Here is a 56,644-nt window from a genome sequence, read left to right as displayed (position 1 = left end):
AGCAAGCGCGAGAGCTCCACCCGCCGGGTGGTGACCAGCGGCGAAATCACCAGTTCGCTGTACGCGGCGGCGCGCAAGGCGGGGCTGTCGCCGTCGGCCATCGCGACGATGACCGACGAGATCTTCAAGTACGACATCGACTTCTCCAAGGACCTGCAGCCGGGCGACCGCTTCAGCGTGGTGATGGATGAAACCTGGCGCGAAGGCGAAAAGGTGGACACCAGCAAGATCCTGGCGGCGACCTTCACCTCCGGCGGCAAGACCTACAGCGGCTTCCGCTTCGACCGCAACGGCAAGTCCGAGTACTTCGACGTGAGCGGGCGCCCGCTGAAGAAGAGCTTCATCCGCATGCCGATTCCCTTCGCCCGCCTGAGCTCGACGTTCGGGGCGCGCAAGCACCCGGTGCTGGGCAAGATGCGCATGCACAAGGGCGTGGACTACGCCGCGCGCACCGGCACCCCGATCATGGCCGCCGGCGATGCCCGCGTGCAGTTCGCCGGCGTGCAGCGCGGCTACGGCAACGTGGTGATCCTGGACCACGGCCGTGGCCACACCACCCTGTACGGGCACATGTCGCGCTTTGGCAAGATCAAGACCGGCCAGCGCGTGGCGCAGGGCACGGTGATCGGCTACGTGGGCTCGACCGGCCTGGCCACCGGCCCGCACCTGCACTACGAATTCCGCGTCAACGGCGTGCACCGCAACCCGCTGTCGGTGACGATGCCGCCGCCGGAGCCGCTGCAGGGCAGCGAGCTGGTCGCCTTCCGCGCGCAGACCGCGCCGGCGCTGGCCCGCATCCAGAGCATGGAGAAGCTGATCTACGCCGACGCCAGCCCGGCGCCGAAGGCCGACCAGGCCGCTACCACCACGGCCAGCGCGGCCAAGCCGGCCAAGGGCAGCCGCGGCTGATCGCATGCATTGACGGCGGCAACAGGTTGCGCGGAAGCTGCACGCACCCTGTTGAACCGCCTGGCCATGACTTCAGCTGATCCGCATACCCCGCTCTACCTGGGCCTGATGTCCGGCACCAGCGCCGATGGCATCGATGCCGCGCTGGTGCAGTTTCCCGCCGAGGGCGGCTGCCGCTTCGTCGATGGGCTCACCCACCCCTGGGACCCCGCCATCCGCGCCGAGCTGGTGGCGCTGGGCGAAGGCGGCGAGCTGGGCTCACTGGATACGCTGGGCCGGATCGATGCGCAGATCGGCATCACCTTCGCGGCCGCCGCCAACCGCCTGCTGGAACAGGCCGGGGTGAGCCCGGCGCAGGTGCGGGCGATTGGTTCGCATGGGCAGACGGTGCGGCACCGGCCACTGGCCGATCCGGCGTTCACCTGCCAACTGGGCGATGCCAACCGGATTGCCGAGCTGACCGGCATCACCACGGTGGCCGACTTCCGCCGCCGCGACGTGGCCGCCGGTGGGCACGGGGCGCCGCTGATGCCGGCCTTCCACCTGGCGATGCTGGGCACGGCCGATGAGGACCGGGCGGTGTTGAACCTGGGCGGGATCGCCAACCTGACCCTGATTCCGCGCGTGGGCACCCCGCGTGGCTTCGATACCGGGCCGGCCAATGCGCTGATGGACGCGTGGTGCGAGCGGCATACCGGCACGCCGTTCGATGCCGATGGTGCGTTTGCGGCCAGCGGGCAGGTGGATGAGGCGCTGCTGGAGCACTGGCGGGCCGAACCGTGGTTCGCGCTGCCACCGCCGAAGAGCACCGGGCGCGAGCAGTTTCATCTGGCGTGGGCCGAGGCGGCGATGGCCGGCCGCACCCTGGCGCCGGCGGATGTGCAGGCGACGCTGCTGGAACTGACGGCGGCCACGGTGGCCGACGCGCTGCTGGCCCACCTGCCGGAAGCAACGCGGGTGCTGGTGTGCGGCGGCGGTGTTCGCAACCCGCAGCTGCTGCGCAGACTCAGCGCGCGGTTGCCGGGGGTGGTGGTCGAGTCCAGCGCAGTGCACGGGCTGGACCCGGACTACCTGGAAGCGATGGGGTTTGCGTGGTTGGCGCACCGGACGCTGCAGGGGTTGCCGGGCAACCTGCCCAGCGTGACCGGGGCGCGCGGGCCGCGGATATTGGGCGCCATTCACCCAGCATGATGGGTGCTGCCTAGAACGCCTTTACGTCCGGCAGCGCCTGCAGGGCTGCTATTGCGTCGGCCAGGGCATTCACTTCGGGGTCGTGGAAGCCGCTGCGGACTTCCAGTTCGCTGGCGAACAGGCCCTGCTCGAGCAGGACCACGCAGGTGTGTTCGCGGGTCCAGCCGCGTGCGACGGCGACCCGGCGGATGCGCTCGTTCAGCAGCGGATCGAGATCGCGCAGCACCAGATCAACCATGTGTATTCCCCCGTTGGCAACGCACCGCCCCCACGGCACAACGGGTTCGATGATGGCCCAGCCGGGGGGTACGGGCAAGCACCCCTCAGCTGGCCGCGCGCAGGTGCCGGCGCTGCTGCACGATCAGCAGGGCGCACAGGATCACCACCGGGATGGCGATCAGCGCGGTGCCGACGAAGAAGAGCGCGTAGCCTTCCAGCAGGGTGCGGCCCTGGGCCAACGACTGCACCGCCCAGCCTGAGAGACCCTTCAGCGCCTTGCCGGGCATGGCATAGAACGAGCTGAGCAGGGCGTACTGGGTGGCGGTGTAGCCGATGCTGGTGAGGCTGGACATGTAGGCGATCAGCGCGGTGCCGGCAAACCCGCCCGAGAGGTTGTCGATGGCCATGGCGATGGCGAAGCTGGTCGGGTCCGGCCCGACGTAGGCCAGCCAGGCAAACGCCAGGTTCGAGGCCGGGCCCAGCACGGCGCCCACCAGAAGGGTGGCCAGCACGCCCCAGCGCACCGAGACCAGTCCGGCGGCGGCAATACCGACAAAGGTGGCGATCAGGCCGACCGAGCTGCGCACCGCGCCCACCGTCTCTTCGGTCAGGCCAAGGTCGACGTAGAACGGGTTGGCCATCGGGCCCATGATGAAATCGGCCATGCGGTACACGCTGATGGCCAGCAGGATCAGGATGGCGCCGCTGCGGTGTTCGCGGACGAAGGCAATGAACGGCCCGACCAGTGCATCGAACAACCCGCGCGGGGTCCACAGCGGGGCCGCCTGGGTCTGCACGGCGATCTGCGCGCGCACCGGTTCGCGCGCCATCACCACCGCCACCACGCCCAAGGCCATCAGGCCGGCCATGATTTCGTAGGACATCTGCCAGCCCACGCGGGCGGCGATCAGCAGGATCAGCGCATCGGTCACCAGCAGCGCGGTGCGGTAGCCGAGCGCGGCGGTGGAGGTGAGCAGGCCCAGCTGTTCGCTGTTGTCGGCACTTTCAATGCGCCAGGCGTCGATGACGATGTCCTGTGTGGCCGAAGCGAAGGCCACCACGGTGGCCATGATCCCGAACACCAGCATGTGTTCCCAGGCGATGCCCAGAATCAGGATCTGGCCACCCTTGGGATGGACCACGGCCATGCCGATCAGGGCGGCGGCCACCACCGCCTGGGACAGCAGCATCCAGCCGCGGCGGCGGCCGAAGCGGCCCAGCAGCGGGGCGTCGACCTTGTCCACGATCGGCGCCCACAGGAACTTCATCGAATAGGCCAGGCCCACCCACGACAGGAAGCCGATGGTGTCCAGCTCGATGCCTTCCTTGCGCATCCAGAAGCCGAGCGTGTTGCCCACCAGGTAGATCGGCAGGCCGGAGCTGAAACCCAGCAGCAGCATGGCCAGCACCTTGCGCTCGCGCAGGTTGGCCAGCACCCGCTGCCACGGGCGACGGGGCTTGGCGGCCGCTTCACTCATGGGGCGTAGTCCACCGTGAACGGGGCATGGTCGGAGAAGCGTTCATCGCGGTAGATCGAGCAGCCACGCAGGCGATCGCGCAGGCCGGGGCTGACGAACTGGTAATCGATGCGCCAGCCGACGTTGTTGGCGCGGGCCGCGCCGCGGTTGCTCCACCAGGTGTAATCCTCGCCGGTGGGGTGCAGCAGGCGGTAGGCGTCGGTCCAGCCCTGGCCGCCGGCCACGTCCAGCGCCTGGCCGGCATCCACGCACTGGCCATTGAGCCAGTCGCGTTCGGGCGGCAGGCAGCCGGAGTTCTTCTGGTTGGATTTCCAGTTCTTGATGTCCAGCGCGGAGCGGACGATGTTCCAGTCCCCGCACAGCACGTAGTCGCGGCCGCTGGCCAGCCACTGGGCCAGGATCGGGCGCAGCCACTCCATCACTTCGTACTTGAAACCCTGGCGCAGGTCGCCGGAGCTGCCGGAGGGGATATAGAAGGACACCACGCTGAGGTTGCCGTAGCGGGCTTCGATGTAGCGGCCTTCGTCGTCGAACGGGGCCCAGCCCAGCGAGGTGATGACCTGGTCGGGCTCACGCTTGCTGTAGATGGCCACGCCGCTGTAGCCCTTCTTGGTGATCGCGTCACGGTAGAAGCAGTGGTGGCCGTCCGGGCGGAACATGGGATCGGTCAGCTGGTCTTCCTGGGCCTTGGTCTCCTGGATGCAGAGCACGTCGGCATCCTGGGCACGGAACCACTCGAGGAAACCCTTGGTGGCGGCGGAACGGATGCCATTGGCGTTGAAACTGATGATGCGCATGCTGACCCGGGTCTGGTACGTAACGGGCAAAGCATACCGGGTTGCCCGGCCCATCGGCTGGCCGGATCCGGCCATTGCAGGGGCCTGCGGCGGCCGGTCGCGAGCCTGAATTGCCGGTCATGCTTTACGATCTGCGCTCCAAGAGAATTGAATAGAGCGTTAGATGAGCGACCACCGTCACCGTTTCCTGCAGCTGGCCTTGACCGCCGATGCGCTGCGTTTTGGCCAGTTCACCCTCAAGTCGGGCCGCCTGAGCCCCTATTTCTTCAATGCCGGCCGCTTCGATTCGGGCGCCAGCATGGTCCAGCTGGCCGCCTGCTACGCCGATGCGGTGGAAGCCACCGGGTTGAAGTTCGACGTGGTGTTCGGCCCGGCCTACAAAGGCATTCCGCTGGCCACCGCCACCGCCTGTGAATTCGCCCAGCGCGGCCGCGACCTGCCGTTGAGCTTCAACCGCAAGGAAGCCAAGACCCACGGTGAAGGCGGCAACCTGATCGGCGCGGACATGAACGGCAAGCGCGTGCTGATCGTGGACGATGTGATCACCGCCGGCACCGCCATCCGCGAGGCGCTGGGCATCATCAAGCAGGCTGGCGGCACCCCGGCCGGCATCGTGGTGGCGCTGGACCGCCAGGAAATCGCCTCGGAAGACGACCGCCGTTCGGCCGCCCAGGCCGTGGCCGAAGAGGCCGGCATTCCGGTGGTGGCCGTGGCCACGCTGGCCGACCTGCTTGATTTTGCCTCCGGAAATCCGGAACTTGTGGGGTACCGGCAGCCGCTGGAGGACTATCGGTCCCGTTACGGCAGCCGTCCTACGCGTTGAGAGCAGGGGGCTCCCATGTCCAGGATTGCCACGTTCACCATCATTGGCCTGTTGCTGGCCGCGCCTGTGCTCACGGCCCAGGCCCAGAGCAAACACAGCAACACGCCGGCCAAACCGAAGAAGCTGTTCTGCTGGAACGAGGGCAAGGAGCGGATCTGCAGCGATGCCCTGCCCCAGGACGCGGTGAACAGCGCCCGTGAGGAGTTCAGCGTCAACAGCGGCCTGCGCAAGGGCGGGGTGGACCGCACCCTGACCGAGCAGGAGCGCGCCGATGCCGCCGTGGCCGCCGCGCAGCGCCAGCTCGACCAGGCCGCTGAAGATACCCGCCAGCGCACCGAGCAGGCCATGCTGTCCACTTATCAGGACGAGGCCGACCTGCGCCGGGTGTTCGTGGAGCGCACCGGGATCCTCGACAACAACGTGCAGACGGCCAATTACAACGTGGCCAGCCTGCGCAGCGCGCTGGTGACCCTGCTCGGCAGCGCGGGCGACCGCGAACTGGCCGGCCAGCCGGTGGCGCCCAAGCAGGCCGAGGACATCCGCCTGCGCCACGCCGAACTGGTGGCGCAGAAGCGCATGCAGGACTCCTACGTGGAGCAGCGCAAGGCGCTGGATGTGGAGATCGAGGAAACCCTGCAGCGGTACCGGTTGTTGAAGGGTGTTTCTACCGACCCGCGCGGGTGAGTTGATAGCAGCGAAAGGGCGGATGCGCGGGCATCCGCCTTTTTTTATGCACTTTTTACGGGTTGGGCACGGGGCAGGCGTGGAGCGTTTACGCCGTTGGGGAACACGATGGCGGCCTCCCTTCCCTACTACTGAGAACGCCCCGTGCCTGCCTGGCTTTCCTTCGTGAGCGGCGTGCTGGTGCTCGTTGCCGCCGCCTACCTGCTGTACGTCGTGCTTGCGCCCGAAAAGTTCTGACCGGAGCCGACCATGACCGAGATTCTGTTGATTGTGCTGGCCAGCATCGTGCTGGCCTTTCCGCTTGGGCTGTATCTGGCCCGGGTGATGCGCGGTGGGCCGATGCGCGGCGACGCGCTGTTCGGCTGGATTGAAAAGCCGCTGTACCGCGTGCTGGGCGTGAACCCGGCGCGCGGGATGTCCTGGCGTGGCTATGTGGGCGCGTTCCTGCTCAGCAACCTGGTCATTGCCGTGCTGGTGCAGGCGGTCTTCATGACCCAGGCCTGGCTGCCGTTCAACCCCGACCAGATTCCCAACATGCGCTGGGATACGGCGCTGCACACGATGGTGTCGTTCCTGACCAACACCAACCAGCAGCATTACTCCGGCCAGGCGCAGCTGTCCTACTTCTCGCAGATGACCGCGATCACCGGCCTGCAGGTGGTCACCCCGATGATGGGGCTGGCACTGGTGGTGGCCACGCTGCGTGCGCTGTTCGGCGCCGCACCGGCGGCCGATGCGAGTGCGGACACCCTGCCGGCAGACCGCCAGATCGACGTGGGCAACTACTACGCCGACGTGGTGCGTTCGTGCGTGCGCTTCATGCTGCCGCTGTGCCTGCTGTGGGCGGTGCTGCTGACCAGCCAGGGCGTGCCCTCGACGTTGGCCGGTGGCCCGACCGCCACGCCGATCGATGCAGCCGCGGGCATGGAAACCCAGAAACTGCCGCTGGGCCCGGTCGCGGCGATGGTGGCGGCCAAGCAGCTGGGCACCAATGGCGGTGGCTGGTACGGCCCCAACAGCAGCATGCCGCTGGAGAACCCGACCCCGCTGTCCAACGCGCTGGAGCTGATCGGCATCCTGCTGATCCCGATCGCCGTGGTGTTCATGCTGGGTGCGTTCACCGGTCGCAAGCGCCTGGCGGCGCTGGTGTTCGGCTGCATGCTGGCGATGTCGAGCGTGTCGATCGCCGCCACGGTGTGGCTGGAGGGCCATTCGGCCACCGCTGCCAGCCCGCTGCTGATGGAAGGCAAGGAAGTGCGCTTCGGCGCGGACGGCACGGGGCTGTGGGCGGCGATCACCACCCAGGTTTCCAATGGCTCGGTCAACGGCATGCATGACTCGCTGAGCCCGCTGGCCGGCGCGGTGCCGATGGTCAACATGTTGATCAACGCGATCTGGGGCGGCATCGGCTGCGGCCTGCAGCAGTTCATCGTGTACCTGCTGCTGGGCGTGTTCCTGGCCGGGCTGATGACCGGGCGCACGCCCGAGCTGCTGGGCCGCAAGCTGGAAACCCCGCAGGTGAAGCTGCTGGCGCTGCTGGTGCTGCTGCAGCCGATCACCATCCTGGCGTTCACCGCGATCACCCTGGCCATTCCGTCGATCACCGGCACCTCCAACCCCGCGTTCCATGGGGTGAGCCAGGTGTTCTACGAGTACGTATCGGCATTCGCCAACAACGGCTCGGGCTTTGAAGGGCTGGGCGATGCCACCCCGTGGTGGAACCTGAGCTGCACCCTGGTGCTGCTGCTGGGCCGCTACCCGGTGCTGGTGATTCCGTTGATCGTCTGTGCCCAGCTGGCCGCCAAGCGGCGTGCGCCGGAATCGGCCGGCACGCTGCAGATTGAAACCCCGACCTTCGCGCTGACCCTGATCGCGCTGATCGTCATCCTGACCGTATTGCAGTTCATGCCGGCGCTGGTGCTGGGCCCGGTTGCCGACCACCTGTCGCTGACGCTGCGCTGAGACGTGAAACCATGAGTACCTATCCCTTGAATGCAGCTCCTTCCCGCCGCCCGCGCCTGCTCGACGCAGCCGGCCTGCGCCGGGCTTTGCGCGATGCGGTGATCAAACTGTCGCCGCGCCACCTGGTGCACAGCCCGGTGATGGCGGTGGTGATGGTGGGCACGCTGGTGAGCCTGCTGGTCACGCTGACCGGCAACGCGCCGCTCGGCTTCGGCCTGGTGGTGACCGCGATCCTGCTGTTGACCGTGCTGTTCGGCAACTTCGCCGAAGCGGTGGCCGAGGCGCGCGGCCGCGGCCAGGCCGCCTCGCTGCGGCGTGCCCGCCAGGACCTGAGCGCGCGCCGGCTGGCCGCCGCCCATGCCGGGGCCAGCGAAACCCAGGTGCCGGCCGCCGAGCTGCGCCCGGGCGACCATGTGATCGTCAGTGCCGGCGAGCTGGTGCCGGCCGATGGCGAGATCGTGCAGGGCCTTGCGACCATCAACGAAGCGGCGGTGACCGGTGAATCGGCACCGGTGCTGCGCGAGGCGGGTACCGACCGCAGCGGCGTGATCGGTGGCACCAAGGTGCTGTCGGACCAGATCATCGTGAAGATCACCGCCGAGCCGGGCCACAGCTTCCTGGACCGGATGATCGCGCTGGTGGAAGGCGCCAACCGGCAGAAGACGCCGAACGAAGTGGCGCTGACCCTGCTGCTGGCCGCGATGACGCTGACCTTCCTGGTGGTGGTGGCAACCCTGCCCGCCATCGGCGCCTTCGTCGGGGTCAAGGTCGACCCGCTGCTGCTGATCGCGCTGCTGGTATGCCTGATTCCGACCACCATCGGCGGGCTGCTGCCGGCCATCGGCATCGCCGGCATGAACCGTGCGCTGGCGGCCAACATCCTGGCCAAATCGGGCAAGGCAGTGGAAGTGGCCGGCGACGTCGACGTGCTGCTGCTGGACAAGACCGGCACCATCACCCACGGCGACCGCCAGGCGACCCACTTCCATGCGCTGGCCGGCATTGAAGCGACACAGCTTCGAGAAGCGGCGCTGCTGTCGTCGCTGGCCGACCCGACCCCGGAAGGCAAGTCGGTGGTGCGGCTGGCACGCGAGCAGGGCTGCACCACCGCTGAGCCCGACCGCGCGGACTACCTCGCTTTCAGCGCGCAGACCCGCATGTCCGGCGTGGACCTGGACGGCGGCCGGCGCATCCGCAAGGGCGCGGCCGATGCGATCACTGCATATGTCCGCGAGCTGGGCGGCACGGTTCCGGCCGAGCTGGCCGGGCGGGTGGAGCAGGTGGCACGCAACGGCGCTACCCCGCTGGTGGTGTGCGAAGGTCGCCACGTGCTGGGCGTGATCGAGCTGAGTGACGTGGTCAAGCACGGCATGCGCGAGAAGTTCGCGCAGCTGCGCGCGATGGGTATCCGCACGGTGATGATCACCGGCGACAACCCGCTTACCGCCGCGGCGATTGCGGCCGAAGCCGGCGTGGACGATTACATCGCCGAAGCGCGCCCGGAAGACAAGCTGGCCCGCATCCGCGCCGAACAGGCCGGTGGCCGGCTGGTGGCGATGGTGGGCGACGGCACCAACGACGCACCCGCACTGGCCCAGGCCGACATCGGCCTGGCGATGAACTCGGGCACGCAGGCGGCCAAGGAAGCCGGCAACATGGTGGACCTGGATTCGGACCCGACCAAGCTGCTGGCGGTGGTGGAAGTGGGCAAGCAGCAGTTGATCACGCGCGGTGCGCTGACCACGTTCTCGCTGGCCAACGACGTCTCCAAGTACTTCGCGATCCTGCCGGCGCTGTTCGCCGCCACCCTGCCGGCCATGGCCACGTTGAACGTGATGCACCTGTCCAGCCCGCGCAACGCGGTGCTGGCGGCGCTGATCTTCAACGCGCTGGTGATTCCGGCCCTGATTCCGCTCGCCCTGCGTGGCGTGCGCTTCCGCCCGGCCACGGCCACCGCGCTGCTGCGCCGGAACATGCTGGTGTACGGGCTGGGCGGCGTGCTGCTGCCGTTCGCGGCCATCAAGCTGATCGACCTCCTCCTCTTCTCGGTATTTGGCGCATGAACCGCTCCGCTGCTGCTTCGCTTTCCCGCCCGGCGCGTGCGCGCGCCGCCACTCCGGTGTCATTGCAGCACACGGGTGCGCTGCGCCCGGCCATCGGCCTGGGCGTGGCCAGCCTGCTGCTGCTCGGCCTGGCGTATGCCGTGGCCACCACCGGCATCAGTGCCGCGTTGTTCCCCGTGCAGGCCGAAGGCAGCCTGCTGCTGGACAATCACCAGGTGCGCGGCTCGCGCCTGGTGGCCCAGCCGTTCGTGGGCGACGGCTACTTCCAGACGCGCCCGTCGGCGGCCAACTACGACCCGATGGCCGCCGCCGGCAGCAACCTGGCGCGCAGCAACCCTGCCCTGCAGGAACGCGTCGCCGAGGCGACCCGGGCCGTGGCAGCGCGCGAAGGCATTGCCGTGGATGAGGTGCCCGGTGATCTTGTGACCCAGTCCGGCGCGGGCATGGACCCCGAGCTGTCGCCGGCTGCGGCTGCGGTGCAGGTCAAGCGCGTGGCGGGCAACCGCGGCCTCAGCGTGGAACAGGTGCAGGCGCTGGTGAAGGCGCATACGCAGGGCCCGCAATGGGGCGTGTTCGGGCAGCCCAGGGTGAACGTGATGACCTTGAACATGGCGCTGGATGAAGGCCGACCGGTGCACAATCCCTACCCATGACCGACTCCCGCACCCGACAGGCCGACGCACTGGTGGAGAGCCTGCAGCGCGAGGCCGGCGGCAAGCTCACCGTATTCCTGGGCGCCGCCCCCGGCGTGGGCAAGACCTACAGCATGCTCGGCCGTGCGCACGAGCAGCTGCGCCGCGGCGTGGACGTGGTGGTGGGGCTGGTGGAAACCCACGGCCGCGCCGAGACCTCGGCGCTGCTGGAGGGCCTGCCGCAGGTGCCGCTGCTGCAGCGCGAGTACCAGCAGCATGCGCTGCAGGAAATGGACCTGGATGCGGTGCTGGCCCGCCGCCCGGCGCTGGTGCTGGTGGACGAGCTGGCCCACCGCAACGTGCCGGGCAGCCGCCACGAGCGGCGCTGGCAGGATGTGATGGAGCTGCTGGACGCCGGCATCGACGTCTGGACCACGCTCAACATCCAGCACCTGGAAAGCCTCAACGATGTGGTGATGCGCATCACCGGGGTGCGGGTCAGCGAGACCGTGCCCGATGCGGTGCTGGACCGCCTGCACGATATCGTGCTGGTGGACCTGCCGCCGCGCGAACTGATCGAGCGCCTGCAGCAGGGCAAGGTGTACGTGCCCGAACAAGCCGCGCAGGCGCTGCAGGCGTTCTTCTCGCCCGCCAACCTGACCGCGCTGCGCGAGCTGGCGATGCAGGAGGCGGCCGACCGGGTCGACAACAGCCTGCGTGAAACCCGCGCCGCGCGCGGGGAAGGCAACCTGCCGCTGCGCCGGCGGGTGCTGGTGGCGATCGATGGCGGCGGCCAGAGCGAGTACCTGGTGCGCGTGGGCCGGCGCATTGCCGAGCGCCGCGATGCGCCCTGGACCGTAGTGACCGTGCAGCGTCGCCGCGAAGACGACAGCACCCGCCGCGAGATCGATGCGGCGTTCGCACTGGCGCGGCGGCTGGGCGGCGAGGCCGAGCTGCTGCATGGGCCCAGCATTGCCGATGCGCTGCTCGACCACGCCGCGCACAACAGCGTGTCCACGCTGGTGCTGGGCCGCACCCGCGAACGGCCGTTCGCACGCATGCTCAACCGCACGCTGACCCAGCAGTTGATCCAGCGCGGCGCGCACTTTGAAATCACCATCATCGGCACCCCGCAGGCGCGTGCGCGTGCGCGCCGCCATGGGTTGTCGATGCCCACGCTGAGCACCGGCCGCGACACCGTGCTGGCGCTGGTGGCCACCGCGCTGGCCTGCCTGGTGGCGCTGGTGGCCGAACGCTGGGTGGGGCTGTACGACCTGTCGATGGTGTTCATTGTGGCGGTGGTGGTGGTGGCCGCGCGCAGCCGCACCAGTGCGGCGGTGATGGCCGCGGCACTGTGCTTCCTCGCCTACAACTTCTTCTTCATCGCCCCGCGCTTCACCTTCGCGATCAGCGCGCGCCAGGGCGTGATCACCGTGTTCCTGTTCCTGGTGGCGGCGCTGGTGGCCGGGCGGTTGGCCTCGCGCCTGCGCATGCAGGTGGTGGCACTGCGCGCGGCCAACCGGCATGCTAACGCGCGCCAGGTGCTGGGGGGCCAGCTGACCCGTGCCCCCAACAACGAAGCAGTGGCGCAGGCCGGGCGCGAAGCGCTGGAACAGGCACTGGATGCACCGGCCTGGCTGCGCATCGGCGCCGATACCAGCACCAGCGGCAGTGCTGCGCCGGGCGACACCGATCTGGCCGCGGCCGACTGGGCGCACCGCCACGGCCAGCCCAGCGGCCGCTTCACCGACACGCTGGCCGGCGCGGAGTGGTGGTTCCTGCCCCTGCTGGATGGCGACGAGCGCGCCATCGGCGTGGCCGGCATGCGCTTCCCGCGCAACGCCCCGCGCCTGACCCCGGAGCAGCGCCAGCTGGCCGAGGCGATGGTGGATGACATCGCCCAGGCCGCGCTGCGCACGCGGCTGGTGGCCGACCTGGAAAAGGCGCACGTGAGCAACGAGACCGAGCGGCTGCGGTCGGCACTGCTGTCGTCGGTCTCGCACGACCTGCGCTCGCCGCTGGCGGCAATGATCGGCTCGGCCGACAGCCTGTCCAATTATGCCGAGGCGATGGATGCCAGCGACCGCCGCGCACTGCTGGATACCATCCTGGTCGAAGGCGAGCGGCTGGACCGCTACATCCAGAACCTGCTGGACATGACCCGGCTGGGCCACGAAGGGCTGAAGATCAACCGCGACTGGATCGGCGTGGACGAGCTGGTGGGCTCGGCCGCGCGCCGCCTGCAGCGCTACCAGCCGGACGTGCGGTTGCAGCTGGATATTCCCAGCACGCTGGGGCCGATCTGGGTGCACCCTGCACTGGTGGAACAGGCGGTGTTCAACGTGATGGAGAACGCAGCGAAGTTCTCCCCGCCCGGCGCGGCGGTGGAAGTACAGGCGCGGCTGGTGGACGGCGAGCTGCGCATCGATGTGCTCGACGCCGGCCCCGGCATTCCCGATGACGAACGCGCGCGCATCTTCGACATGTTCTACAGCGTGGAGCGCGGCGACCGCGGCCGGCATGGCACCGGGCTCGGCCTGACCATCACCCAGGGCATGGTCGGCGCGCACGGCGGCAGCGTGCAGGCGCTGCCGGGCCGCGACGGACGCGGTACCCTGATCCGCATCACGCTCCCCCTGCTGCAACCCCACCCTGCCGATGACCCCGACGATTCCTGACCCTTCCCATGGCGTGCCACCGGCGCGCGTGCTGGTGATCGACGATGAAGCGCAGATCCGCCGCTTCCTCGACATCAGCCTGCGCGCGCAGGGTTACCGGGTGCTGCAGGCCGCGACCGGGCAGGCGGGGCTGGAGCAGCTGGTGGGCGAAGGCGCCGACCTGGTCATCCTGGACATCGGCCTGCCGGACATGGAAGGCCACCAGGTGCTGGCCGAGCTGCGCCAGTGGAGCCAGGTGCCGGTGATCATGCTGACGGTGCGCGCCAGCGAAACCGAGAAGGTGCTGGCACTGGACAACGGCGCCAACGACTACGTGACCAAGCCGTTCGGCACCCAGGAGCTGATGGCGCGGGTGCGTGCGCTGCTGCGCACGCGCACGGTATCGGCCGATGGAGTGTTGCCGCATTTCGATGACGGCCACCTGCATATCGACCTGGTGCGCCGCGAAGTGCACCTGGACGGCGCGCCCGTGGCGTTGACCCGCAAGGAGTACGCGTTGCTTTCGCTGCTGCTGCGCAACGCCGGCCGGGTAGTGACCCAGCCGCAGATCCTGGCCGAGATTTGGGGGCCGACCCACCAGCACGACACGCACTATCTGCGCATCCTGGTGGGCAAGCTGCGCCACAAGCTGGGTGATTCGGCGCTGGACTCGCGCTACCTGTTCACCGAGCCCGGGGTGGGGCTTCGGTTCAAGGGGTGAAGGTCGACCAACGATTGGCCTTCACCCGGTAGCGCCGGCCGTTGGCCGGCCCTCGCACGGTGCGATACCGCTTGGGCCGGCCAACGGCCGGCGCTACCGGTGTCCGCCGTTGGTCGGTACGCTTTTCTAGAAGCCCAGTTCCACGCCCGGCAGCAGCGGCTGCAGCTGCTCGCGGAACAGGGTCTTGATGCGCTCCAGCGCGGCCTCGTCGTTGCCTTCGAAACGCAGCACCAGCACCGGGGTGGTGTTGGAGGCGCGCAGCAGGCCCCAGCCGTCCGGGAAGTCCGCCCGCAGGCCATCGATGGTGGACAGGCGCGCGCCGGCGAACGGCGAATCCTCCACCTGCGCGGCCGACACGAACATCGACACCAGCGCGTGCGGAGTACCCGATTCCACCGGCACCTTCAGCTCCGGGGTGGACACGCTGTCGGGCAGCTCGTCGAGCACTTCGGACGGGGTTTCTTCGCGCTGCGCCAGGATTTCCAGCAGGCGCGAGGCGGCGTACAACCCATCGTCGAAGCCGAACCAGCGCTCCTTGAAGAAGAAGTGACCGCTCATCTCACCGGCCAGCTCGGCATCGGTTTCGCGCATCTTGGCCTTGATCAGCGAATGCCCGGTCTTCCACATCATCGGGCTGCCGCCGTTGCGCAGCACGTAATCGGACAGCTTGCCGCTGCACTTCACGTCGTAGATCACCAGCGCGCCGGGATTGCGCTGCAGTACATCGGCCGCGAACAGCATCAGCAGGCGGTCAGCGTAGATGATCCTGCCTTCGCGGGTGACCACGCCCAGGCGGTCGCCATCGCCATCAAAGGCCAGGCCGATATCCGCATCGAAGCGCTTCACGGTCTGGATGAGGTCTTCCAGGTTGTCCGGGTCGCTCGGGTCGGGGTGGTGGTTGGGGAAGGTGCCATCCACATCGCAGTACAGCGGAATGACTTCGGCACCAATGGCTTCCAGCAGTGGCTGGGCCAGTTCGCCGGCAACGCCGTTGCCGGCATCGGCCACCACCTTGATCGGGCGATCCAACTGCACGTCATCGGCAATGCGCTGGATGTAATCGGCGTTGACGTCGCGCTGCTGCAGGCTGCCCGGTTCGGCGGCCACGTGCAGCTGGCCATCGCGGATGCGCTGGTACAGCTCGGTGATGGCATCGCCGGAGAGGGTCTCGCCGCCGACCACGATCTTGAAGCCGTTGTAGTCAGGCGGGTTGTGGCTGCCGGTGACGGCAACGCAGCTGCCGGCGCGCAGGTGGTAGCTGGCGAAGTACACCACCGGGGTGGGCGCCAGGCCGATGTCGGTGACATCGCAGCCGGCGCGGCGCAGGCCTTCGATCAGGCTGGCGCTCAGTTCCGGGCCGGACAGGCGGCCATCACGGCCCACAACGATGTCGCGCAGCCCCTGCACCTGCAGCACCGAGCCGATGGCCTGGCCGATCAGCACCGCCACCTGCGGGGTGAGCTCGCGACCGATCACGCCGCGGATGTCATAGGCGCGGAAGATGCCTTCCGGCACCTCATGGCCCGGGCCGGTGGGCAGCGGCGGCGGTGCCACGCCCGAACCGGCGGCCGGGGCCGGCTCCAGCAGCGGCTCCTGTACCAGGCTTTCGCGCAGGGTCGGGCCGTGGTCGGCCTCGCTGGCGGCGGCACGGCGGCGCGGCAGGGGCACGCGGCCCTTGCCGAACTGCAGCATGCCGGCGATGGCCAGCAGCAGCAGCGCGACGATGAGGGACGGAATCGCGCCCAGGCCCAGCGGACCCGGTTCGATGTCAGGCACGGCGGCCGCCAGGCGCAGGCCGGTCTTGCCGATCGGACGGGCCAGGCCTTCGGCGCCCTGCGACAGGGCGGTGTCGCCCTGCTCAATGATGTTGTGGGTGCCTTGGCGCAGCGCCAGGTAGCCTGCGGACGGCACGCGCACCTGGTCAAAGGTGCCGGTCAGGCGCAGCAACGGCTGGCGTACGTAGATCACGGCCGGCCCCGTGGTGCCCAGCTGCACTGGAACCGCAAGGCCCAGGCGCTGGCCACCGGCGTCGCGCACCACGCGCGCCACCACGGTATCGCCAGCAATGGCGGCTTCCAGCAGGCCCAGGCGGGCGTACCCGAAGGCCTTGGGATCGGCATAGGCCTGGTCCAGGTCGGCGGTGAGCACCTGCACCTCTTCGGTGCCCGGCCAGCCTTCACGCACGGCCAGTGCGGTGGCATCGGCATCGCCGGCGGCCAGCGCGGTACTGACCCGTTCGCTTTTCACCAGGGTGCCCAGCTGGCTGCTCTGCCCTTTGAGTGCGGCGTCCACGCCCTGCACGATCTGGTCGCGGGACTGTTCCAGCGCCTGCCCTACCGAGGCCTGCCGCCATTGCCGCACTCCGCTCCAGGCAAACCACAGCGCCAGCAGGGTCAGCAACCCCACCAGCAACAGCCCGTTACGCTTGCTTGTCAATCGCGGCTGTCCTTCCGCCGTTGCCTTGCTCATTGATGTTCCCCCTGTCAGCGCACCCCGGTATGGCCGAATCCACCCGTTCCCCTGGCGCTGTCGGTGAAAGTATCCACTACCTGCAGGCCGACGCGTGCAATCGGCAGCACAACCAACTGTGCAATACGGTCACCGGGTTGCAGCGTGAAGGCGTCGCGGCCGCGGTTCCAGGCACTGATCAGCAGCGGGCCCTGGTAATCGGCGTCGATCAGGCCGGTGCCGTTGCCCAGCACGATGCCGTGGCGATGGCCCAGCCCGGAGCGCGGCAGCACTACCGCGCACAGGTTCGGATCTTCAATGTGGATGGCGATGCCGCTGGGAATCAGCGCCGTATCCCCCGGCTGCAGGGTGAGCTCGGTTTCCAGCGCGGCGCGCAGGTCCATGCCGGCGCTGGCTTCAGTGGCGTAGGCCGGCAGCGGCCAGGTATCACCGAAGCGGGGATCGAGCAGCTTCACCTGCAGCGCGTGCAGGGAGGGGGCTTGGGTCATGCGTGCAACCTCTGGGCAATCAGGGACAACAGTTGTTCGGCCAGCAGCGCCTTGGTGGTACCGGGGAACACCTGCTCCCCGCCCTGCCAATAGGCGGTGGCTGCATTTTCGTCGCTTTCGAAGCCGCCGTTTGTGATGCCCACCTGATTGGCGATCACCAGATCCAGCCGCTTGTCGACCAGCTTGCCGCGCGCGTACTTCTCCACATCGTGGGTTTCGGCGGCAAAGCCGACCACCAGCTTAAGCGCGTTGGTCTGCTGGGCCACCTCGGCCAGGATGTCCTGCGTGCGCACCAGCTCCAGCGTGAGGGTCTGGGTGCCGGCGGTCTTCTTCAGCTTCTGCGGGGCCACCTGGCGGGGGGTGTAATCGGAGACGGCGGCGGCGCCTATATAGATGTCGGCCGGCAGCGCATCCAGCACGGCGCTGCGCATCTGCGCGGCCGAGCGCACGTCCACCCGCTGCACCCCGGCCGGGGTGGCCAGGTGCACCGGGCCGCTGACCAGCACCACCTGCGCGCCCTGGCGCACGGCGGCGGCGGCCAGCGCGTAGCCCATCTTGCCGCTGCTGCGGTTGCCCACGTAGCGCACCGGGTCCAGGTCTTCATAGGTGGGGCCGGCACTGATCACCACGCGCAGGCCTTTCAGCTCCTGGGGGGATTCGGGCGCATCGGCGGGGCCCTGCAGGGCGGCCAGCGCGGCCACGATGGCATGTGGTTCGGTCAGCCGGCCGGGACCGGATTCGCCTTCGGCCAGCGGGCCGTCTTCCGGGCCGACCACCTGCGCACCGCGTTCGCGCAGCAGGCTGATGTTGGCCTGGGTGGCCGGGTGGAGCCACATGCGGTGGTTCATCGCCGGGCACACGGTGAGCGGCGCGGTGGTGGCCAGGCACAGGGTGGTGACCAGGTCATCGGCATGGCCGTTGGCCAGCCGGGCCAGCAGATCGGCCGTGGCCGGGGCGACGATGATTCGGTCGGCCCAGCGGGCCAGCTCGATATGGCCCATGGCCTGTTCGGCCGCGCTGTCCCACAGGGTGGTGCGGGTGGGCTGGCCGGACAGGGCCTGGAAGCTCAGCGGGGTAACGAACTGCTGGGCCCCGGCGGTCATGGCGACCTGCACCTGGGCCCCGGCGTCGCGCAGGCGGCGCACCAGTTCCAGCGACTTGTAGGCCGCGATGCCGCCACCCACGCACAACAACAGCTTCTGGCCTGCCAGCGGGCGCGCCTGCGCCGGGGAAGCCTGGGGGGAGTCAGCCACCTGCGAATTTCCTGTCGAACCGAGGCGATTAGCTTACCCGATGGGGTGTGCGGGGCTGATGCCCCAGGGGCATAAGGAGTGGGTTTTTGGTCATGAAGGCTTGGCGGGTGCCTCTCGTGGGGCGGCCTGCCCTTGCGGTATGCGAACATCCTGCGCTTGCGACCTACCGGCGGACGGGGAATTACTCCGGCAGGTCAGCTCTGAAGCGTGACAAGGGAAAATCACGATGCCTGTTGAAGAAATTGCAGGAAGCCTGCTCGGCGGCATTGGCAGGTTCATTGCCTGGATGTTCGTTGACCTGCTGTTCCATACCGTCATATTGGGCACCGGCTATATGGTCCTGAGCGTGCTGGCGCCGAATAAGGAGCGTTCGGAGAATGCCTGTGCTGCTGCCGGCCTGATCACCTGGGCTCTGATTGTGCTGACCGTGTTCGGAATCTATCGCGCCACACTGGCATAGCCGTCCAGGCAAGTTGACAACTTGTCCAGTGCATCGCGCGTTGCGGTTGTTAGCATTGAATGCAGTAGATCAAGGATCGTGAACTGCCTGTGGCCACCTCGTCTTCCCCTGTTGTATTGGACACCCCCCTCACCTGCGAGGACGCGTTCGCGGAGATCGAACGACGCGTTCGCGCCGGCGTGCATCCCGACCGCATCCGGTTGGGCCATAACGAGCGCGCCCTGTATTGGGTGTGCAACAGCAGCCTGCTTCACCATGACGGTCCGGACGAGGCCACGATTGTCGGGCGCATCGAGGCGCACCTGACGCTGATCTCCCTGCTGCTGGCCAAGGGTGCGGATCCCAACAAGGCAGCCGGACGTGGCGCCACACCCCTCTCGACCACCTGCCGGGACTTCATCTTCAGCCCGGCCCCCTGGGCGGTAGAGAAACTGCGCCGGCTGCTCGCGGCCGGCGCGAACCCGCGCCTGACCAAAGATTCGCCGATCTGCACCGTGCTTGGCCTGCGCGACATGCGCGGCGAAGTGTGGAACTCGGCGTTTGATGCGGATGCAGACCCGGCGGAGATGGGCTACATCTTCGAGGCCATCGACGCGCTGCTGCAGGCCGGCGCCAGCATTGAAGCCATGGACCACCGGCAGATGTACACACCGCTGTTGATCGGCGCGTACCTGGGTAGTGTGCCGCTGCTGCGGTTCCTCGCCGAGCGCGGCGCCAACGTACACGTTGTCAATCCCGCCGGTTCCAACGCGCTGATGTATGCGGCGGGCGATGTGGACGGACTGAAAGCCAGCCGCGGTGGCATCTCCACCACATGGCACCGGATGGGCGACCCGGTGGCCGTTGCCCGGCTGTTGATCGAATGGGGCCTGGATCCCGCCGCTGCCAACGAGCGCGGCCGCACGCCGCTTACGCTGGCGTTGAACGCCGGCAATGTTGACGTGGCTGCGGTGGTGGCAGAAGCCCTTTCGGGACACGGCAAACTTCTGAAGGCGGATGTGCGCCGGTTCAAAGGTACGGAGTTGGAGGCGCAGGTGGCAGCACTGGCCACCAGCGGCCGCACGAGCAAGCCGCCCAGGACACAGGCGAAGCCGGTGGGTGCCGCGCAGGCCGCTTCATGGGACCGCGCGCGCCAGGAGATGAACCACCCTGATGCATGGCAGCGCCCTGCGTGGTTCTGCGCATATAACAAAGCATTGTTCGAACACCTGGCCAGCGGCAGCCACCCGGCCATTCCGGTAAATCTGCTGTACGCCGATTACACCGACGCGCTACGCACGCTGCACCTGTCGAAGACCAAGGACTGGATCAGCCGCAGCGGCGTGGTGACGGTGCGGCCGGACATCGTGACCTGGGGGAGCCTGCGAATCAGCTATGCGCAGCTTGATGGAGATGACCTTGTCTGCCGAGAGGAGATCGTCATGCCGATGTCTCCCGAGCAACAGCCCAGCATCGAAGCGGTGGTGGAAGCCGTTGGGCAGTTAGGCGCCCGGCACTTGAAAATTGGTGTTTGACCCAACTAGATGGTTTCGCACGTCGCAACGTCGCAAGATCGCAACGCTCGTCCCCCCAGAGAATGAGACTCCAAACAAATGAACGAACGCCCTATTCCGGAGGCCGCTCTGGCGGATGAGCATTCAGTCGAGATGCTGAGAGTCTGGATCGCCGCAAAAGGGCTTCACTGTTCCTTGAAAGTTGGGATGTACAAGGAAGGGAAGACATCATTGGAAGAAAACGCCTGGGGCACCATCTTGGCAGACGTTGCACGTCACATTGCTGCCGCTCTGGAGGATGGATATGGCGTGGATCCTGAGGAGTCACTTCGCCTCATCAGGGCCAAGTTCGATGCTGAGCTCGGTGCCTCGCCACCGCGCATGACAGGCGGCTTTGTGCAAAAGCAGTGACGCCTCGCCCCTCCTTATGCCCCCCTTCGCGCCCGCATCAGCATTCAATGCGCCGGGCCCGTATATCATGAGGCCTCGAACGCAGCCTTCGGCTCCCTTGCACCTTGCAGGGGCATCAACTCGGGATCATGGCGGGATGAGTTCCAGTATCGACTACAAAGTCTTAGCGTCGTGGTGCCAAGATGCCATTTCGATCCTGGCCAGTACCGGTGTGCCAGATAAGATTGTTGGCATGCAACGGACCGCAGTCGTAAAGCTCGCTGGATCGCCCGCTCTGTACTCAATTGCCGACAGCCTGGCAGAGGGACTCAGCCACCTCCCTGACTAGGAGCGGGTGGATGCCAGTAAAGTGCTGATCGAACGGCATGGCTTCGATTTCAACTTGTTTGTCGACAGGAATATGAGGAAGGTCTGTGCAGTATTGAGGCGTGGATCAATCAAGAATGATTCAGAGTTCAGAGTACTGGCCGACTTTTCCAGTGACACCATACACGACAGAATGATAGTTGACTTGGCAGACGGCCTCCTTGCCAGCTACCAGACGTCGAAGCGTGCATCTGAAGACTCCGACTTGTTGCGTATCGCCAAACAGATGGCTGCGTTAAGCCCCCTGGTGTCGCTGATCGACTCACAGGCAGCCGAGGAAATCCTTGCGGCTGCAGGAAAGTTTCACACAGAGAATAGTGAGTCAGTTCATTGGTGGACGGCGCTTCGAAGCGCAGAGACCATCCACTATGGAGATGACGTAGCTGCATGGGAGAATATCCTCTCCCAGAAGATAGGGGAGATGGACGGGAATTCATTGTTCGTTGCCATAACGGATGATGAGCAAGGACCATGGCCGGTGTTGCGGCTCGCCGACAAGCTCATCCTTGTTGAGCTCATCCAGAGCCTGCACTACTTCGAGTACATGGCCTTTCAGGAGGACGGGCGCAGACTTCTGTTTGATACCCACCACAACACAATCGTGTTCTTTTCAGCTCATACTCTCTAGAGGCGGCCCATGACGAACGATCTGGAGTCGCAAGCCGATCTGCAAGCGGTGCTGGGCCAAGTCCTCGAAGCCGCCTGTCTCGAGAACGATGTTTGTGAGAGAGCGATGCTCGCACTTGCCTTCTGCGACCTCCTCAGCCCCCGCCTTGACCACGATCAGAGGTCGGCTGTTAAAGCCGCTCGCGAGTTCTGGACGTTTCAGCGTTCCGAAGCCCGTGACAGTTGGCTCAAAACCTACTCCTCCAAGCTGGACAGCCAAGGTCGGCTGGACACGGTGGATCGCATTGTCTGGAGTGCGCTGACGGCCCCAGACGGCCTCAGCTCCTACATGGGCGAGTTCCTCGTCGGACTCGCGTTCGAAGCAGGATTGAGCAGGAGCGCTGTGCTACAAGCGCTTTCAAGTAGCGTACCGGGATTTGGCGACGCGTGGAAACACCGAACACACGGCACATTCTGATCATTCTCCCGTGATACGCCAAACGACCGCGATGTGTGTCAATCTGTCAGCGACCTATAGGGCTCGTAGCCGCCTCCATGCCATCTTGATGCCTTCGATGATCTCCCTTCCGATGCTCGGGTTGACGGCGCTTCCAGCCACCGAGGGAGAGTCTTGATGTTGCCAGCATCCAGATACGTCGAAGTGCTTCGTCACCACTACGCAGAAGCATGGAAGGGAACGATGCGGGACACTGAGTTCCCGACCAGCCCACGCTCCAGGCTTTCACCGCTATTCGAAATCCTCAGCCTGCCGCCGGGTTCCGGTCGTGACATGTGGACCTACGCAACGGTAGGCATGTCCGAAGGGATGCGTAACCCAATCGAGCTTCATATGTTGAGTTTGAGTGCCAGTGCTGAAGTCCCAGAGTTGTTGGCGGCAGTTGCCAGCTATCACCGGGAAATCGGAGGCATGCGACTAGGCGACACGGTCGACTTTGGCAAGCCGTGGATCGGTGAATCGCCGTGTGAGCATGGCCTCTTGTCTCTCCCCTATCTCGACGGGCCCACCACTGAGATCGCAGATCTTGGCAACGGTGCCAGAATCAGCTGCTACTGGCTTCTTCCAATCACCAGATCAGAGGTTGATTTCAAGAAGGAGAATGGCCTGGATGCGTTGGAGTCGTTGTTCGAGGCATCTGGGTTCGACTATCTTGAACCGCTTCGGAGGCCGGTGGTGTAGCAGACGGCACCGTAGGGAACTTGCCGTGCGGTGCATCGCTGAATGGGCACTGGTCCGCTGGACTGGAGCATGACTCGGGTAGCCTCAGTCAGCTCGAAACCGCCATCGTTGTTAAGGGGGATGAAGAATGAGTGTTGGACCAGCCACGACGAAGCTACTGGAACTCAGCTCGCCAGCCTTTTCGCCTGGCGGCACGGGGATCGACCTGGAAGCTTGCATGCAGCTTGGCGGCGTACCCATGGAGTTGGCGGGCATTCTTGGCGAGAAGAACGGCTTCCATGCATTCGAATCTGCCCTGCACTTCTTCCCATCCAACAACTCTCCTTCAAGCGTCGGACTTGATGATTGGAACAGCGATTCCGGCTGGCGGAGCGAGTACGGCGAACTGGCCGCCGGATGCCTGTTCTTCGCGGAGGACGCTTTCGGTGGTCAGTTCTGCTTGAAGGATGGCAGGGTTTGGCAGTTTGATCCTGAGACCGGAGAGTTGACCTTGCTTGGCGAATCGCTTGAGGAATGGGCGGCTGCCGTGCTTGGTGACTTCGCGTTTCTGACTGGCCATCCGGTTGCAAGGGAATGGCAACTGCTCCACGGCCCCCTGCCTGCGAAGATGCGTCTGGTGCCCAAGGCTCCGTTCGTGCTTGGCGGGCCGTTCTCCGTTTCCAATTTGTCGCCCATGGACTCGGAGCGGGCCATGAGGGTGCGTGGGAATCTTGCCAGACAGATCAGCAACCTTCCCGATGGCGAGAAGATTCGCCTCGTGACTGGGGAAGGTCTCTAGGCCGATCGTCGGTTGTCCGGCTCAACCACGGTTCTCCCCGATTGGCCGCGCGACCGCTCTCCAATGTCGCTGACTGCGCGCGCCGCGATGCTGGTTCCGACAGCTCCAATTTTGGTGTTCAGTACCAAGATGCCAGCGGAGCTACCATTAAGTCTTACAACTTCCTGCTGGATCAGAACGGGACTCCTTGATGACCACGAGATTTTTTTTATTGGTCTTGTTGCTTGGGATCGGATCTGCGTGCGCTTCACCGAAACCAAAGCAACAAACGAAAAAGCTCATTCAGGCGATTATCGTGGAGCGATCAGCTATCCCGCCTTTTAGCGGCTACCTGCGCACCTATGTGGGGTTCAAGGTTAAGGCAGATAGTTCTGAGCTTGATTTTTTCTATCCGCATTTTGAAGAGGGCAAACGCTTGCCTGAGGTCGGCGATGTCTGTGATCTCGCATATCACACGGAGTCAGTTGATGGCCATGTTGGAAACATCGCCATCAACGTCAAGGGTGCGAAAGTGGTTGACAGTTTTGAATGCGAATCAAAGGGGACGGAGATGCTTGATTTCCACCCATAACGCACAAGGCCCGCATCGCGGGCCTTGTCGCTTACCGAGCAGGAAGTGGCGAGATTTCTTGCGCAGTCGATGCAGGAAGACATTCTTCAACCAGATTCCGGCACTCGCATGTACCGCCTTACTCAGCCCGGTTGATCCCCGGGCGAACTGCCTTCGCCGTCTGAAACGTGCCAGAATTGAAGCACGCAGCCCGATGGCAGGTGCGGGGCAGATCGAGGGAACCGTGCTTGCCCGGCTCTCTCGCTTGGACAGGTCATATCATGTCGCACCCGCAGACTCCGATCTTGTTGCTTAGGCCAAGCATACGCCTCCGTTGAGCCCTCTGGTGTCGCTGATCGACTCACAGAGTGCTGGGCAATCCTTGCGACTGCAGGAAATACTCGCACAGGAAGTGGCCATGAGAACGGGTTCAAAACTAACCTCGCAACTCTGAATCCAGGCACATCAGGCCCATTTTCCAGAGCGGGGATGGACCTCGACCTTCCAGCAGATAGCCCGTGCTTCCGCGAACTTGGAGATCGACAAGAGCGTGCTCGTCCAGGCCACGACCTAGGGGCCAGATCAGCCTAGGTAAGTCTTCTCATAGTCCCTGACATTCTTATTGGGCACTTCCCTATCGCCCAAATTCGCGAAGTGGTTAACACTGATCGGCATGACCATCAAGCACTGGCCGAAAGAAGATCGTCCTCGCGAGAAGCTTATGGGGCGCGGACCGGGGGCCCTCACCGATGCAGAGCTATTGGCGCTCTTCCTTGGAACCGGCTGCAACGGACTGAATGCACTGGAGCAAGCGCAGCTCCTGGTGCAGGCGCACGGTCCCCTCCGCCGTCTATTGGACATGGACGTGCGGCAGCTGAAGAAACTGCCCGGACTTGGACTTGCCCGGGCCTGCGAATTGGTCGCCGCACTTGAACTGACCGACCGCTATCTGCTTGCTGACTTGGAACGCGGAGAGAGCATGCTCGATGCAACGACCTCCACGCGCTACTTCAAGCAGCGCTTGCGCGGACGAAAGCAGGAGATCTTTGCCGCACTGTTCGTGGACAATCGAAATCGGGCCATCGCCTTCGAGGAGCTTTTCACCGGGACCATCGACTCTGCCGTGGTGTACCCCCGCGAGGTCGCGCGCCGCGCCTTGCTCCACAACGCGGCAGCCGTGATCGTTGGGCACAACCACCCCTCGGGAAATTCCACTCCCTCAGAGGCAGACCGCCAGATCACCCGGCAGCTGGTGGAGGCACTGCCCTTGGTCGGCGTGCGATTGGTCGACCACATCGTGGTGGGGGATGGCGCCCCGGTTTCTCTGGCATCCCTTGGCTGGCTCCGACGAGACCTCTCTTTCCGAAGCTGAACGGGCCGGTCAGCCCAGTCCCCCTGTCCTTAAGGCCTCCCGCCCCACCCCACGCCCGCCTTCCCGCCCCCCGCTGTGTCCCGGTTCAATGGATCGGGGCGGCTTCTGGGCTAAAATTGCGGATTCCGCCGCTCCAGTCTCAAAGCAGGCCCTGTGAAAAATCTCCTCCGCGCCCTGATCAGCCAAGGCATCGAAGCCTTGCGCGCCAACGGCACTCTGCCGGCCGATACCCTGACCCCGGAATTCGTGGTGGAACGCCCGAAGACCCGTGAACACGGTGATTTCGCCACCAATGCCGCCATGCTGCTGGCCAAGCCGGCGCGCAGCAACCCGCGCGCCCTGGCCCAGGCCCTGCTGGATGCGCTGCCCAAGAGCGACGATGTGCTGCGCGTTGAGATCGCCGGCCCGGGCTTCATCAATTTCCACCTCGCCCCCAGCGCCTACCAGCGCGAAGCGGTCAGCGTGCTCAAGGAAGGGGCTGATTACGGCCACAACCTGAGCGGCAACGGCCGCACGGTGGGCGTGGAATACGTGTCGGCCAACCCGACCGGGCCCCTGCATGTGGGCCACGGCCGCGCGGCGGCCATCGGCGACTGCCTGGCCCGCCTGCTGGATGTGAACGGCTGGAACGCCAAGCGCGAGTTCTACTACAACGACGCCGGCGTGCAGATCGAGAACCTGGCCCTGTCCACCCAGGCACGCGCCAAGGGCATCAAGCCCGACGACGCCGGCTGGCCGGAAGGCGGCTACCGCGGCGATTACATCGAAGACGTGGCCAAGGCCTACCTGGCCGGCGCCACCGTGGAGCTGGAAGGCCATGCGGTGGTGGGCGAGCGCGACCCGGACAACCTGGACGCGATCCGCCGCTTTGCCGTGGCTTACCTGCGCAACGAGCAGAACCAGGACCTGGCCGCGTTCGGGGTGGATTTCGACATCTACTTCCTGGAGAGCTCGCTGTACAAGGACGGCAAGGTCGAAGAGACCGTGGCCCAGCTCAAGGCCGCTGGCCATACCTACGAGGAAGGCGGCGCGCTGTGGCTGCGCTCCACCGATTTCGGTGACGACAAGGACCGCGTGATGCGCAAGTCCGACGGCACCTACACCTACTTCCTGCCGGACGTGGCCTATCACCTGAGCAAGTGGCAGCGCGGGTATGAGCGCGCCATCACCGAGCTGGGCGCGGACCACCACGGTTCGCTGGCGCGCGTGCGCGCCGGCCTGCAGGCGCTGGACGTGGGCATTCCCAAGGGCTGGCCGGAGTACGTGCTGCACCAGATGGTGACGGTGATGCGCGGCGGCGAGGAAGTGAAGCTGTCCAAGCGGGCCGGCAGCTACCTGACTCTTCGCGACCTGATCGAGGAAGCCGGCCGCGATGCCACCCGCTGGTTCCTGATTGCGCGCAAGCCCGATTCGCAGCTGACCTTCGATATCGACCTGGCCCGCCAGCAAAGCAATGACAACCCGGTGTTCTACGTGCAGTATGCGCACGCCCGCGTGTGCAGCCTGCTGCGCCAGGCACAGGAGAAGGGGCTGTCGTACACCCCGGCCGAGGGTCTTGCCGGCCTGTCGACGCTGAACGACGAACCTTCGCTGTGGCTGATGGTGGAAATGTCGCGCTTCCCGGAAGTGGTGGAAGCGGCCGGCATCGCGCTGGAACCGCACCTGATCGCGCAGTACCTGCGTGAATTGGCGCACGCCTTCCACACGTGGTATCACGGCACGCAGGTGCTGGTGGCTGACGAGGCCGAGCGCAATGCCAAGCTGACGCTGGCGTGTGCCGCCCGCCAGGTGCTGGCCAATGGTCTGAACATCCTGGGCGTTTCCGCCCCGGAAAAAATGTAAGCAGTGGAGAAGCAGTAAATGGCAGCACGACGCGGCAAGACCCAGGCGCGACGCAACACCAGCCAAGGCACGCCCGGATGGGTGTGGCTGGTGGCCGGCGTGGCGATTGCCGCGGTGGTGTTCCTGGCGGCACCGAACCTGTTCAAGAACGATGGCGACGGCTTCCTGCGGGTAGGCCCGCAGCCGGACCCGAACGCGCAGCCGGCCCCGGTCAGCGACGCGGACACCGACGTGGGCGCCGAACTGCCCAAGCCGGGTGCGGCCGCCAAACCTGCCGAGCCGGCCAAGCCCGCCGCCACGCAGTACGACTTCTACACCCTGCTTCCGGGCAAGGAAGTGGAAATGTCCGATGCGGAGCTGGCCGCCAGCGCGCGTGCCGAAGACCAGCGCCGGGCCAAGGCCGAAGCGCAGCGCGCGCAGGCCGCGCTGGAAGGCCGCCCGGTTCCCGCGGCCACGCCGGCACAGACCACTGCAACGGCTACCGCAGGCACCGCCACCACTGCACCGGCCCCGTTGCCGGCGCCGGTGGCCGAGCGCCCGGCAGCCGCCGCTGCACAGCCGAAGCCGGTTGCGGCTGCGGCCACGCCCAAGCCGGAAACCCCTGCTGCGGCCGCGCCGGCTACGGCGGCAGCAGAGCCGGCCAACAACGTGCGTTACATCCTGCAGGCCGGCGCCTTCGGGGCATCGGGCGATGCCGAAGCCACCAAGGCCAAGCTGGCCATGATCGGCCTGGCGGCGCGGGTGGAATCGGCGCAGATCAACGGCAAGACCGTATACCGCGTGCGCATGGGCCCGTACGGCACCGCCGGCGAGCTGGCAGAAGCCAAGCAGAAGCTGGACGGTACCGGGTTGCAGGCGATGGCCATCAAGGCCCAGTAGAGCCGACTGTCAATCGCCTGCGAGTTACCCCGAAAGCCCCGCATTGCGGGGCTTTTTTCATGGTGTAGCGCCTCGCTCATTGTCGGTTTAACCGGTTTAACCTATGCTCTTGAATCCCCTTCCGGGGATCGGCACTGCACTGGTTATCGGAGAGCCTCATGCGTATCGCCCATGACGTTTCCTATCTGGAAGTGAGCGAATCCAATGGCGAGTTGACCTCCAGGATCGGCATCAAACCGATGGAGGAGCTCACCCTCAAACTGGGTGCCGCGCAGCGTGCACGTGAGGAAGTCATTCGCGTCATCGATCTCCGTGGCGAGACAGCGCACGACCATCTCCAAAGTGCCCTTCTGACAGCCTTCATGTCTTTGCACTACACCAGACATGCCAATACCCCTCTTCCTCGCGAGGGCGAGCCGACGTATCACTACGTTCTGCTGGGCACGGACAGTACCGCCAGACATATGCACGGGACGTCGATCAAGGATTCGCTGAAAGCACTTCGGGGCAGCGCCGCGGATGATCACTTGCTGATCGACTTCTCATGCGTTGCAGAGGCCAGGCTGTTCGCGATTGAAGAGCTCTATCGGCGTGTGTACGGCCAGCCTTCCGAGCACGCGGAGCCGCAGCAGCTCGAACAGGACGCGGCTGCGCGCCGGATGAAACTCGCCAGTCAATGGCCAACCGCAGCGGAGGTAAGCCGCAACCTGGGCTCGTCCGCCGGGAACGCCAGCCATCTGGCAACCAAGTACCGTCGCTCAGGAAAACTGCTCGGTGTCTATCTTCCCGTGCCGGGTGGCAGCTGGCGCTTTCCGCAGTGGCAGTTCCAACGCGATGGGCAGCCCGTCATGCACCTCGAAGAGATCCTGAAGGTGCTGCACGAGCCGGGTCCATTTCTTGATACTGATCGCCGCAGTACCGGCTGGGGCGAAGTGGAATGGTTTCAGTCCGGCCACGTGTTGCTGGATGGCCACACGCCCGCCGAGGTGCTGGCAACCCATCCGCATCGTGTGTTGGCCGCGGCCAAAGCCGAGTTCAGCGAGGAGCCTTGATGCCGGGTGGCACACCTTGGTTGACCGACGAACCGGTTTGGTTCGAGCCCCCTACCGGGGAGCTTTATCGGGTTCACCCAGGCGTGTTTGATGCAGCCCTGCCCAATCCTGCGAGCAGGGCTCGCTTCGCGCTGCCGGGCACCCATGCCATGTTCTATGCGGCTGATTCGCTTGAAGGGGCGCTGTGGGAAGCGTTACTGCGTTACACGGTGATCGGACGCGAAGGCCTGTGCGAGTTCCCTACCGCCAAGCTCAAGGGTCAGGTTGTATCGCGGGTTCGCTTCAAGGCGGCCCGATCCAGGCTGTTGCCGCTCAGTCGCCCCGGCCTGCAGCACTTGTTTCCTGATGGAGACAGCGCGGCTGTGCAGGCAGTCAAGTTCCTGACCACCACACCTGATCACACCGCCACCCATGTGGAGGCGGCCGAACTGCATGCCTGCTTGCTGGGCCTGACACCTCCGATCGAGGACATGCCGATGTTGAGCTGGAAGTCACGCCAGTTTGAAGATTCGACGGTGTATCTGTCCTATCACCGGCACGGCGCTCCGTCTGGGTGGGAACACGTTGGCGCTTCCCAGTCCTTGGATACTCCGGCGGGAATGGCACTCATCCAGGCAGCGCTGGGCAGGCACAAGTTCGAGTGGACACCGCTCAACACCCTACCGACCCACGTGATCAATGACAGCGCGGTTTGATACGGTATCCACCTATCCCTCAGTACGGAACACGCATGGGCAGCTCAGACGGCAACAACCACCGCATCGACAACATCGAATTCAACGTGGCTGACATCGCGCGCAGCAAGGCGTTCTACGGCGAGGTGTTCGGTTGGACCTTCACCGATTACGGCCCGGGCTACACCGAATTCAACGACGGCCGCCTGCGCGGTGGCTTCACCACCGATGGGCCGGTACGCGCTGGCGGGCCGCTGGTGATCCTGTATGCCGAGGACCTCGACGCCACGCAGGCGCGGGTGGAAAAGGCCGGTGCGGCCATTTCCACGCCGGCCTTCGACTTCCCGGGCGGGCGCCGGTTCCATTTCCGCGACCCCGATGGGTATGAGCTCGCGGTATGGACGGCAGCCTGATCAGTCGCGCGCAACCTGGAAGCCGGCAAACGACTGGCTGACCGGCATCAGTTCGAGGCGGTTGATGTTCAGGTGCGCCGGCAGGTTGGCCACCCAGAAGATCTGCTCGGCGATGTCCTCGGCGGTCATCGGGTTGGCGCCGGTGTAGAGAGTGTCCGAGGCGGCCTGGTTGCCGTGGGTGCGGACCAGGGTGAATTCGGTCTCGGCCATGCCCGGTTCGATGGTGGTCACGCGCACGCCGGTGCCGTGCAGGTCCGAGCGCAGGCCCAGCGAGAACTGGCTGACGAAGGCCTTGGTGCCGCCGTAGGCGTTGCCGCCCGGGTAGGGGTACACGCCGGCCACCGAGCTGATGTTGATGATGGCGCCCTTGCGCGCCACCAGCTGCGGCAGCAGGCGGTGGGTGAGCGTGACCAGCGCGGTGACGTTGGTGTCGATCATGGTGCGCCAGTCTTCCAGCGAAGCGCTCTGGGCCGGGGCGGTGCCCTGGGCCAGGCCGGCGTTGTTGACCAGCAGGTCGATGTCGGCGAAACCGGCCGGCAGCGCGGCCAGGGCCGCTTCCATCGCGGCGTTGTCGCGCACGTCGAAGACCGCCGCATGTACGCGCTCGGGGCCGTAAGCGTCGACCAGCGGCAGCAGCCGTTCGGCACGGCGCCCGGTGGCGATGACCCGCCAGCCGGCCTGGGCGAAACGATGGACGGCGGCGGCGCCAAAGCCGGAAGTGGCGCCGGTAATCAGAGCGGTACGGGTCATCGGGGGTCTCCGTGGGATTCCCGACCATTTTCGCACCCTGCGCCGCGCTGTGTTGGCGGGCGCTGGCGGAATCAGCGGATGCGGAACACCCGGGCCTTGGGCAGGTCTTCATCCACCTGCAGGAACCAGCGCCCGGCAATGCCCGGCACCACCACGATGGGCGGGTTGCTGCGGCTGGCCTTGAGCTTCATCTCGCCCTTGAGCACCTGCCACTGCTGGCCGTTGTCGAGGGTGAACACGGTGCCCGGCTGCCAGCCATCGACCTGGCCGGTGACGCTGGCATGGATGGGGCCATCGTCCAGGCCGGGGAACATCGGGGCCGGGGTGGGCGCGCCGGGCAGCGGTGCCGGGGCTGCCGCGGCAACCACCGGAGCCGGCGCCGGGGCGCGGGCGTCGGCCTCGCGCAGCAGGCGGTTCAAGGTCTGCAGCTGGGCGGGGGTGAGCCCCACTCCGGCCAGCTGCTGCGAGTCCACGCGCTGTTCAATCGCCACATACGGGGCCTGGGCCGAGGCCGTTGCGGCCAGCCAGACCATGCCCACACCCGCCAGAACCTGCCACCTGCGCATTGCCTGCTCCACTGCCTGTTGATGCCTGAGGAGCGCACTGTGCTTCACTTTCATGGCAGCCAGATGACAGCCGGAACGAGCCTTTTCGGGGCCCGGTGGCTGGTGGGGGTAAAATGGCCGCCAGCCACGCAGCCGCGTCGGCGGTATTGGACGTCTCATGATCAACAACGATGTACTGCGCAGCATCCGTTACATGCTCGACCTTAGCGACGGAAAGATTGCGGAAATCTGTGCCCTGGCCGACCCGGCATTCGTGGTGGACAAGGCCGATGTGCCCGGTTGGCTGCGCAAGGAAGACGAGGAAGGGTTCGTGGCCTGCGATGACCGCACGCTGGCGCACTTCCTGGACGGGCTGATCGTGCAGTTCCGCGGCCGCGATGAAAGCCAGCCGCTGCGCCCGGTGGAAAAGCGCATCACCAACAACCTGGTGCTGAAGAAGCTGCGGGTGGCCTTCGAGCTGAAGGATGTGGACATGCATTCGATCTTCGAGAGCGCCGGGTTCCCGGTCTCGAAGCCGGAGCTGTCGGCGTTGTTCCGGCAGCCGGACCATAAGAATTTCCGCGCGTGCGGCGATCAGCTGCTGCGTAATTTCCTGAAAGGTTTGACGCTGCGCGTTCGTCAGGCATAAGTCGACGCTCCGTTTGCGGTCCATGCGTTAAAGGGCCGATTGACCGTATCGGCAGTCGTTTGGGAACCGACCCTACCCTCCCGGCGCGCCGACGGGCAGGTTTTTGCGCACTGGCCCTGGTCGGTGCGCATTGGCGATGCGGCATGGGCGACGCCGGTAGGGTCGCATCCCTATCGACCGCACGCGCGGGTGGGTACCCCGGTAAGGCATGACCGCTGGCGAAACGGTGCGGTTTCAATCACCGCCCGCACCTCAGAACGTTGTCTGGATCGCGAATTCCACGCGGGAGCCGGCGTTGCTGCCGAACAGGCGCTTGGCGGCGCGGTCGGTGTCGTGTGCGGTCAGGCGCAGCTCCCACGGGCCATGCACTTTCCAGATGGCGCTGAGCTGGCCGTGCAGGTAGTCGTCGGCGTACGCGCTGTCGAGCCAGTATTGGCCCACCGCGCCTTCGATGCGCCACTGCTCGCCCAGCGGCAGCCGTGCGCCCAGCTGGGCGTAGGTGCCGGTGCGGCCGCTGGCCAGGGCGTCGTCGGAAACGCCGGCGCTCACCCAGTAGCGCTCCTTCCAGGTCAGCGTGCTGTTGAGCTCGGTCCAGTCCAGGTCCACGTCGGTGGACGGGTACAGGTAATGGGTAAGGTTGACGTCCAGCGCCCAATCCGGCGCCAGCGCACCGCTCCAGCCGGCGACGATGTCGAATTCGCTGCGTGCACCGGCATCCGGTTCGAACGACACCCCCGAGCCCCAGACCGAGGCATACCAGCCCGATTCGCTGCTGAGCTTGACCCCGGCCTGCACCGTGGGATCTTCCATCGTCTGCGAGCTGCCGCGCCAGACGTAATCGGAGGTCAGCGTGGCGTTACCGTCCACGCCCGCCAGCGCCGAGCCACTGAGCGCCAGGCCAAGTACCACGCCGCTCATCCGGCGCAGTGCGCGCCCTTTTTCCTGCTTTGCCACCACGTCCACCACTCCTGAAAACGGCCGCGCCGTTGAAGCGCACAGTGTGGTGAGCGTGGCCGTAAAGGCGCCATGCGCCGCAGCGGCGGGGCGCGCAAATTCGGCGTAAAAGCTGCCCACCAGGCCTTCAGGCGGCCCGCGCTATCATGGCGGCCCTGACTGACCTGCAGCGAGAAACGCGTGGACGCGATCCTGACCCCGGTATCGATTGGCGAGCTGATCGACAAGATCACCATCCTGGAAATCAAGGCCGAACGCATCACCGATGCCGGCAAGGTGGCCAACGTGCGCACCGAACTGGAGGGGCTGCTGCCGCTGTGGCAGGAACAACTGGCCGCGCAGCCAGGGCTGGAGGCGCTGAAGACCCAGCTCAAGGCAATCAACGTGCGGATGTGGGACATCCAGGACCAGCTGCGCGACAAGGAAGCGGCGCAGGTGTTCGATGATCAGTTCATCCAGCTGGCGCGCGGGGTGTATGGCACCAATGGCGAGCGGGTGAAGGTGAAGAACGAGATCAACCGGATTGCCGGCTCACAGCTGGTGGAAGAAAAGCAGTACCAGGGGGAATAACCCCCCTTATCGCGCGGTGGCGGCCAGGAACCGTTCGCGGTCCTGCTGGGTGCGCCGGCGGATCTCCGCCAGCGCTTCGTTTTCCGTAGCTTCCAGCATGGATTCGAACAGCCGCTGGAAGTGATTGCGCATTGCCGTGCGCGCCGCGCCGGGGTCGCGCAGGCGCAGGCCATCGAGGATGGCGGTGTGTTCGTCGTTGCGGGTGTCGCCGTCGTTGTGGCACACGTTGGCATACACCTGGCGCACTCGCGGCAACTCGTTGCGCATGCGCCAGATCAGCTGCACGCAGTGCTCCACCACCGGGTTGCCGGCAATACGCGCAATGGCCAGGTGGAACTGGCGGTCGGCCTCGCTGGCCGCCGCCTCGCTCGAGGCCGGGTCGGTCATTGCCGCAATCAGCCCTTCCAGCATTTCCACTTCCGCATCGGTGATGCGGCTGGCGGCCATGGCCGCCGCCTCGGCTTCGATCACCGCACGGGCGGCGGTGAGGTCGAAGGCCGATACGTCCGGCAGCGCGCCAGGGGCGGCCGCCGGACGTGCCTTCACGTACACGCCCGAGCCGGTCTTGATGGTGATCAGGCCCTGCGCCTCCAGAGCGATTTCCGCTTCACGCACCGTGACCCGGCTCACCCCCAGCCGTTCGGCCAGGTCGCGTTCGCCGGGCAGGCGCGAGCCGGGCGGGAATTCGCCCTTCTCGATCAGCGCGACGATTTCAGCGGCAATGGACTGGTAAAGGCGGGGTTCGGACATCATCAAGGCCTGGCTGTACGGTGGCTGGGAACCGGAGTTGCGCTTAGAAACGGTAGCGTACCCCCAGATAATACCGCCGGCCGTAGGTGGTGTACTCGCGGAAGCTGCCCAGGATGGGCATATCCGACACCCGCGGCTCGTCCGTGAGGTTGCTGGCCGACAGCGATACCGACAGGTGCTTGTTCACCTTGTAGGTGGCGCGGAAGTCCAGCGAGCCATTGTCGCGCACGTAGCGGTTCTGCGCCGGGTCGCCCACGAACTGCTGGTAGTAATCGGAGCGGTACTTGTAGATGGCCTGCAGGTCCAGCTTGCCCAGGCCCCAGTACACCTGCGCAGAGGCCACGTGCTTGGACAGGCCGAAGATGTTGGCCGGCTCCACGATGCCAGGGGTGACGATGCCGGTGCCCGGGTCAGTGGACTCGCCCAGGCGCAGGTCTTCGGTCTTGAAGTTGGAATGGGCGTAGTTGTAGCTGGCCTTCACGCCCAGCCCGGCGAAGATGCCCGGCAGGTAGGAGAAGCTGTGCGAGCCGGTGAGCTCGAAGCCGATCAGGTCGCTCTTCTGGTCGCTGGTGGCCAGCTGCTCCACCGGCACGGTGACGCTCACCCCGTCGATGTCGAAGTTTTCGCCCACCACCACCGGCACCGAGCCACCGTTGAACTGCTTGTAGTACACGGCGGTGGACAGCATGGAATCGGCGTTGGCGTACCACTCCAGCGAGACATCGGCATTCCACGACATCAGCGGGGTGGCGCGCGGGTTGCCGGTGGCGGTGATGTTGCCCAGTGCATCGGCCACGCTGCCGAATTCGGTATCCACTTCATCCAGGTTGAAGCTGCGGCCGTAGCCGAGCGCGGCGAGGTCCGGGCGCGACATCGCACGGTAGGCACCCACGCGCAGCAGCAGGTCCGGGCGCAGTTCGAAGGCGGCGTTGAAGCTGGGCAGCCATTCGTTGTTGCTGGCCTTGAGCACCTGCCGGGTGAAATCGCCGGTGGGCCGCAGGGTCACGGTGCCGTCGGGGTTGTTGACCACGTCCAGCCCGCTGCGCAGGCCCATCGAACGCACGTCGGTGTGCACCCAGCGCACGCCGATGTTGCCGGTGACCGGCACGCCGAACCACTCGCTGCTGTAGTCGCCCATCAGGTAGATGGCGCTGGTTTTCTCGGTCACATCGTTGTTGGCCGGGTCGCGCACGTCCGCGCTGAGGCCGGTGTCGTCCACGCCGGTGAAGGCCTTGAACAGGCAGCGGCTGTCGAAGGTCGCCCACTGGTCGATGGTGTTGCCGCTGGCGTTGGCCAGGAAATCATCCTGCGGGAAGGCCTGCCGGCAGGCCTGGTTGGCGGCGCGGATCGCAGCGACATTGGTGGTGGTGACATCCACCGTGTCCGTGAAGTCGGTGTAGGTCGCTTCGGAACGGCGCAGGCCACCCTTGAGCGCGGTGAAGAAGCCGCTTTCCGGGGTGAATGCCGCATCGAAGCGGCCGGCGCGGATGGTGTGTTCGCGATCCTGCTGGCGGCGGCGGACCAGGGCTGAATCGGTGAAGTTGTCCGGGTTGTTCACGTCGAACGCCGGGTCCAGGTAGATGCTGGGCACATCGCCGCTGTAGTCGTAGGTGTAGTCGACATAGCGGGTGTTCTTGATGCCGGCCACCGGCCTGCCGTTGACGTCGGTACGACCGGCGCGCAGGCGGGTGGAGCGCTCGATCTGCGAACGCTGGGTGTTGGAGTAGGACAGATCCGTGGAGAACATCCACGCCGCGCTGGGCCGCACGATCACGTTGAACCCGCCGCCAGTGTATTCCTCGTTGCGTTCAAGGAAATTGCCGGTGGAATCGATGGTGGTGCTGCCGGTGTGGCTGATCAGCGCACCGTCGTCGGTGACCACGCGGTTGTTGATGTTGCGCATCATCGACGACAGCGTGAGGTCCGAACGGTCTTCGGTGTAGTCGCGCTTGGAGTGCTGGTAATCCAGGTTCACTTCCACCGCGTCGTTGGGCCGCCACTGCAGCGCGCCGAACTGCGAATCGCGCTTGTCGTGTTCGATGAACTGGCGATACAGGCGGCTGCCGGGCACCAGGTAATACGGCACGCCGTTGGCCACGTCGTTGCCGTTGACCTGGGTGCAGTTGCGGGTGGCGCCGACCACTTCGCGGCCATCGCAGGCGGCCCAGGTGGTGCTGCTGGAGAACATTTCTTCGGGGTTGCTGCCTTCCAGCGCCTGCAGGCCGAGCGAAACGCCAAGTTTGCCGCCGCCGCTGAAATCGAACTGGTCGATGTAGCTGGCGGTACCGCGCCAGCCCACGCCGTCGCCGTCCTTGAGACGGTCGTCGTATTCCTGCCAGGTGCCGCGCCCGTCCAGCTGGAAGGTGCGCTTGCCGTACTCGAGCGGCTTGACGGTTTCCATGTTGACGGTGCCGGCGGTGCCGCCTTCGACGAAGTCGGCGCGCTGGGTCTTGTAGATGGCCACGGTGTTGATCAGCTCCGAGGGGAACTGGTTGAAGTTCACCGAGCGGTCGCCGCTGCCGTTGGTGGCCTCGCGGCCGTTGAAGGTGGACGAGCCGAGGAACGGGCCCAGCCCGCGGATCGAGATTTCCGAGGCGCCGCCCTTCTCGCGGTGGGTGGAGGCGCCGGTGATGGTTTCGATGGCTTCGCCGATGGACAGCGCCGGCAGGTCGCCGATGTCTTCGGCCGAGAGCACGTCGGACACCACGGTCTCGTCGCGCTTCTTGTCGATCGAGGTCTGGATGGTGCCGCGGGTACCGGTCACCTGGACCTGGTCCAGGGTGGTGGCCTGCGCCGGCGCGGTGGCCGGGGCGGCGTCCTGTGCGTGGGCCAGCGGCAGGGCCGCGGTGGCGCACAGGGCATAGAACAGCGCGCTGTGCAGCGCGGTGTGGCGGAAGCCTCGTGGCGAGGCCGTACGGCGGTCATGCAACATCGTGATCTCCCTCCCAGGATGGATCGTCCGACTACACGGATTCGATCCGGAAGATTCACGGTTCAAGGACCAATGTCAATGAATTGGTACTAAAGTCTACCCCGGTGATGCACCTAGGCCAGTTACAACCACTCTTATGTGCGGATGCAGCAGATATTTGCGCAAATGGCCAACCACATATGCCTAAAGTGGTATGCGATTGTGGTTGACGTCGTTGCGGTCGAGGCTGTTACCATCCGGACTCGCGTTGGCGTCCATGGTGATCTGGGAGGGTTAACCTGTGGCACAGCAACAAGCTGAGGGTGTGAGTAGGGCGGTACAGCGTTGGTTTCGGTGGGGTCCATGCGTTATGGGGCCGATCGGCCTTACTGGCCGGCGTTTGGGAACCGCCGCTACCGTGCTGGCGCTCCTGCCTGGCGTTGCCTGGTCGGCTGAGTATCTTGTGCACGACGCGGCTGGGTACGCTGCCGCTGCGAAGGGCCTGAAGCCCGGCGATACTGTCGTTCTGGCCGATGGAACGTGGCGGGATGTGGATCTTCTGCTGACGGGTACCGGCACAATTGGTAAACCAATTCGTCTGACCGCGCAGACGCCCGGGAAGGTGATCCTGAGCGGGCAATCGCAGCTGCGGCTGGCCGGGGCCTACCTGGAAGTCTCCAACCTGGTGTTCCGCGATGGCTGGGCGCCGGGTGGTGAGGTGGTGAGCTTCCGCAGCTCCTCCAAGGCCTGGGCCGAGCACAGCCGGGTCACCGGCATCGTGATTGATGGCTACAACAAGCCCGACCGCGCCCAGTCCGATAACTGGGTGGCGATGTACGGCAAATTCAACCGCTTCGACCACAACCAGCTGGTGGGCAAGACCAACGCCGGCACCACCCTGGTGGTGGTGCGCAATGCCACCAGCGGGTTGGATAACCGCCACCGCATCGACCACAACTGGTTCGGGCCGCGCCCCAACCTGGGCAGCAACGGCGGCGAGACCATCCGGGTGGGCACCAGCCACGATTCGCAGTCGGCCTCCAACACGGTGGTGGAGAACAACTGGTTCGAGCACTGCGATGGCGAGGTGGAGATCGTCTCCAACAAGTCCGGTGGCAACCTGTACCGCGGCAACGTGTTCAAGGAATCGCGCGGCTCGATGGTGCTGCGCCACGGCCACGGCAACGTGGTGGAGCGCAACATCTTCCTGGGCAACGGCAAGCCACATACCGGTGGGGTGCGGGTGATCAACCGCGACCAGATCGTGCGCGACAACTATTTCGAAGGCGTGGCCGGCGATGGCTTCGCCTCGGCGCTGGCCGTGATGGCCGGCACCCGCGATGCGCCACTCAACCGCTATGAGCAGGTGGACAATGCGCTGATCAGCCATAACAGCTTCGTGCAGGCGCGCTACCTCTTCCTCGGCGCCGGGCTGGACGAGGAGCGCAACGCGATGCCTGTGCGCAGCAAGATCGACGACAACCTGTTCGTCGGCGACGGCAGCGGCGAGCTGCTGCGCACGCAAGGCGAGCTTTCCGGCATTGCCTTCAGTGGCAACGTGCAGAGCCCGGCGGCGTCACCCGGTTTCCCCAACGGCGTTCAGGGCCGCAGCCTCACCCTGCAGCGCGCGGCCAACGGCCTGCTGTATCCGCCGGCCGGTGTTGAGGTTGGCGCACCGCGCGACCTGGCGCCGGTGCCGCGCGAACAGGTCGGCGTGGCGTGGTATCCCAAACAGCTCACCCAGGCCACGTTGGACAGCGGCCGCGCGCACCGCGTCGCGCCGGGCGAAGACACCCTGGTGACCGCCGTGGCGGCCAGCGCCGCAGGCGACCGCCTGCAGCTCCAGCCCGGTGACTACCGCATCAGCCAGGTGCTGGCGGTAAACCACCCGCTGAGCGTGATCGGCCCGGCCAAGGGCAAGGCCACGCTGCGGTTCTCACGACCCTCGCTGTTCGAGATCCGCCCCGGTGGCTCGCTGCGCCTGGCCGGGCTGGAGATCGACGGCAGCCTGGCCCCCGATGCGGCCGGCAATGCGGTGATCCGGGTACCGCCGGGCAGCCAGGCCTTCGATTACACCCTGGCCATTGAAGACAGCCGCATCCACGACCTGAGCAGCAACAAGGCCTTTGATGTGATCAACACCGGCAAGGGCACGTTCGCCGCGTTGATCCGGCTGCACGGCGTGACGGTGAACGACATCAGCGGCAGCGTGATCGCCGCCGCCGCCGAGACCGACGACCTGGGCACCTACAACGCCGAAACGGTGGAGATTGTCGATTCGATCTTCCAGCGCATCGGTGGCCCGCTGGTGAACCTGTACCGCGGCGGCACCGATGAGAGCACCTTCGGGCCGGCCTTCGAGCTGCGCGGCAGCCGCCTGGAACAGGTGGGCAACGTGGGCGACACCAGCCTGCGCCTGCACGGCGTGCAGCAGGCCCACCTGAGCGACACCACCTGGCTGCGCAGCGGCCGGGTGCGTTTCACCCATCAGACAGGCGAGCCGCACCTGCGCCTGCGCAACACCACGTTCACCGCTACGGCGGCGCTGCAGTCCGATACCCCAGCCGAGACTTTGCCATGACGCGTTCCACGCCCCTGATGCTGCTGCTGGCGGCCACCTTCAGTGCCGCCGCGCTGCCCGCCGCGCACGCCCAGGCGCCCAGCACCGCCACGCGCGGTGCCGAAGCCGGCAGCGCACCGGTGCTGGTCACCGCCGCCCAGTGGGAGCAGATGCGCCGCGATGGCGCCGGCTACCCGATGTTCGCCAAGGAACAGGCGCGTGCCGAGAAGCTGGTGCGCGCGATGATGAAAGCCGGCATCGATGTACCGGTGCCCAAGGACAAGGGCGGCGGCTACACCCACGAACAGCACAAGCGCAATTACCAGGCCATCCAGGCCGCAGGCGCGCTGTACCGGCTCACCGGCGACAAGGCGTATGCGAACTTCGCGCGCGATGTACTGCTCGGCTACGCCACGCTGTACCCCGGCCTGGGCGCTCATCCGGAAGGACGCGGGCAGATTCCCGGGCGTCTGTTCTGGCAGACGCTCAATGATTCGGTGTGGCTGGTCAACGCGGTGCAGGGTTACGACGCGATCCGCGACAGCCTCGGCGCCGATGAGCGCCGCACCATTGACAACAACGTGTTCCGGCCGATGGCGCAGTTCCTGAGCGGCAACCCGGAGAACTTCGACAAGATCCACAACCACGCCACCTGGGCGGTGGCCGCCACCGGCATGACCGGCTACGTGCTGCGCGACCCGGTGCTGGTGGACCAGGCGCTGAAGGGGAGCAAACGCGATGGCAACGCCGGCTTCCTCAAGCAGGTGGACCAGCTGTTCTCGCCCGATGGCTATTACGAAGAGGGCCCTTACTACCAGCGCTATGCGCTGGCGCCCTTCATCCTGTTCGCCAACGCGGTACAGCGCAACGAACCCGAACGCGGCATCTTCAAGCGCCGCGACGGGGTGCTGCTCAAGGCGGTGGATGCGCTGGTACAGAGCAGCTACGGCGGCTACTTCATCCCGATCAACGACGCGATCCTGGACAAGGGCCTGGACACCGAAGAGCTGGTGGCGGGCATCGACATCGCGTACGCCAACACCGGCGATGCACGGTTGCTGTCGGTCGCCAAGGGCCAGAAGCGCGTGCTGCTCTCGCCCGAAGGGCTGCAGGTGGCCAAGGCGCTGGCTGAAGACAAGGCCAGGCCCTATGCCTTCGTGCCCACCCTGCTGCGCGATGGCCCGGACGGCACCGAAGGCGCGCTGGCGATCCTGCGCATGGGTGGCGAAGACGGCCAGGCACTGGTGATGAAGAACACCAAGCAGGGCATGGGGCACGGCCACTTCGACAAGCTCAACTGGCTGTTCTACGACAACGGCCAGCGCGTGGTCACCGACTACGGCGCCGCCCGCTTCCTCAACATCGAAGCCAAGTCCGGCGGCATCTACCTGCCCGAGAACACCAGCTGGGCGCGGCAGACGCTGGCGCACAACACGCTGGTGGTGAACGAGCAGAGCCACTTCGGCGGCGACTGGAAGAAGGGCCAGCCGCTGGCCCCCGCCCCGCTGCTGTTCGCGGTGACCGACGACACCCAGATCGTGTCGGCACGCATGGACGGTGCGTATGACGGGGTGAGCTTCACCCGCACCCAGGCGCTGCTCGCGCACCCGTCGCTGGGCCAGCCGGTGGTGCTGGACCTGCTGCGCGTGGACGGCAGCACGCCGGCCCGCTACGACCTGCCGCTGCACCTCAACGGCCACATCATGGACGTGGGCTTCAAGGCGCAGTCGGCGGTGACCACGCGCCCGGTGCTGGGCAAGGCCAACGGCTACCAGCACGTGTGGGTGGATGCCTCCAGCGAACCGGGCACTGAGGCGCGGAGCCTGACCTGGCTGCTGGACGGGCGCTTCTACACCTACCGCTTCGCCAGCACCGCGCCGGCGCGGGCGTTGATCGGCGAGAGCGGTGCGAACGATCCTTCGTTCAACCTGCGCCGCGAACCGCTGCTGCTGCAGCGCGTGGATGGCCAGGCGTCCACTACCTTCTACGGTGTGCTGGAACCGCATGGCCAGTACGACGGCACCGCCGAAACCGTGCGCGGCGCCAACAGCCGCATCGACCGCCTGGCTCACTACCGTGGCAAGGACGCCAGCGTGCTGGTGCTGGACCTGGCCGGTGGCCAGCGCGTGGCGCTGGGCATTGCCGATGACCCGTCCAAGGGCGGCAGCCATGAGGTGAGCGCCGACGGCCAACGCTGGAACTGGAGCGGTGGCTGGAAGCGCTTCGATACGGCCACCGGCAAGGGCGGCAAATGAACGTGAGCACCCGAACCCGTTCTTACGTGCGCTGGCTGATCGTGGCGCTGATCGCGGTGGCCACGGTGATCAACTACATCGACCGCAACGCCCTGGCGGTGATGTGGCCACAGATTTCCAAGGACGTAGGCGCCACCAAGGAAGACTACGCGCTGCTGGTCACGGTGTTCATGCTGTTCTACGCCGCCGGCCAGTTCGTGTTCGGCCGCCTGTTCGACATCATCGGCACCCGCATGGGCTTTGCGCTGTCGATTGCGGTGTGGTCGATCTCGATCGCGCTGCATTCGGTAACCCACTCGATCCTGTCCTTCAGCATCGTGCGCGCCATGCTCGGCATCAGTGAAGCAGGCGCGTGGCCCGGTGCGGTCAAGGCCAACGCCGAATGGTTCCCGGCGCGCGAGCGGGCCCTGGCGCAAGGCGTGTTCAACGCTGGCGCGTCGATCGGCGCCATCATTTCCGCCCCCCTCATCGCGGTGCTGTTCCTGTGGCTGGGCTGGCGCGGCACCTTCATCCTCATCGGCGCCATCGGGTTCGTCTGGCTGCTGCCGTGGCTGATCATCTACCGCGCCGGCCCGGACAAGCACCCGTGGGTGAGCGCGGCCGAACGCGCGTTGATCCTGGATGCGCCGGCCGAACAGCCGGCCGTTCCCAAGGTCGAATACGTGCCGAACGTGCGCCAGCTGCTGGGCCACCGGCAGACCTGGGGCATCCTCACCACGCGCTTCTTCATCGACCCGATCTGGTGGCTGTTCGTGTCCTGGCTGCCGATCTACCTGGCCGATACCTTCGGCTTCGACATCAAGCAGATCGGCATCTTTGCCTGGGTGCCGTACGTGGGCGCGATGATCGGCAGCCTGGGCGGCGGCTGGTTGTCCGGGCGGCTGATCGGGGCCGGCTGGAGCGTGGACCGCGCACGCAAATGGGTCATCACCCTGGGCGGGGCAATCATGGCCCCGGCGCTGCTGGGCGCGGTGCTGGCCACCGACCCGGTGTGGGCGGTGGTGACCATTGCCTTCGTGCTGTTCGGTTTCCAGATCGCCATCGGCAACATCCAGACCCTGCCCGGCGACATCTTCAATGGCAGATCGGTCGGCTCGCTGGCCGGGCTGGGCGGCATGGCCGCCGTGGCCGGCACGCTGATCACCACCTGGCTGGTGCCGGTGATGACCCGCGACTCCTATGCACCCATTTTCATCCTGGTGGCGGCGCTGGTGCCCGCTTCCCTGCTTGCCCTGTGGCTGGTGACCGGACGCGTCGAGAAGCTCGACGCGCCGCCTTCCCGCTGAGGTTTTCCTTTTCCCCCTCGCATCACTGGAGTACCAAATGAATCAGTTCAAGGACAAGGTGGCGATCGTCACCGGTGGCGGCCGCGATATCGGCCGTGAGATCTCGCTGAAGCTGGCCGCGGCCGGCGCCAAGGTGTGCATCAACTACGCCAACGACGAAGCCAGCGCGCAGGAGACCCTGCAGCAGGTGCAGGCCGCCGGCGGCACCGCCATCGTGCACCGCGCCGACGTGACCGACGCGCAGGCCGTGGCCGGCCTGGTTGCCGCCACGCAGGCTGCGTTCGGGCCACGGATCGACGTGCTGGTGAACGTGGCCGGTGGCATGGTGCAGCGCCGCCCGCTGGCCGAGATCGACCCGGCGTTCTTCCACAAGGTGATGGACCTCAACATGAGCTCGGTCTACCTGACCACCCATGCGGTGGTGCCGCACATGCCCGAAGGCGGCGCGATCGTGAACTTCGCCTCGCAGGCCGGCCGCGATGGCGGTGGGCCGGGCGCGTCGATCTACGCCACCGCCAAGGCGGCGGTGATGACCTTCACCCGCGCCATGGCCAAGGAACTGGGCCCGCGCGGCATCCGCGTCAACGCGCTGTGCTGCGGCATGATTGCCACCCGCTTCCACGATGAGTTCACCAAGCCGGAAGTGCGCACCGCCGTGGCTGGCAACACCCCGCTGCGCCGCCAGGGCCGCCCGCAGGAAGCGGCCGACACCGCCGTGTACCTGGCCTCGGATGCGGCCGGCTTCATCACCGGTGCCAACGTCGACGTCAACGGCGGCACCTACTTCTCCTGATAGACCGCTGACCGCCTGGGAGGGCTGCCATGCTGCGCTGGATCACTGCGCTTTCATTTGCACTTGCCACCAGCGCCGCCGCGCTGCCCACCCAGGCCCAGGTCTGGGTACCGGCCTGGACCGCCTCGCCGGCGCCCGACCGCCAGGACGGCACGCCGGAAGCACCGGTGCAGTTCGCCAACCAGACCGTGCGCCAGGACATGCGCCTGGCCAGCTCGGCCACCGCGCTGCGCTTCCGCATCACCAACGAGCTGGGCGTGGCGCCGCTGCATATCGGCGGCGCCACCGCACAGCGCACCGGCACGGCCACGCCGGCCAAGCTGGTGACCTTCAACGGGCGCAGCGAGGTCACCGTGCCAGTGGGCGCGGTGCTGCTCAGCGACCCGGTGCCGATGGCGGTGCCGGCGCTGGCTGATGTCTCCCTCACCGTGTATTTCCCCGAACCCACCCAGCCGGCGGTGCGGCGCACCGCGCTGCGCATTGCCGACGGCCGCCAGGCCGAGGTTGCCGACAAGGTGAAGCTGGCCTACCGGCAGAACGTGGTGTCGGCGGTGCTGGCCGAGCGCAGCAGTAAACCCATCGTCGTGGTGGCCTTGGGCGATTCGATCACCGAAGGTGCCACCGCCACGCGCGGCAGCAACGGTGATTGGCCTTCGCTGCTGGCCACCCGCCTGCAGCAGGCCTGCCCGGACCAGGTGGTGCTGGTCAACGCCGGCATCAGCGGCAACAAGGTGATGGACCATGGACGCAGCCACAGTGCGCTGGCCCGGCTGGACCGCGATGTGATCGCGCTGCCGCACGTGGACCGGGTGATCCTGTTCGAAGGCATCAACGATATCCGCCATGACGGCGGCACCCCGCCGGTGGCCGGCCGCAACGCCGATGACATGGTGCTGGGCTACCGGCAGGTGGCCGAGCGCCTGCACAGCAACGGCATCCGCGCCATTGCCGCAACGATGACGCCGTTCGGCGGCTCTGACCGCTACGAACCCGTATCGGCCGGCACCCGCACCACGCTCAACACCTGGATGCGCGGTGGGCGCAGTGGCTTCGATGCGCTGATCGACTTCGACCAGATCCTGCGCGATCCGGCCAAGCCGGAATTCCTGCCGGAAGCCATCACCCGCGATTTCCTGCACCCCAACGATGAAGGCTACCGGCGCATGGCCGATGGCGTGGACCTGGCCGTGCTCGGGTGCAAGGCACGATGAGCACGCAGCAGTTCCAGCTGGCACGTCACGCCAGCCCACGCTGGGCCGCGATGGCGCTGGGTGAAGTGATGTTGCGGTTCGACCCGGGCGAAGGCCGCGTGCGCAACGCCCGCCAGTTCCAGGTATGGGAAGGCGGCGGCGAGTACAACGTGGCACGCGGGTTGAGCAGTACCTTCGGCCATGCCACGGCGGTGCTGACCGCACTGCCGCGCAACGAGCTGGGCCTGCTGGCCCAGCAGCTGATCCAGGCCGGCGGCGTGGACAGCAGCCAGATCCTCTGGCGCGAGTACGACGGCATTGGCCGCAACACGCGGATGGGGCTGAACTTCACCGAGCGCGGCTTCGGCGTGCGCGCGCCGCTGGGGGTGTCCGACCGGGCGTACTCGGCCGCCTCGCAACTTCAGCCTGACGAGATCGACTGGGACACGCTGTTCGGCGTGCACGGGGTGCGCTGGCTGCACACCGGCGGCATCTTCGCGGCGTTGTCCGAGCACAGCGCGCAGACGGCCATCGCTGCCGTGCGCGCGGCGCGCCGGCATGGCGTGGCGGTGTCCTACGACCTCAACTACCGCGCCAGCCTGTGGAACAGCCATCCGGACCCGGACGCGGCGCGGCATGCCAACTGCGCGATCGCCGCCGAGTGCGACCTGCTCATTGGCGATGAGTACTCGTTCGCGGCCTGCCTGGGCATGGACCTGGCCGACCTGGGCCGGCGCGAGACGCCGATGGATGTGGGACCGGCCGATGCGGCCGCGCTCCGCGCAATGGAACGGTTCCCCAACCTGCAGGCGGTGGCGTTCACCCTGCGCGATGCCAGCAACGCGGCCCGCAACGGTTGGGCCGGCGCGCTGCGCAACCGCGAGGCGCTGTTCGTCTCCGCCGCGCGCGAAGTGGACCTGCTGGACCGCGTGGGTGGCGGCGATGCCTTCGTGGCGGGGGTGGTGCATGCCCTGCTGGAAGGCCTGGGCGAACAGGTGGCGGTGGAGCTCGGCGCGGCGCACGGCGCACTGGCGATGTCCACGCCGGGCGATGCCGCATGTACCAGCCGCGAGGAAGTGGAAGCGGTGGCGCGCGGTGACGGGGCCGCCGCCCGGCGATAGCGCGCGCGGTTCAGCGCGGCTCGGCGAGCCGCGCCAGGCCTTCGGTGGCGGAGCGGGTCAAGGGGGCGGGCAACGCGTCGGCCGCAAACCAGTCCACGGCAAGGATTGCTTCGGGTTCGAGCGACGCGGCCGGCGTGTCGTCCAGCGTGCGCGCCAGGTAGACCGGTGCCACCCAGTGCTGGCCCAGCGCCGGCTCGAAGTGGTCCACCACGCACAGCAGCCGCTCCAACGCGATGCGCAGGCCGGTCTCTTCCCGCACTTCGCGGACCACGGTGTCTTCCACCTTCTCCATCCAATCGACCTTGCCGCCGGGCAGGCCCCAGTGACCCTGTTCGGGCGGACGCCCGCGCTTGACCAGCAGGACGGCCCCATCGGCGCGCTGGATGACGGCGCCACAGCCGACGCGAGGGTGTTGCAGTGGGGTCGGCTGGGACATGGGGTTCTCCGGGGGGCGGCGGCATTATCGCCTGCGGGCCCGCGACCACCAACGGTGGCCGCCTACCGTGTGCTGTGCACCCGGGACCATCCGTGGTGGCCGCCAACCGTTGCTTCGGACGCGCGACCATCCGTGGTGGCCGCCAACCGATGGGTGCGGCGGTAGGTACCGACCGTTGGTCGGTACGCTTTTCGCGCCCACAAAAAAGGCCCGGCATGTGCCGGGCCCTTGTCGCTGCGCCAGTCAGGCACGCAACGGAGCGATCAGACGCCGCTTACCAGCTGAAGCGCGGGCCGACCGACCATTCCTTGTCACCGTGGCGATCCATCTTGATATCGCCATTGATGCCCCAGTTCTGGTTCAACTTCACCTGGCCACCCAGGCGGCCGTAGAACTGGCCATCCGGATTGATGCCGTGCTTCTTGCTGTAATCCTCGTAACCGGCCATTGCATAGACTTCGGCGTGCTGGCCGAACGCGGTGCGGATACCGGCTTCAGCGCTGTAGCCGTTGAAGTCCAAGCCTTCCTTCGGGTCGAACTTGTTGTAGGCAACGCGGCCCACGAAGTCGGTGCTGGTGGCGATTTCGTGGTTGTAGCCCACGCCGACGCGCCACTGGTCAACCTTGAAGTTGCCGATGTCGGTCTTCTGCTGGTTGTATTCACCAAACGCATGGAAGTTCGGCAGGAAACCGTACGAACCCTTCACACCCCAACCGTCGGCCTTGCCACCATCGGCATCGGTCTTGACGTAATCGCCTTCGGCGTAATTGTAGGACAGGCCTTCAGCGGCCGAAGCGCCGAACGGCAGAGCGGCGGCGAGCGCCAGGGCAATCAAGGAGGTCTTCATGGGGGTACACCTTTTCTGTTGTTTCGTTCGTGCAGTGGCGCAAGCGGCTTCTGCATCGGGAATGTAAATTCTCCGTTATTCGACACAACGCGCCCTGAAGTGAGCCGGTTTCGGCTACGCGAATTTTTGGCATTCATTCAGACGCGTCGTGTCATATACGCGCGCGCTGCATTTTTCAGGTGTGCTGTGTGTGTTCGCGGCACACGATGAACCTTGCGTTTACAACGCGTGGGATAAAGGGAAATGGAAGTGATGGAGAGGTCGCCGCTGGACTCATGCCGAAATGATTCGGCAGGGCGAAGGGAATCCGGTCACGACGATACCCTTGCAGGGCGTCACGCGCTGGGGAAGCCGCTCTTGGGGAGTAGTCGGCTAACGCGTCCATCTTCCGTGTTGCACCGGCTGACGCAGCTCTGGCATCAAACCGCAGGGCCCTTGGGGTGGCCTGCCCGGCGCTTGCATAGTGAGGCCGATAGCGGCGCGCGAATATCAGGATGTTCCTCACCGTCGTTAAGGGTTTTCTTACCCTTGCTTCGCTGCAATGCAGCGCGCCAGTGACTTAACCCGTTGATTTTCCGGCCGCATATGCCGGATTAACGAAATCATCACCGCCTCCAGCCTGCCCTGGAGGCACTGTCGATTTCCCGCGCCCCCACGCGTCGTATTCCTTGAAGGTGCCCGCCGTGGTGCACCGGTTACCGGAGGCTGCAGATGTCCTATATCGACGGTTTCGTATTGGCCGTACCCACCGCCAACAAAGACAAATTCATCAAACACGCCAACGAAGGCGATTCGGTGTTCATGGAATTCGGCGCACTGCGCGTGGTGGAGTGCTGGGGTGATGACGTCACCCACGGCAAGCAGACCGACTTCTTCCGCTCCGTAGAAGCCAAGGACGATGAGACGGTTGTGTTCTCCTGGATCGAATGGCCGGACAAGGCCACCCGCGATGCGGGGATGGAGAAAATGATGAAGGACCCGCGCATGGATCCGGCCAACAATCCCATGCCGTTCGACGGCAAGCGGATGATCTATGGCGGCTTCGTACCGATCGTGGAACTCAGGAAGTAGCAGGCGCTGTAGCGGGCGAATCGACGGCCCAGGCAGCCACCCGCCCCGCTCAGCGCGCGTGGCTGCTGTCGTCGTCCTGGCCGTGGCCCATGCCCACCCCGGCGCCGCCACCGCCCATGCCGCCCATGCCACCACCGCCGCCGCCCTTGCCCCCGGCGCGGTCGCCGGCCTCGGCCTTGCCCCGCGCACCACCGGCCGCAGGCCGCGCCGGGCCTTGGCGCGGAATCGCCACGCTGGCGGGAATGGGCGCCAGGTCCAGCGCCTCGCGGATGAAATCGCGCAGCGATACCACCAGCTCGGCGGTGGGCACCGCGCGGCCTGCGGCCAGTTCGTTGGCCGCGTGTGCAGCCAGCCGCACCTGGTCGTCGGTGCCCAGCAGCACGATGTCCGAGAGCGCCGCTTCCACCGCATCGCGGATCCGGCGTGCGCGGTCGCTGCCGGTGCTCAGTGGCAGGTTCAACGTCTCATCGCCTTCGCCAGGCGCCTGGCGCAGGTCACGCAGGTGGCGCGGATCGACGTGCAGCGCGCCGGTGAACGACCCGCCGAGCGTCTTGTAGGCGGCAATCAGGGTGCGCAGCCGCTCGTTGATCTGGCGGTTCTCGCGCTCGCGGCGCTGCTGCAGGGTCTGCATGAACACCAGGCGGATGCCCACGCCGATCAGGGTGATGACCGCCAGCCCGACCAGGGTGGAGAGCATGGCCTGCCAGGAGCTGAAGTCCAGGTTGCGCATCGGCGTCAGCTCACCCGCACTTGGAGTACCCACAATTCAGGCAGGTGGCGCAGCCGTCCATGAACACCTGCGCCTTGGTGAAGCACTTCTCGCACATGCTGGCGCTGGGCGGAAAGCTGGCGCCGTCGCCGGTGATGGCCAGCTCTTCGCTCTCCCGCGCTTCGTAATCTCGGCGCTTTTCAGCGATCAGCGCGCGTTGCGCGGCACTCATCTCCGGGTCGTGCAGCAGCCCGATCGACTTGAGGTGGTGTTCGATGATGCTGCCCAGTTCGGCCACCAGCGAGGGCATGTAGGCGCCGCCGATCTTGTAGTAGCCGCCGCGCGGGTCGAACACGGCCTTCATCTCCTCGACCAGGAAGGTCACGTCCCCGCCCTTGCGGAATACGGCGGACATGATCCGGGTAAGCGCCACGATCCACTGGAAGTGCTCCATCGACTTGGAGTTGATGAACACCTCGAAGGGCCGGCGCAGCTCGTGTTCGGTGCCCGGGTTGAGCACGATGTCGTTGATGGTCACGTAGAAGGCGTGCTCCACCATCGGCGATTTGATCTTGTAGGTGTTGCCGACCAGGACGTCGGGGCGCTCGATGCGCTCGTGCATCTGCACGATGTCGTTGGCGGCGTCCGGGAGCGGGGCGGCGGTGGGCGCTGCCTGGCGCGTCTCCTCGGGGGTGACGACGGCATACCCGGTGATCTTCTGATCGATCCTGACAGCCATGGTGCGTTTCCTCGGTGTTCACGGCGCCCGCCCAGGGGCAGGCGCCGTGCATTACCTGCTTACTTGCGGGCGCGCTTGGCCGGGGCCTTGCGGGCCACGGTCTTGGCGCCGCGCTTGGCCGGTGCAGCCTTGCGGGCAACCGACTTGCGGGCAACGGCGGTCTTCTTGGCGACAGCCTTCTTGGTGGCGGCCGACTTGCGGGCCACGGTCTTCTTGGCGACAGCGACCTTCTTGCCGACCGTCTTGCGGGCGGTGGCGGTCTTCTTGGTCACGGCCTTCTTGGTGGCGGCCGACTTGCGGGCGACGGTCTTCTTGGCGACAGCGACCTTCTTGCCAACGGTCTTGCGGGCGGTGGCGGTCTTCTTGCCCACGGCCTTCTTGGTGGCCGCCGACTTCTTGGCCACAGCCTTCTTGGCGGTAGCGACCTTCTTGCCAACAACCTTCTTGGCGGTGGCGGTCTTCTTGGTCACGGCCTTCTTGGCAGCAACCGACTTCCTGGCGACAGCCTTCTTGGTGGTGGCAGCCTTCTTGCCCACGACCTTCTTGGCGGCGGCAGTCTTCTTGGTCACGGCCTTCTTGGCGGTGGCGACCTTCTTGCCGGCAACCTTCTTGGCGGCCTTGGTGGTCTTGGTCACGGCCTTTTCAGCAGCGGCCTTCTTCTTGGCGACCTTCTTGGTCAGCGCGGCGGCCTCGGCCTTGGCGTTGCTCTTGGCGGTTTCCAGCTTCTTCTTGGCCGTGGCCAGGCGCTTGCCGACCGACTTGGCGGCCTTGTCAGCCTTCTTGGCGACGGTCTTCTCGGCCTTCTTGACAGCCTTCTTGACCTTGGCAACCTGGGTGGTGGCAGCCTTGCGCGCGCGCTTGGCGGTCTTCTTCACCGAGGCGACCACTTCTTCAGCGGTGTGGGCGATGGTCTCGCCAACGTTGCCGGCGGTTTCTTTCACAGTTTCCACACCCTGCGACAGGGTCGCGGTGACGCCATTTCCGTTGCTCATGTTTTGCCTCCTGAGGGGCCAGTCAGTGATTTCGCTGGCGATGCTATACCGGCGCGGACGATCGTGGAACGGTCTTGTCGCAGCTCGTGAGCCGCCTTTGTGCTTGCCCGGCCGGCGCCATGAATCCGGCGCGGACGGGAATCACGCATGAAACCACTTGAAAACAGCTTCGGCTGCACAATCAGAACTTGCCGTAATAGCCCTCCTTGAGCGCGTCGAACAGGTTCGCGGCGGTGTGCAATTCGCCGTCATACTCGATCTGTTCGTTGCCCTTTACTTCCACAACTGCGCCGTCCTGGAGTTCGAAACGGTAGGTGGTGTTCTCCAGATCGGCCTCCTTGACCAGCACGCCCTGGAACGCGGCGGGGTTGAAACGGAAGGTGGTGCAGCCCTTCAACCCCTGCGCATGGGCGTAGCGGTAAATGTCCTTGAACTGCTCGTAGGGGTAGTCGGTGGGGACGTTGGCGGTCTTGGAAATGGAGCTGTCCACCCACTTCTGCGCGGCGGCCTGGACATCCACGTGGGCCTTGGGCGAGATGTCGTCGGCAGCAATGAAGTAGTCCGGCAGGCGGGCGCCGTCCTCGTCGGCGAACGGCATGGCCTGCGGGTTGACCAGGTGCCGGAAGGCCAGCAGTTCGTAGGAGAACACGTCCACCTTCTCCTTGCTCTTGCGCCCCTCGCGGATCACGTTGCGGCTGTAGTGGTGGGCGAACGAGGGCTCGATGCCGTTGGAGGCGTTGTTGGCCAGCGACAGGCTGATGGTGCCGGTGGGGGCGATGGAACTGTGGTGGGTGAAGCGGGCGCCGATCTCGGCCAGCTCCTCCACCAGCTCCGGGGCCACGCTGGCGATGCGTTGCATGTAGCGGCTGTAGCGGGCATGCAGCACCTTGCCCTCGATGTGCTGGCCGGCGCGCCAGCCATCGGCGGCCATTTCCGGGCGCTGGCGCAGCATGGCGGCGGTGACCTCGAAGGTCTCCTGCATGATCGGCGCCGGCCCTTTCTCGCGGGCCAGGCTGAGCCCGGTTTCCCACCCCGCCACGGCCATCTCGCGGGCGATGGCCTCGGTGAAGTCGCAGGCGTCGGGCGCGCCATAGGTCATGCGCAGCATGGCCAGGGTGGAGCCCAGGCCCAGGAAGCCCATGCCGTGCCGGCGCTTGCGCAGGATCTCCTGGCGCTGCTGTTCCAGCGGCAGGCCGTTGACCTCCACCACGTTGTCGAGCATGCGGGTGAACACCCGCACCACTTCTTTGTATTCGTCCCAGTCGAACCGGGCCTCGGCGGTGAATGGGTCGCGCACGAAGCGGGTGAGGTTGACCGAGCCGAGCAGGCACGCGCCATACGGGGGCAAGGGCTGTTCGCCGCAGTTATGGGCATGCAGGCCGTTGCCGTCGAAGCAGTGTATGCCAGGTACCTGGACGTCGTAGACGTCTTCCACCCCGTCCGGGTCCACGCTTTCAACGGTGGCGAAGAAGCGGCTGCGGTTGAGCGTGCGGCGGTAGGCGGCCAGCGTCCGGGTCAAGCGCGCGGCCTTGTCGGTGTCGGCGAACCCGATCAGCGCGTCGTAGCGGGCTATGCCTTCGCCGCTGATCACGAGTTCGAACTGGGCCAGGGTGGGGTAAGAGCTCTGGCCACCGCGGCCATCCGGCAGCACGGCGTGTCCGGCCTCGCGGCGGACGTAGAGGGTGGCGGGAATTCCCAGCCGCAGCAGCATGCGCTGCACCGCCTCCAGGCGCGGGCGATCAGACTGCGCCAATCGGACGGATACGCCCTTGCCCTGGTTGCCCTGGTTGCCCTGCACGCTGCCGTCGGCGTCGAAGAGGCCGCGCAGGAAGCCACGGCAGGCATCGCTGGAAAGTTTTTCCAGCGCCGGGGTAATGGGCTTATCACCGGGGGACATGCCCAGCTGCTGAGCAAGATCACGCAATGCCGCGGACTTCAGGCGCCATTCGCTCCGGCCGCCCACCTCGGACCACCCGGTGAAATCGGCCCGGTGCGGCAGCGTCTTCGCGCAGCGCAGCGCTTCACCCATCAGCGCGAGCGCTCCGGGTGCCGGCGTCGCCGGCGCGCCATTGGCCACTGCCGCTGGGCTCCACACCGAGAGCACAGCGCCTTCCTCTTTCAACGTGCCGTCGCCCATCAGCAGCCCCAGCAGGTAACCCTGCTCATGCGCCAGCGCGCCCGGCCAGTGCGGCGCGGCGCGATGGTCCTGCAGCAATACCTCATCCCCCGCCTGCAACTGGCCCGCCTCGCACCAGTCGCTCTGCACCTCCCAGCGGGTGCGGTGGGTGACCCGGCGAACCCGATGGTCGGCAGTCAGCCGCAGCCGATGGCCTTCGCGGGTCTGCAGGGCGAGCACCGGCTTGCGCGCCGTGCGGAAGAACCCGGCATCGGTAGTGGCATGGTCCTGCCCCTCCACGCGCACGTGGAACCCCTGCCCGATCAGCTCGGCCACCTGGCGCGGCCCGGCGGCGGTGTGCACCCAGGTATCGGCGGTGACGCAGGGATTGGTGGCGCGGATGTCCTCGCACCACCAGTTGTTGTTCATTTCGTTGACCCGGTCGATCAGGATGAAACCGGGTTCGGCGTAGTCATAGGTGGACACCATGATCATGTCCCACAGGTGCCGGGCGCGGATCTGGCCGTAGACGCGGCAGGCCACCAGGCCATCTTCGCGGACCACGTAGTCGCGGTGGGTGGGCCATTCGCGCCACTGCACGGCGGCCGGATCAGCCAGGTCGAACTCGCCGGCCTCGTGCCGGCTCAGCGGGAACACCAGCGGCCAGTCGGCGTCGTTGTCCACGGCCTGCATGAAGCCATCGGTGATCAGCAGCGACAGGTTGAACTGGCGCAGCCGGCCGTCTTCGCGCTTGGCCCGGATGAAATCGCGCACATCCGGGTGCGAGACGTCGAAGGTGCCCATCTGCGCGCCACGGCGGCCGCCGGCCGAGGAGATGGTGAAACACATCTTGTCGAAGATATCCATGAAGGACATCGGGCCGGAGGTGTGCGCGCCAGCCCCGGCCACGAACGCGCCGCGCGGACGCAGCGTGCTGAATTCATAGCCGATGCCGCAGCCGGCCTTGAGGGTGAGCCCGGCTTCGTGGACCTTGCGCAGGATGCCGTCCATCGAATCTTCGAGCGTGCCCGAGACGGTGCAGTTGATGGTGCTGGTGGCCGGCTTGTGCGCCTGCGCGCCGGCATTGGAAATGATGCGGCCGGCGGGAATGGCGCCACGGCGCAGCGCCCAGGTGAAGCGCTCGCGCCAGTGCCGGCGCTTGTCCTCGGTGAGTTCGGCGTCGGCCAGGGCGTGCGCCACGCGCAGGTAAGTGGCGTCGATATCCGCATCCAGCGCCTGGCCCTGCTTGGTCTTGAGCCGGTACTTCTTGTCCCAGATATCCAGCGAGGCCGGCTGCAGCGGCACGTCGCCGGTGGCCAGCTCCGGGGGAATCACGTCCGTTTGCACCGTACGCATTCGAGGCAGGCTCCATCGCGTGGTCACCGGGTGTGCCCGCTGGCGGACCCAACGCCTTGGGGCACTCTGGGTCGGCAACGCAACATCTAGTGGCCGGCCTGGATCCAGCTTACGCCGGCACGGGGGCGTGTCAACGGCACGGAAGGTCGCAGGGGCGGCGGTGGCCGGGGTCGATTTCATCGCCGGTTTAGCCGGCAGCGCACAGACTCGTTCAGCTTGATTTACCGTATACGTGTTTTCCGCCCACCGGACTCCCATGCGACCGCTCCCGACCCTGCTCACGCTCGCGCTTGCCGCCGCCTTCGGAGGCTTTGTCGCTTCCGCCATCAACGCCCATCTGGACAACCGCGCTGAAGCGGCGCCGGCCACGCTGGCCATTCCGGCGACCGCTGCGCTGCCTGCGTCGGTGGCCGGGCAGCCGGTGCCCTCGCTGGCGCCAATGCTGGAGCGGGTGATGCCGGCGGTGGTGAGCGTCAATACCAAGCAGGTGGTGCGGGTGCGCAACCCGTACTTCAACGACCCGTTCTTCCGCCGCCTGTTCCCCGAAGTACCGCAGGAGCGCATCAACGAATCGCTCGGTTCGGGCGTCATCATCGATGCGGCCGAAGGCCTGGTGCTGACCAACCACCACGTGATCGAGAACGCCGACGATGTGCAGGTGACGCTGTCGGACGGGCGCACGGTCAAGGCCGAGTTCCTCGGTTCGGACCGCGATACCGACATTGCGCTGATCCGCATTCCGGCCGACAAGCTCACCGCGCTGCCGCTGGGCGACAGCACGCAGCTGCGCGTGGGCGATTTCGTGGTGGCCATCGGCAACCCGTTCGGCTTCAGCCAGACGGTCACGTCGGGCATCGTCTCGGCGGTGGGCCGCACCGGCATCCGCGGGCTGGGCTACCAGAACTTCATCCAGACCGATGCCTCGATCAACCCGGGCAACTCCGGCGGCGCGCTGGTCAACCTGCAGGGCCAGCTGGTGGGCATCAATACCGCCAGCTTCAATCCGCAGGGCAGCATGGCCGGCAACATCGGCCTGGGCCTGGCCATTCCGACCAACCTGGCGCGCGATGTGGTGGACCAGCTCATCAAGCATGGCGTGGTGGTGCGCGGCACGCTGGGCATCGAAGCACAGAACCTCACCCAGGCGCTGGCGCAGAACCTGGGCCTGAGCGAAGCGCGTGGCGCGCTTGTCACCCGCGTGCTGGCCGGTTCGGGCGCCGCTGCGGCGGGGCTGAAGCCGGGCGATGTGGTGGTGTCGGCCAATGGCCAGCGGGTGGATGGCGCGGTGGCGCTGCACAACGTGGAGGGCCTGCAGCCGGTGGGCAGCGCGCTGACACTGGAGGTGCGCCGTGATGGCAAGCCGCTGACGTTCAAGGCCACGCTGAAGGAACAGCCGCGCGCGGTGGCCGGTGAATCGCTGGACCCGCGGTTGAGCGGCGCCACCTTCGTAGACCTGCCCGAGACATTGCGCCAGGCCGGCAGCAGCGGGGTCATGGTCAGCGACGTCAAGCGCGGCAGCCGCGCGGCGAATTCGGGCCTGGTCGCCGGCGATCTGATCATCCAGGCCAGCGTGGGTGAATTCGCCGACCTGGCCAGCTGGCGCG

At 66.4% G+C, this 56,644-nt stretch carries 51 protein-coding genes (2 of these 51 only partly in view); 34 read left to right on the top strand and 17 right to left on the bottom strand.

The genetic code is table 11. The annotated features are described in order from the left end of the window. Together BAY15_RS02595 and BAY15_RS02590 are read left to right on the top strand one after the other, a co-directional pair. Positions 1 to 909: the 3' portion of a M23 family metallopeptidase gene (locus BAY15_RS02595; protein ID WP_068848728.1), read on the top strand. 555 nt of this gene lie to the left of the window's left edge; the window shows 909 of its 1,464 coding nt (coding positions 556-1,464); its start codon lies off the left edge, out of view; its stop codon occupies positions 907 to 909. A gap of 66 nt (positions 910 to 975) precedes the next feature. Next, positions 976 to 2,100, top strand: coding sequence for an anhydro-N-acetylmuramic acid kinase (locus BAY15_RS02590; protein WP_068848726.1), 1,125 nt, complete (start codon positions 976 to 978; stop codon positions 2,098 to 2,100). 10 nt (positions 2,101 to 2,110) lie between these two features. Here the strand turns inward: BAY15_RS02590 and BAY15_RS02585 are convergent, their stop codons facing one another. The 3 genes from BAY15_RS02585 to BAY15_RS02575 all read right to left on the bottom strand — a co-directional run bounded on the left by BAY15_RS02585 (position 2,111) and on the right by BAY15_RS02575 (position 4,594). Next, positions 2,111 to 2,338 (bottom strand): hypothetical protein, encoded by a 228-nt coding sequence (locus BAY15_RS02585; protein ID WP_068848724.1) that lies wholly within the window; start codon positions 2,336 to 2,338, stop codon positions 2,111 to 2,113. An 85-nt stretch (positions 2,339 to 2,423) separates the two neighbouring features. Continuing rightward, positions 2,424 to 3,797, bottom strand: a complete 1,374-nt coding sequence (locus tag BAY15_RS02580; RefSeq protein ID WP_068848722.1) for an AmpG family muropeptide MFS transporter — start codon at positions 3,795 to 3,797, stop codon at positions 2,424 to 2,426. Further along, positions 3,794 to 4,594, bottom strand: coding sequence for an exodeoxyribonuclease III (locus tag BAY15_RS02575; protein WP_068848720.1), 801 nt, complete (start codon positions 4,592 to 4,594; stop codon positions 3,794 to 3,796). The genes BAY15_RS02580 and BAY15_RS02575 overlap by 4 nt, the downstream gene beginning before the upstream one ends. 163 nt (positions 4,595 to 4,757) lie before the next feature. Between BAY15_RS02575 and pyrE the strand changes: the two genes are divergently transcribed. From pyrE to BAY15_RS02535, 8 genes are all read left to right on the top strand, one after another. Then, positions 4,758 to 5,417 (top strand): orotate phosphoribosyltransferase, encoded by a 660-nt coding sequence (pyrE, locus tag BAY15_RS02570; protein ID WP_068848718.1) that lies wholly within the window; start codon positions 4,758 to 4,760, stop codon positions 5,415 to 5,417. 15 nt (positions 5,418 to 5,432) lie between these two features. Further along, positions 5,433 to 6,101 (top strand): hypothetical protein, encoded by a 669-nt coding sequence (locus tag BAY15_RS02565; RefSeq protein WP_068848715.1) that lies wholly within the window; start codon positions 5,433 to 5,435, stop codon positions 6,099 to 6,101. A gap of 144 nt (positions 6,102 to 6,245) precedes the next feature. Continuing rightward, positions 6,246 to 6,338 carry a potassium-transporting ATPase subunit F gene (locus BAY15_RS02560; protein WP_068848713.1) on the top strand — a complete coding sequence of 31 codons (93 nt, stop codon included), beginning with the start codon at positions 6,246 to 6,248 and terminating at the stop codon, positions 6,336 to 6,338. Between the two features lie 12 nt (positions 6,339 to 6,350). Then, a complete protein-coding gene (gene kdpA, locus BAY15_RS02555; protein ID WP_068848711.1) occupies positions 6,351 to 8,063 on the top strand; it encodes a potassium-transporting ATPase subunit KdpA in 1,713 nt (570 codons plus the stop codon). Positions 8,064 to 8,074: 11 nt separating this feature from the next. Next, positions 8,075 to 10,126 (top strand): potassium-transporting ATPase subunit KdpB, encoded by a 2,052-nt coding sequence (gene kdpB / locus BAY15_RS02550; protein WP_068848709.1) that lies wholly within the window; start codon positions 8,075 to 8,077, stop codon positions 10,124 to 10,126. Further along, positions 10,123 to 10,779, top strand: coding sequence for a potassium-transporting ATPase subunit KdpC (gene kdpC, locus BAY15_RS02545; protein WP_068848707.1), 657 nt, complete (start codon positions 10,123 to 10,125; stop codon positions 10,777 to 10,779). Before kdpB ends, kdpC begins: the two co-directional genes overlap by 4 nt. After that, the gene (locus BAY15_RS02540) at positions 10,776 to 13,436 is read left to right on the top strand and encodes a sensor histidine kinase (protein ID WP_068848705.1); all 2,661 of its coding nucleotides are present in this window, start codon (positions 10,776 to 10,778) and stop codon (positions 13,434 to 13,436) included. The genes kdpC and BAY15_RS02540 overlap by 4 nt, the downstream gene beginning before the upstream one ends. Then, positions 13,417 to 14,136, top strand: a complete 720-nt coding sequence (locus tag BAY15_RS02535; RefSeq protein ID WP_068848703.1) for a response regulator transcription factor — start codon at positions 13,417 to 13,419, stop codon at positions 14,134 to 14,136. The genes BAY15_RS02540 and BAY15_RS02535 overlap by 20 nt, the downstream gene beginning before the upstream one ends. A 126-nt stretch (positions 14,137 to 14,262) precedes the next feature. Here the strand turns inward: BAY15_RS02535 and BAY15_RS02530 are convergent, their stop codons facing one another. The 3 genes from BAY15_RS02530 to coaBC are packed head-to-tail and all read right to left on the bottom strand — an operon-like array spanning position 14,263 to position 18,346. Then, positions 14,263 to 16,605, bottom strand: coding sequence for a phosphomannomutase/phosphoglucomutase (locus BAY15_RS02530; protein WP_068848702.1), 2,343 nt, complete (start codon positions 16,603 to 16,605; stop codon positions 14,263 to 14,265). Positions 16,606 to 16,619: 14 nt separating this feature from the next. Continuing rightward, positions 16,620 to 17,093, bottom strand: a complete 474-nt coding sequence (gene dut / locus BAY15_RS02525) for a dUTP diphosphatase (RefSeq protein ID WP_068848700.1) — start codon at positions 17,091 to 17,093, stop codon at positions 16,620 to 16,622. After that, on the bottom strand, positions 17,090 to 18,346 hold the full coding sequence (coaBC, locus tag BAY15_RS02520; RefSeq protein WP_068848698.1) for a bifunctional phosphopantothenoylcysteine decarboxylase/phosphopantothenate--cysteine ligase CoaBC: 1,257 nt from the start codon (positions 18,344 to 18,346) through the stop codon (positions 17,090 to 17,092). Before coaBC ends, dut begins: the two co-directional genes overlap by 4 nt. A 226-nt stretch (positions 18,347 to 18,572) precedes the next feature. Between coaBC and BAY15_RS02515 the strand changes: the two genes are divergently transcribed. The 14 genes from BAY15_RS02515 (at position 18,573) to BAY15_RS02455 (ending at position 30,440) form a co-directional block, all read left to right on the top strand. After that, positions 18,573 to 18,806, top strand: coding sequence for a hypothetical protein (locus BAY15_RS02515; protein WP_068848696.1), 234 nt, complete (start codon positions 18,573 to 18,575; stop codon positions 18,804 to 18,806). An 89-nt stretch (positions 18,807 to 18,895) separates the two neighbouring features. Further along, the gene (locus tag BAY15_RS02510; RefSeq protein ID WP_167693287.1) at positions 18,896 to 20,320 is read left to right on the top strand and encodes an ankyrin repeat domain-containing protein; all 1,425 of its coding nucleotides are present in this window, start codon (positions 18,896 to 18,898) and stop codon (positions 20,318 to 20,320) included. 78 nt (positions 20,321 to 20,398) lie between these two features. Continuing rightward, on the top strand, positions 20,399 to 20,710 hold the full coding sequence (locus BAY15_RS02505) for a DUF5076 domain-containing protein (protein ID WP_068848692.1): 312 nt from the start codon (positions 20,399 to 20,401) through the stop codon (positions 20,708 to 20,710). Positions 20,711 to 21,059: 349 nt separating this feature from the next. Then, a complete protein-coding gene (locus BAY15_RS02500; RefSeq protein ID WP_068848690.1) occupies positions 21,060 to 21,704 on the top strand; it encodes a hypothetical protein in 645 nt (214 codons plus the stop codon). Between the two features lie 9 nt (positions 21,705 to 21,713). Further along, positions 21,714 to 22,160, top strand: a complete 447-nt coding sequence (locus BAY15_RS02495; RefSeq protein WP_068848688.1) for a hypothetical protein — start codon at positions 21,714 to 21,716, stop codon at positions 22,158 to 22,160. Positions 22,161 to 22,316: 156 nt separating this feature from the next. Further along, complete coding sequence (locus BAY15_RS02490; RefSeq protein WP_083214043.1) at positions 22,317 to 22,880, top strand: suppressor of fused domain protein; 564 nt, start codon at positions 22,317 to 22,319, stop codon at positions 22,878 to 22,880. A 217-nt stretch (positions 22,881 to 23,097) separates the two neighbouring features. Then, a complete protein-coding gene (locus tag BAY15_RS02485) occupies positions 23,098 to 23,658 on the top strand; it encodes an SMI1/KNR4 family protein (RefSeq protein WP_208856123.1) in 561 nt (186 codons plus the stop codon). A gap of 190 nt (positions 23,659 to 23,848) precedes the next feature. Then, on the top strand, positions 23,849 to 24,229 hold the full coding sequence (locus BAY15_RS19090) for a hypothetical protein (protein WP_157771674.1): 381 nt from the start codon (positions 23,849 to 23,851) through the stop codon (positions 24,227 to 24,229). Positions 24,230 to 24,881: 652 nt separating this feature from the next. Beyond that, on the top strand, positions 24,882 to 25,580 hold the full coding sequence (gene radC, locus BAY15_RS02480; protein ID WP_068854512.1) for a RadC family protein: 699 nt from the start codon (positions 24,882 to 24,884) through the stop codon (positions 25,578 to 25,580). A gap of 153 nt (positions 25,581 to 25,733) precedes the next feature. Continuing rightward, complete coding sequence (argS, locus tag BAY15_RS02475) at positions 25,734 to 27,422, top strand: arginine--tRNA ligase (protein WP_068848682.1); 1,689 nt, start codon at positions 25,734 to 25,736, stop codon at positions 27,420 to 27,422. A gap of 18 nt (positions 27,423 to 27,440) precedes the next feature. Next, on the top strand, positions 27,441 to 28,301 hold the full coding sequence (locus BAY15_RS02470; RefSeq protein WP_068848680.1) for an SPOR domain-containing protein: 861 nt from the start codon (positions 27,441 to 27,443) through the stop codon (positions 28,299 to 28,301). Positions 28,302 to 28,459: 158 nt separating this feature from the next. Next, positions 28,460 to 29,353 (top strand): hypothetical protein, encoded by an 894-nt coding sequence (locus BAY15_RS19485; RefSeq protein ID WP_237334305.1) that lies wholly within the window; start codon positions 28,460 to 28,462, stop codon positions 29,351 to 29,353. Between the two features lie 20 nt (positions 29,354 to 29,373). Beyond that, complete coding sequence (locus BAY15_RS02460) at positions 29,374 to 30,048, top strand: RES domain-containing protein (RefSeq protein WP_157771673.1); 675 nt, start codon at positions 29,374 to 29,376, stop codon at positions 30,046 to 30,048. 35 nt (positions 30,049 to 30,083) lie between these two features. After that, on the top strand, positions 30,084 to 30,440 hold the full coding sequence (locus BAY15_RS02455) for a VOC family protein (RefSeq protein WP_068848677.1): 357 nt from the start codon (positions 30,084 to 30,086) through the stop codon (positions 30,438 to 30,440). On the opposite strand, the gene BAY15_RS02450 is transcribed toward BAY15_RS02455, so the two are convergent. Further along, a complete protein-coding gene (locus tag BAY15_RS02450) occupies positions 30,441 to 31,190 on the bottom strand; it encodes an SDR family NAD(P)-dependent oxidoreductase (RefSeq protein WP_068848675.1) in 750 nt (249 codons plus the stop codon). A 71-nt stretch (positions 31,191 to 31,261) separates the two neighbouring features. Next, positions 31,262 to 31,756, bottom strand: a complete 495-nt coding sequence (locus BAY15_RS02445; RefSeq protein ID WP_068848673.1) for a hypothetical protein — start codon at positions 31,754 to 31,756, stop codon at positions 31,262 to 31,264. Positions 31,757 to 31,913: 157 nt separating this feature from the next. On the opposite strand from BAY15_RS02445, the gene BAY15_RS02440 reads away from it, so the two are divergent. Further along, on the top strand, positions 31,914 to 32,384 hold the full coding sequence (locus tag BAY15_RS02440; RefSeq protein ID WP_068848671.1) for a DUF1456 family protein: 471 nt from the start codon (positions 31,914 to 31,916) through the stop codon (positions 32,382 to 32,384). Between the two features lie 252 nt (positions 32,385 to 32,636). On the opposite strand, the gene BAY15_RS02435 is transcribed toward BAY15_RS02440, so the two are convergent. Continuing rightward, entirely contained in the window at positions 32,637 to 33,302 is a 666-nt protein-coding gene (locus BAY15_RS02435; protein WP_068854510.1) for a TorF family putative porin, read from the bottom strand. A gap of 216 nt (positions 33,303 to 33,518) precedes the next feature. On the opposite strand from BAY15_RS02435, the gene BAY15_RS02430 reads away from it, so the two are divergent. Beyond that, a complete protein-coding gene (locus tag BAY15_RS02430; protein WP_068848669.1) occupies positions 33,519 to 33,908 on the top strand; it encodes a DUF6165 family protein in 390 nt (129 codons plus the stop codon). 6 nt (positions 33,909 to 33,914) lie between these two features. On the opposite strand, the gene BAY15_RS02425 is transcribed toward BAY15_RS02430, so the two are convergent. Both BAY15_RS02425 and BAY15_RS02420 read right to left on the bottom strand, forming a co-directional pair. Further along, on the bottom strand, positions 33,915 to 34,658 hold the full coding sequence (locus tag BAY15_RS02425; RefSeq protein WP_068854509.1) for a FadR/GntR family transcriptional regulator: 744 nt from the start codon (positions 34,656 to 34,658) through the stop codon (positions 33,915 to 33,917). Positions 34,659 to 34,701: 43 nt separating this feature from the next. Further along, positions 34,702 to 37,590, bottom strand: a complete 2,889-nt coding sequence (locus BAY15_RS02420) for a TonB-dependent receptor (protein ID WP_068848667.1) — start codon at positions 37,588 to 37,590, stop codon at positions 34,702 to 34,704. 397 nt (positions 37,591 to 37,987) lie between these two features. Between BAY15_RS02420 and BAY15_RS02415 the strand changes: the two genes are divergently transcribed. From BAY15_RS02415 to BAY15_RS02390, 6 genes are read left to right on the top strand one after another with little or no spacing between them, the layout of a single operon-like run. Beyond that, positions 37,988 to 40,150, top strand: coding sequence for a chondroitinase-B domain-containing protein (locus tag BAY15_RS02415; RefSeq protein WP_428999275.1), 2,163 nt, complete (start codon positions 37,988 to 37,990; stop codon positions 40,148 to 40,150). Next, positions 40,147 to 42,384 (top strand): oligoalginate lyase, encoded by a 2,238-nt coding sequence (locus tag BAY15_RS02410; RefSeq protein ID WP_237334304.1) that lies wholly within the window; start codon positions 40,147 to 40,149, stop codon positions 42,382 to 42,384. Before BAY15_RS02415 ends, BAY15_RS02410 begins: the two co-directional genes overlap by 4 nt. Next, positions 42,381 to 43,670, top strand: a complete 1,290-nt coding sequence (locus tag BAY15_RS02405; RefSeq protein ID WP_068848658.1) for an MFS transporter — start codon at positions 42,381 to 42,383, stop codon at positions 43,668 to 43,670. The genes BAY15_RS02410 and BAY15_RS02405 overlap by 4 nt, the downstream gene beginning before the upstream one ends. A 37-nt stretch (positions 43,671 to 43,707) precedes the next feature. Then, positions 43,708 to 44,463: an SDR family NAD(P)-dependent oxidoreductase gene (locus BAY15_RS02400; RefSeq protein ID WP_068848655.1), complete on the top strand. Its 756-nt coding sequence runs from the start codon at positions 43,708 to 43,710 to the stop codon at positions 44,461 to 44,463. Positions 44,464 to 44,492: 29 nt separating this feature from the next. Continuing rightward, positions 44,493 to 45,674, top strand: coding sequence for a GDSL-type esterase/lipase family protein (locus BAY15_RS02395; protein ID WP_068848653.1), 1,182 nt, complete (start codon positions 44,493 to 44,495; stop codon positions 45,672 to 45,674). Beyond that, a complete protein-coding gene (locus tag BAY15_RS02390; protein ID WP_068848651.1) occupies positions 45,671 to 46,774 on the top strand; it encodes a sugar kinase in 1,104 nt (367 codons plus the stop codon). Before BAY15_RS02395 ends, BAY15_RS02390 begins: the two co-directional genes overlap by 4 nt. A 10-nt stretch (positions 46,775 to 46,784) precedes the next feature. Here the strand turns inward: BAY15_RS02390 and BAY15_RS02385 are convergent, their stop codons facing one another. Continuing rightward, positions 46,785 to 47,210, bottom strand: coding sequence for an NUDIX domain-containing protein (locus BAY15_RS02385; protein WP_068848649.1), 426 nt, complete (start codon positions 47,208 to 47,210; stop codon positions 46,785 to 46,787). Between the two features lie 274 nt (positions 47,211 to 47,484). Beyond that, positions 47,485 to 48,057 carry an Ax21 family protein gene (locus tag BAY15_RS02380; protein ID WP_068848647.1) on the bottom strand — a complete coding sequence of 191 codons (573 nt, stop codon included), beginning with the start codon at positions 48,055 to 48,057 and terminating at the stop codon, positions 47,485 to 47,487. Between the two features lie 711 nt (positions 48,058 to 48,768). On the opposite strand from BAY15_RS02380, the gene BAY15_RS02375 reads away from it, so the two are divergent. After that, the gene (locus BAY15_RS02375) at positions 48,769 to 49,128 is read left to right on the top strand and encodes a DUF1428 domain-containing protein (RefSeq protein ID WP_068848644.1); all 360 of its coding nucleotides are present in this window, start codon (positions 48,769 to 48,771) and stop codon (positions 49,126 to 49,128) included. A 49-nt stretch (positions 49,129 to 49,177) separates the two neighbouring features. Here BAY15_RS02375 and BAY15_RS02370 read toward each other — a convergent pair whose 3' ends face one another. From BAY15_RS02370 to BAY15_RS02355, 4 genes are all read right to left on the bottom strand, one after another. Next, a complete protein-coding gene (locus tag BAY15_RS02370; RefSeq protein WP_068848642.1) occupies positions 49,178 to 49,858 on the bottom strand; it encodes a hypothetical protein in 681 nt (226 codons plus the stop codon). A 10-nt stretch (positions 49,859 to 49,868) separates the two neighbouring features. Beyond that, on the bottom strand, positions 49,869 to 50,576 hold the full coding sequence (locus tag BAY15_RS02365) for an NrdJb (RefSeq protein WP_068848640.1): 708 nt from the start codon (positions 50,574 to 50,576) through the stop codon (positions 49,869 to 49,871). A gap of 59 nt (positions 50,577 to 50,635) precedes the next feature. Further along, entirely contained in the window at positions 50,636 to 51,568 is a 933-nt protein-coding gene (locus BAY15_RS02360; RefSeq protein WP_068848638.1) for a histone, read from the bottom strand. Positions 51,569 to 51,749: 181 nt separating this feature from the next. Beyond that, complete coding sequence (locus BAY15_RS02355; RefSeq protein ID WP_068848636.1) at positions 51,750 to 55,040, bottom strand: LAGLIDADG family homing endonuclease; 3,291 nt, start codon at positions 55,038 to 55,040, stop codon at positions 51,750 to 51,752. 256 nt (positions 55,041 to 55,296) lie between these two features. On the opposite strand from BAY15_RS02355, the gene BAY15_RS02350 reads away from it, so the two are divergent. Continuing rightward, positions 55,297 to 56,644, top strand: the 5' portion of a protein-coding gene (locus tag BAY15_RS02350) for a Do family serine endopeptidase (RefSeq protein WP_068848634.1). The gene runs 80 nt beyond the window's last position; the window shows 1,348 of its 1,428 coding nt (coding positions 1-1,348); the start codon lies at positions 55,297 to 55,299; its stop codon lies off the right edge, out of view.

It is taken from the genome of Stenotrophomonas rhizophila, from assembly GCF_001704155.1.
Lineage (GTDB): Bacteria > Pseudomonadota > Gammaproteobacteria > Xanthomonadales > Xanthomonadaceae > Stenotrophomonas > Stenotrophomonas rhizophila_A.
This window is presented reverse-complemented; position numbering and strand designations above follow the sequence as displayed.

Bases quoted from the DNA above. Each gene is read 5' to 3' on its own strand.
- BAY15_RS02590 (WP_068848726.1), top strand. From the start codon at position 976: ATGACTTCAGCTGATCCGCATACCCCGCTCTACCTGGGCCTGATGTCC.
- BAY15_RS02585 (WP_068848724.1), bottom strand. From the start codon at position 2,338: ATGGTTGATCTGGTGCTGCGCGATCTCGATCCGCTGCTGAACGAGCGC.
- BAY15_RS02580 (WP_068848722.1), bottom strand. From the start codon at position 3,797: ATGAGTGAAGCGGCCGCCAAGCCCCGTCGCCCGTGGCAGCGGGTGCTG.
- BAY15_RS02575 (WP_068848720.1), bottom strand. From the start codon at position 4,594: ATGCGCATCATCAGTTTCAACGCCAATGGCATCCGTTCCGCCGCCACC.
- pyrE (WP_068848718.1), top strand. From the start codon at position 4,758: ATGAGCGACCACCGTCACCGTTTCCTGCAGCTGGCCTTGACCGCCGAT.
- BAY15_RS02565 (WP_068848715.1), top strand. From the start codon at position 5,433: ATGTCCAGGATTGCCACGTTCACCATCATTGGCCTGTTGCTGGCCGCG.
- kdpA (WP_068848711.1), top strand. From the start codon at position 6,351: ATGACCGAGATTCTGTTGATTGTGCTGGCCAGCATCGTGCTGGCCTTT.
- kdpB (WP_068848709.1), top strand. From the start codon at position 8,075: ATGAGTACCTATCCCTTGAATGCAGCTCCTTCCCGCCGCCCGCGCCTG.
- kdpC (WP_068848707.1), top strand. From the start codon at position 10,123: ATGAACCGCTCCGCTGCTGCTTCGCTTTCCCGCCCGGCGCGTGCGCGC.
- BAY15_RS02540 (WP_068848705.1), top strand. From the start codon at position 10,776: ATGACCGACTCCCGCACCCGACAGGCCGACGCACTGGTGGAGAGCCTG.
- BAY15_RS02535 (WP_068848703.1), top strand. From the start codon at position 13,417: ATGACCCCGACGATTCCTGACCCTTCCCATGGCGTGCCACCGGCGCGC.
- BAY15_RS02530 (WP_068848702.1), bottom strand. From the start codon at position 16,605: ATGAGCAAGGCAACGGCGGAAGGACAGCCGCGATTGACAAGCAAGCGT.
- dut (WP_068848700.1), bottom strand. From the start codon at position 17,093: ATGACCCAAGCCCCCTCCCTGCACGCGCTGCAGGTGAAGCTGCTCGAT.
- BAY15_RS02515 (WP_068848696.1), top strand. From the start codon at position 18,573: ATGCCTGTTGAAGAAATTGCAGGAAGCCTGCTCGGCGGCATTGGCAGG.
- BAY15_RS02505 (WP_068848692.1), top strand. From the start codon at position 20,399: ATGAACGAACGCCCTATTCCGGAGGCCGCTCTGGCGGATGAGCATTCA.
- BAY15_RS02495 (WP_068848688.1), top strand. From the start codon at position 21,714: ATGACGAACGATCTGGAGTCGCAAGCCGATCTGCAAGCGGTGCTGGGC.
- BAY15_RS02490 (WP_083214043.1), top strand. From the start codon at position 22,317: ATGTTGCCAGCATCCAGATACGTCGAAGTGCTTCGTCACCACTACGCA.
- BAY15_RS02485 (WP_208856123.1), top strand. From the start codon at position 23,098: ATGCAGCTTGGCGGCGTACCCATGGAGTTGGCGGGCATTCTTGGCGAG.
- BAY15_RS19090 (WP_157771674.1), top strand. From the start codon at position 23,849: ATGACCACGAGATTTTTTTTATTGGTCTTGTTGCTTGGGATCGGATCT.
- radC (WP_068854512.1), top strand. From the start codon at position 24,882: ATGACCATCAAGCACTGGCCGAAAGAAGATCGTCCTCGCGAGAAGCTT.
- BAY15_RS02470 (WP_068848680.1), top strand. From the start codon at position 27,441: ATGGCAGCACGACGCGGCAAGACCCAGGCGCGACGCAACACCAGCCAA.
- BAY15_RS19485 (WP_237334305.1), top strand. From the start codon at position 28,460: ATGCGTATCGCCCATGACGTTTCCTATCTGGAAGTGAGCGAATCCAAT.
- BAY15_RS02455 (WP_068848677.1), top strand. From the start codon at position 30,084: ATGGGCAGCTCAGACGGCAACAACCACCGCATCGACAACATCGAATTC.
- BAY15_RS02450 (WP_068848675.1), bottom strand. From the start codon at position 31,190: ATGACCCGTACCGCTCTGATTACCGGCGCCACTTCCGGCTTTGGCGCC.
- BAY15_RS02445 (WP_068848673.1), bottom strand. From the start codon at position 31,756: ATGCGCAGGTGGCAGGTTCTGGCGGGTGTGGGCATGGTCTGGCTGGCC.
- BAY15_RS02440 (WP_068848671.1), top strand. From the start codon at position 31,914: ATGATCAACAACGATGTACTGCGCAGCATCCGTTACATGCTCGACCTT.
- BAY15_RS02435 (WP_068854510.1), bottom strand. From the start codon at position 33,302: ATGAGCGGCGTGGTACTTGGCCTGGCGCTCAGTGGCTCGGCGCTGGCG.
- BAY15_RS02425 (WP_068854509.1), bottom strand. From the start codon at position 34,658: ATGTCCGAACCCCGCCTTTACCAGTCCATTGCCGCTGAAATCGTCGCG.
- BAY15_RS02420 (WP_068848667.1), bottom strand. From the start codon at position 37,590: ATGTTGCATGACCGCCGTACGGCCTCGCCACGAGGCTTCCGCCACACC.
- BAY15_RS02410 (WP_237334304.1), top strand. From the start codon at position 40,147: ATGACGCGTTCCACGCCCCTGATGCTGCTGCTGGCGGCCACCTTCAGT.
- BAY15_RS02405 (WP_068848658.1), top strand. From the start codon at position 42,381: ATGAACGTGAGCACCCGAACCCGTTCTTACGTGCGCTGGCTGATCGTG.
- BAY15_RS02400 (WP_068848655.1), top strand. From the start codon at position 43,708: ATGAATCAGTTCAAGGACAAGGTGGCGATCGTCACCGGTGGCGGCCGC.
- BAY15_RS02395 (WP_068848653.1), top strand. From the start codon at position 44,493: ATGCTGCGCTGGATCACTGCGCTTTCATTTGCACTTGCCACCAGCGCC.
- BAY15_RS02390 (WP_068848651.1), top strand. From the start codon at position 45,671: ATGAGCACGCAGCAGTTCCAGCTGGCACGTCACGCCAGCCCACGCTGG.
- BAY15_RS02385 (WP_068848649.1), bottom strand. From the start codon at position 47,210: ATGTCCCAGCCGACCCCACTGCAACACCCTCGCGTCGGCTGTGGCGCC.
- BAY15_RS02380 (WP_068848647.1), bottom strand. From the start codon at position 48,057: ATGAAGACCTCCTTGATTGCCCTGGCGCTCGCCGCCGCTCTGCCGTTC.
- BAY15_RS02375 (WP_068848644.1), top strand. From the start codon at position 48,769: ATGTCCTATATCGACGGTTTCGTATTGGCCGTACCCACCGCCAACAAA.
- BAY15_RS02370 (WP_068848642.1), bottom strand. From the start codon at position 49,858: ATGCGCAACCTGGACTTCAGCTCCTGGCAGGCCATGCTCTCCACCCTG.
- BAY15_RS02365 (WP_068848640.1), bottom strand. From the start codon at position 50,576: ATGGCTGTCAGGATCGATCAGAAGATCACCGGGTATGCCGTCGTCACC.
- BAY15_RS02360 (WP_068848638.1), bottom strand. From the start codon at position 51,568: ATGAGCAACGGAAATGGCGTCACCGCGACCCTGTCGCAGGGTGTGGAA.
- BAY15_RS02355 (WP_068848636.1), bottom strand. From the start codon at position 55,040: ATGCGTACGGTGCAAACGGACGTGATTCCCCCGGAGCTGGCCACCGGC.